At 68.2% G+C, this 57,671-nt stretch carries 49 protein-coding genes (2 of these 49 cut by a window edge); 32 read left to right on the top strand and 17 right to left on the bottom strand.

The genetic code is table 11. The features are described from left to right. From ACZ7KI_RS01395 to ACZ7KI_RS01320, 16 genes are all read left to right on the top strand, one after another. Positions 1-935, top strand: partial view of a Gfo/Idh/MocA family protein gene (locus ACZ7KI_RS01395; RefSeq protein ID WP_470271275.1) — the 3' portion only. Its footprint begins 235 nt before the window's first position; only the last 935 of its 1,170 coding nucleotides appear in the window; its start codon lies off the left edge, out of view; it ends in the stop codon at positions 933-935. Positions 936-1,055: 120 nt separating this feature from the next. After that, complete coding sequence (locus ACZ7KI_RS01390; protein WP_470271274.1) at positions 1,056-2,213, top strand: inositol-3-phosphate synthase; 1,158 nt, start codon at positions 1,056-1,058, stop codon at positions 2,211-2,213. After that, complete coding sequence (locus ACZ7KI_RS01385) at positions 2,210-3,058, top strand: SCO3242 family prenyltransferase (protein ID WP_470271273.1); 849 nt, start codon at positions 2,210-2,212, stop codon at positions 3,056-3,058. The genes ACZ7KI_RS01390 and ACZ7KI_RS01385 overlap by 4 nt, the downstream gene beginning before the upstream one ends. Continuing rightward, the gene (locus tag ACZ7KI_RS01380; protein ID WP_470271272.1) at positions 3,055-4,467 is read left to right on the top strand and encodes an EboA domain-containing protein; all 1,413 of its coding nucleotides are present in this window, start codon (positions 3,055-3,057) and stop codon (positions 4,465-4,467) included. Before ACZ7KI_RS01385 ends, ACZ7KI_RS01380 begins: the two co-directional genes overlap by 4 nt. Positions 4,468-4,471: 4 nt before the next feature. After that, entirely contained in the window at positions 4,472-5,335 is an 864-nt protein-coding gene (locus ACZ7KI_RS01375) for a TatD family hydrolase (protein WP_470271271.1), read from the top strand. Further along, positions 5,332-6,402: a metabolite traffic protein EboE gene (eboE, locus tag ACZ7KI_RS01370; RefSeq protein ID WP_470271270.1), complete on the top strand. Its 1,071-nt coding sequence runs from the start codon at positions 5,332-5,334 to the stop codon at positions 6,400-6,402. The genes ACZ7KI_RS01375 and eboE overlap by 4 nt, the downstream gene beginning before the upstream one ends. Next, positions 6,399-7,772 carry an alkaline phosphatase family protein gene (locus ACZ7KI_RS01365; RefSeq protein ID WP_470271269.1) on the top strand — a complete coding sequence of 458 codons (1,374 nt, stop codon included), beginning with the start codon at positions 6,399-6,401 and terminating at the stop codon, positions 7,770-7,772. The genes eboE and ACZ7KI_RS01365 overlap by 4 nt, the downstream gene beginning before the upstream one ends. Positions 7,773-7,876: 104 nt before the next feature. Then, positions 7,877-10,969, top strand: a complete 3,093-nt coding sequence (locus tag ACZ7KI_RS01360) for a ThuA domain-containing protein (protein WP_470271437.1) — start codon at positions 7,877-7,879, stop codon at positions 10,967-10,969. After that, positions 10,969-11,973: a sugar phosphate isomerase/epimerase family protein gene (locus ACZ7KI_RS01355; RefSeq protein WP_125680675.1), complete on the top strand. Its 1,005-nt coding sequence runs from the start codon at positions 10,969-10,971 to the stop codon at positions 11,971-11,973. The genes ACZ7KI_RS01360 and ACZ7KI_RS01355 overlap by 1 nt, the downstream gene beginning before the upstream one ends. A 10-nt stretch (positions 11,974-11,983) precedes the next feature. Continuing rightward, positions 11,984-12,868, top strand: a complete 885-nt coding sequence (locus ACZ7KI_RS01350) for a sugar phosphate isomerase/epimerase family protein (protein ID WP_470271268.1) — start codon at positions 11,984-11,986, stop codon at positions 12,866-12,868. Positions 12,869-12,882: 14 nt separating this feature from the next. Next, entirely contained in the window at positions 12,883-13,899 is a 1,017-nt protein-coding gene (locus ACZ7KI_RS01345) for a multicopper oxidase domain-containing protein (RefSeq protein ID WP_470271267.1), read from the top strand. A 20-nt stretch (positions 13,900-13,919) separates the two neighbouring features. Beyond that, positions 13,920-17,885: a ThuA domain-containing protein gene (locus ACZ7KI_RS01340; protein ID WP_470271266.1), complete on the top strand. Its 3,966-nt coding sequence runs from the start codon at positions 13,920-13,922 to the stop codon at positions 17,883-17,885. A gap of 69 nt (positions 17,886-17,954) precedes the next feature. Further along, positions 17,955-19,838 (top strand): cupredoxin domain-containing protein, encoded by a 1,884-nt coding sequence (locus tag ACZ7KI_RS01335; protein ID WP_470271265.1) that lies wholly within the window; start codon positions 17,955-17,957, stop codon positions 19,836-19,838. Between the two features lie 87 nt (positions 19,839-19,925). Continuing rightward, a complete protein-coding gene (locus ACZ7KI_RS01330; RefSeq protein ID WP_470271264.1) occupies positions 19,926-20,789 on the top strand; it encodes a sigma-70 family RNA polymerase sigma factor in 864 nt (287 codons plus the stop codon). A gap of 31 nt (positions 20,790-20,820) precedes the next feature. Continuing rightward, positions 20,821-21,297 (top strand): carboxymuconolactone decarboxylase family protein, encoded by a 477-nt coding sequence (locus ACZ7KI_RS01325; protein ID WP_470271263.1) that lies wholly within the window; start codon positions 20,821-20,823, stop codon positions 21,295-21,297. Beyond that, a complete protein-coding gene (locus ACZ7KI_RS01320) occupies positions 21,297-21,662 on the top strand; it encodes a DoxX family protein (protein WP_470271262.1) in 366 nt (121 codons plus the stop codon). Before ACZ7KI_RS01325 ends, ACZ7KI_RS01320 begins: the two co-directional genes overlap by 1 nt. A gap of 64 nt (positions 21,663-21,726) precedes the next feature. Here ACZ7KI_RS01320 and ACZ7KI_RS01315 read toward each other — a convergent pair whose 3' ends face one another. Both ACZ7KI_RS01315 and ACZ7KI_RS01310 read right to left on the bottom strand, forming a co-directional pair. After that, a complete protein-coding gene (locus tag ACZ7KI_RS01315) occupies positions 21,727-23,472 on the bottom strand; it encodes a BCCT family transporter (RefSeq protein ID WP_470271261.1) in 1,746 nt (581 codons plus the stop codon). 200 nt (positions 23,473-23,672) lie between these two features. After that, positions 23,673-23,816, bottom strand: coding sequence for a hypothetical protein (locus ACZ7KI_RS01310; RefSeq protein ID WP_470271260.1), 144 nt, complete (start codon positions 23,814-23,816; stop codon positions 23,673-23,675). A gap of 87 nt (positions 23,817-23,903) precedes the next feature. Between ACZ7KI_RS01310 and ACZ7KI_RS01305 the strand changes: the two genes are divergently transcribed. Continuing rightward, positions 23,904-24,860, top strand: a complete 957-nt coding sequence (locus ACZ7KI_RS01305; protein WP_470271259.1) for a GlxA family transcriptional regulator — start codon at positions 23,904-23,906, stop codon at positions 24,858-24,860. 24 nt (positions 24,861-24,884) lie between these two features. On the opposite strand, the gene ACZ7KI_RS01300 is transcribed toward ACZ7KI_RS01305, so the two are convergent. The 3 genes from ACZ7KI_RS01300 to ACZ7KI_RS01290 form a co-directional block, all read right to left on the bottom strand. Beyond that, on the bottom strand, positions 24,885-25,577 hold the full coding sequence (locus ACZ7KI_RS01300; RefSeq protein WP_470271258.1) for a hypothetical protein: 693 nt from the start codon (positions 25,575-25,577) through the stop codon (positions 24,885-24,887). A gap of 51 nt (positions 25,578-25,628) precedes the next feature. Then, complete coding sequence (locus tag ACZ7KI_RS01295; protein ID WP_465502932.1) at positions 25,629-25,817, bottom strand: hypothetical protein; 189 nt, start codon at positions 25,815-25,817, stop codon at positions 25,629-25,631. A gap of 78 nt (positions 25,818-25,895) precedes the next feature. Further along, positions 25,896-26,168, bottom strand: a complete 273-nt coding sequence (locus ACZ7KI_RS01290; RefSeq protein ID WP_470271257.1) for a hypothetical protein — start codon at positions 26,166-26,168, stop codon at positions 25,896-25,898. 229 nt (positions 26,169-26,397) lie between these two features. Here ACZ7KI_RS01290 and ACZ7KI_RS01285 point away from each other — a divergent pair, with 229 nt between their 5' ends. Both ACZ7KI_RS01285 and ACZ7KI_RS01280 read left to right on the top strand, forming a co-directional pair. After that, positions 26,398-26,961 (top strand): TetR/AcrR family transcriptional regulator, encoded by a 564-nt coding sequence (locus ACZ7KI_RS01285; RefSeq protein ID WP_470271256.1) that lies wholly within the window; start codon positions 26,398-26,400, stop codon positions 26,959-26,961. A 20-nt stretch (positions 26,962-26,981) separates the two neighbouring features. Beyond that, positions 26,982-28,181 (top strand): FAD-dependent oxidoreductase, encoded by a 1,200-nt coding sequence (locus ACZ7KI_RS01280; protein WP_470271255.1) that lies wholly within the window; start codon positions 26,982-26,984, stop codon positions 28,179-28,181. Positions 28,182-28,637: 456 nt separating this feature from the next. Here ACZ7KI_RS01280 and ACZ7KI_RS01275 read toward each other — a convergent pair whose 3' ends face one another. From ACZ7KI_RS01275 to ACZ7KI_RS01265, 3 genes are all read right to left on the bottom strand, one after another. After that, positions 28,638-29,894 carry an HNH endonuclease signature motif containing protein gene (locus tag ACZ7KI_RS01275; RefSeq protein WP_470271254.1) on the bottom strand — a complete coding sequence of 419 codons (1,257 nt, stop codon included), beginning with the start codon at positions 29,892-29,894 and terminating at the stop codon, positions 28,638-28,640. 204 nt (positions 29,895-30,098) lie between these two features. After that, entirely contained in the window at positions 30,099-31,565 is a 1,467-nt protein-coding gene (locus tag ACZ7KI_RS01270) for a hypothetical protein (RefSeq protein WP_470271253.1), read from the bottom strand. A gap of 10 nt (positions 31,566-31,575) precedes the next feature. After that, positions 31,576-33,084 carry a hypothetical protein gene (locus ACZ7KI_RS01265; protein ID WP_470271252.1) on the bottom strand — a complete coding sequence of 503 codons (1,509 nt, stop codon included), beginning with the start codon at positions 33,082-33,084 and terminating at the stop codon, positions 31,576-31,578. Between the two features lie 167 nt (positions 33,085-33,251). On the opposite strand from ACZ7KI_RS01265, the gene ACZ7KI_RS01260 reads away from it, so the two are divergent. The 4 genes from ACZ7KI_RS01260 to ACZ7KI_RS01245 are packed head-to-tail and all read left to right on the top strand — an operon-like array spanning position 33,252 to position 36,821. After that, positions 33,252-33,884, top strand: a complete 633-nt coding sequence (locus ACZ7KI_RS01260) for a class I SAM-dependent methyltransferase (RefSeq protein WP_470271251.1) — start codon at positions 33,252-33,254, stop codon at positions 33,882-33,884. A 2-nt stretch (positions 33,885-33,886) separates the two neighbouring features. Beyond that, positions 33,887-35,092: a cytochrome P450 family protein gene (locus tag ACZ7KI_RS01255; protein WP_470271250.1), complete on the top strand. Its 1,206-nt coding sequence runs from the start codon at positions 33,887-33,889 to the stop codon at positions 35,090-35,092. Further along, positions 35,092-35,742: a DUF6875 domain-containing protein gene (locus tag ACZ7KI_RS01250; RefSeq protein ID WP_470271249.1), complete on the top strand. Its 651-nt coding sequence runs from the start codon at positions 35,092-35,094 to the stop codon at positions 35,740-35,742. Before ACZ7KI_RS01255 ends, ACZ7KI_RS01250 begins: the two co-directional genes overlap by 1 nt. Further along, complete coding sequence (locus tag ACZ7KI_RS01245; RefSeq protein WP_470271248.1) at positions 35,739-36,821, top strand: methyltransferase; 1,083 nt, start codon at positions 35,739-35,741, stop codon at positions 36,819-36,821. The genes ACZ7KI_RS01250 and ACZ7KI_RS01245 overlap by 4 nt, the downstream gene beginning before the upstream one ends. On the opposite strand, the gene ACZ7KI_RS01240 is transcribed toward ACZ7KI_RS01245, so the two are convergent. The 3 genes from ACZ7KI_RS01240 to ACZ7KI_RS01230 form a co-directional block, all read right to left on the bottom strand. Beyond that, a complete protein-coding gene (locus tag ACZ7KI_RS01240; protein WP_470271247.1) occupies positions 36,747-37,496 on the bottom strand; it encodes an SDR family NAD(P)-dependent oxidoreductase in 750 nt (249 codons plus the stop codon). The genes ACZ7KI_RS01245 and ACZ7KI_RS01240 overlap by 75 nt on opposite strands. A 199-nt stretch (positions 37,497-37,695) precedes the next feature. Further along, a complete protein-coding gene (locus ACZ7KI_RS01235) occupies positions 37,696-38,652 on the bottom strand; it encodes a helix-turn-helix transcriptional regulator (RefSeq protein ID WP_470271246.1) in 957 nt (318 codons plus the stop codon). Positions 38,653-38,703: 51 nt separating this feature from the next. Beyond that, entirely contained in the window at positions 38,704-39,924 is a 1,221-nt protein-coding gene (locus tag ACZ7KI_RS01230; RefSeq protein ID WP_470271245.1) for a glycosyltransferase 87 family protein, read from the bottom strand. Positions 39,925-40,061: 137 nt separating this feature from the next. Here ACZ7KI_RS01230 and ACZ7KI_RS01225 point away from each other — a divergent pair, with 137 nt between their 5' ends. From ACZ7KI_RS01225 to ACZ7KI_RS01210, 4 genes are all read left to right on the top strand, one after another. After that, the gene (locus ACZ7KI_RS01225; protein ID WP_465502920.1) at positions 40,062-40,967 is read left to right on the top strand and encodes an AraC family transcriptional regulator; all 906 of its coding nucleotides are present in this window, start codon (positions 40,062-40,064) and stop codon (positions 40,965-40,967) included. 78 nt (positions 40,968-41,045) lie between these two features. After that, on the top strand, positions 41,046-41,888 hold the full coding sequence (locus ACZ7KI_RS01220) for a dioxygenase family protein (RefSeq protein WP_470271244.1): 843 nt from the start codon (positions 41,046-41,048) through the stop codon (positions 41,886-41,888). A gap of 196 nt (positions 41,889-42,084) precedes the next feature. Next, positions 42,085-43,428, top strand: a complete 1,344-nt coding sequence (locus ACZ7KI_RS01215; protein ID WP_470271243.1) for an erythromycin esterase family protein — start codon at positions 42,085-42,087, stop codon at positions 43,426-43,428. Between the two features lie 114 nt (positions 43,429-43,542). Continuing rightward, complete coding sequence (locus ACZ7KI_RS01210) at positions 43,543-44,517, top strand: sporulation protein (RefSeq protein ID WP_470271242.1); 975 nt, start codon at positions 43,543-43,545, stop codon at positions 44,515-44,517. Between the two features lie 51 nt (positions 44,518-44,568). Here ACZ7KI_RS01210 and ACZ7KI_RS01205 read toward each other — a convergent pair whose 3' ends face one another. Further along, on the bottom strand, positions 44,569-45,819 hold the full coding sequence (locus ACZ7KI_RS01205) for a hypothetical protein (protein WP_470271241.1): 1,251 nt from the start codon (positions 45,817-45,819) through the stop codon (positions 44,569-44,571). After that, positions 45,816-46,367 carry an RNA polymerase sigma factor gene (locus ACZ7KI_RS01200; RefSeq protein ID WP_470271240.1) on the bottom strand — a complete coding sequence of 184 codons (552 nt, stop codon included), beginning with the start codon at positions 46,365-46,367 and terminating at the stop codon, positions 45,816-45,818. Before ACZ7KI_RS01200 ends, ACZ7KI_RS01205 begins: the two co-directional genes overlap by 4 nt. Positions 46,368-46,470: 103 nt before the next feature. Between ACZ7KI_RS01200 and ACZ7KI_RS01195 the strand changes: the two genes are divergently transcribed. Beyond that, positions 46,471-46,596: a hypothetical protein gene (locus ACZ7KI_RS01195; protein ID WP_470271239.1), complete on the top strand. Its 126-nt coding sequence runs from the start codon at positions 46,471-46,473 to the stop codon at positions 46,594-46,596. A 69-nt stretch (positions 46,597-46,665) separates the two neighbouring features. On the opposite strand, the gene ACZ7KI_RS01190 is transcribed toward ACZ7KI_RS01195, so the two are convergent. The 4 genes from ACZ7KI_RS01190 to ACZ7KI_RS01175 all read right to left on the bottom strand — a co-directional run bounded on the left by ACZ7KI_RS01190 (position 46,666) and on the right by ACZ7KI_RS01175 (position 52,424). Next, a complete protein-coding gene (locus ACZ7KI_RS01190) occupies positions 46,666-47,871 on the bottom strand; it encodes an acyl-CoA dehydrogenase family protein (RefSeq protein ID WP_470271238.1) in 1,206 nt (401 codons plus the stop codon). Between the two features lie 202 nt (positions 47,872-48,073). Next, complete coding sequence (locus ACZ7KI_RS01185) at positions 48,074-49,774, bottom strand: ABC transporter ATP-binding protein (RefSeq protein ID WP_470271237.1); 1,701 nt, start codon at positions 49,772-49,774, stop codon at positions 48,074-48,076. After that, positions 49,771-51,525, bottom strand: a complete 1,755-nt coding sequence (locus tag ACZ7KI_RS01180; RefSeq protein WP_470271436.1) for an ABC transporter ATP-binding protein — start codon at positions 51,523-51,525, stop codon at positions 49,771-49,773. The genes ACZ7KI_RS01185 and ACZ7KI_RS01180 overlap by 4 nt, the downstream gene beginning before the upstream one ends. Beyond that, a complete protein-coding gene (locus tag ACZ7KI_RS01175) occupies positions 51,525-52,424 on the bottom strand; it encodes an alpha/beta hydrolase (protein ID WP_470271236.1) in 900 nt (299 codons plus the stop codon). Before ACZ7KI_RS01175 ends, ACZ7KI_RS01180 begins: the two co-directional genes overlap by 1 nt. Positions 52,425-52,520: 96 nt before the next feature. On the opposite strand from ACZ7KI_RS01175, the gene ACZ7KI_RS01170 reads away from it, so the two are divergent. The 4 genes from ACZ7KI_RS01170 to ACZ7KI_RS01155 form a co-directional block, all read left to right on the top strand. Continuing rightward, a complete protein-coding gene (locus ACZ7KI_RS01170; protein ID WP_470271235.1) occupies positions 52,521-53,555 on the top strand; it encodes a PucR family transcriptional regulator in 1,035 nt (344 codons plus the stop codon). Positions 53,556-53,912: 357 nt separating this feature from the next. Further along, positions 53,913-54,629 carry a S1 family peptidase gene (locus ACZ7KI_RS01165; RefSeq protein WP_465502909.1) on the top strand — a complete coding sequence of 239 codons (717 nt, stop codon included), beginning with the start codon at positions 53,913-53,915 and terminating at the stop codon, positions 54,627-54,629. A 225-nt stretch (positions 54,630-54,854) separates the two neighbouring features. Beyond that, entirely contained in the window at positions 54,855-56,624 is a 1,770-nt protein-coding gene (locus ACZ7KI_RS01160; protein ID WP_470271234.1) for a VMAP-C domain-containing protein, read from the top strand. 13 nt (positions 56,625-56,637) lie between these two features. Then, positions 56,638-57,671, top strand: the 5' portion of a protein-coding gene (locus ACZ7KI_RS01155; RefSeq protein WP_470271233.1) for an AAA family ATPase. Its footprint extends 49 nt past the window's final position; 1,034 of the gene's 1,083 nt are visible here — the first part of the coding sequence; its start codon is at positions 56,638-56,640; the stop codon falls past the right edge of the window.

Here is a 57,671-nt window from a genome sequence, read left to right as displayed (position 1 = left end):
TGGTCGACATCTGCACCCCGGGCGACAGCCACGCCGAGATCGCGATCGCCGCGCTCGAGGCCGGAAAGCATGTGCTGTGCGAGAAACCGCTGGCCAACACCCTCGCCGAAGCCGAGGCGATGGCGGAGGCGGCGGCGAAGGCCCGCGGAGGCGGCGTCCGGTCGATGGTGGCCTTCAACTACCGCCGGGTGCCCGCGCTCGCGCACGCCAGGAACCTGGTCGCGAGCGGGGCACTCGGCGAGATCCGCCACGTGCGGTCGGTCTACCTGCAGGACTGGCTGTCGGATCCGGAGTCGCCGATGACCTGGCGGCTGCACAAGGACAAGGCGGGCTCCGGCGCGCTGGGCGACCTCGGCGCGCACATCGTCGACGCCGCCCAGTTCGTCACCGGCGAGATCATCACCGGGGTCTCCGCCTTGACGAACACCTTCGTCAAGGAACGGCCGGACGGCGACGGCGGGACGGGGCAGGTCACCGTCGACGACTGCGCGCTGTTCCTCGGCCGGTTCTCCGGCGGGGCCGTGGCGAGTTTCGAGGCGACCCGGTACGCGCTGGGCCGCAAGAACTCGATGCGGCTGGAGATCAACGGATCGAAGGCGAGCCTCGCGTTCGACTTCGAGTCGATGAACGAACTGTCCTGGTACGACGGAGGCCAGCCCGCCACCGAGGCGGGGTTCCGCCGGATCCTGGTCACCGAACCGGACCACCCGTACGTCGGGGTGTGGTGGCCGCCGGGCCACCTCCTCGGCTACGAGCACACCTTCACCCACGAGGTCGCCGATCTGCTGACCGCGATCGGCGAAGGCACGGATCCCGAACCGTCCTTCGAGGACGGGTTGAGGGTTCAGATGGTCCTCGACGCGGTCGAGCGCAGCGCGGCCGAAGAGGCGCGATGGACCGCTGTGCCCGGCGTCACCACGGAGGCGGGTAACTGAGAAGTAGTTCCAGCCGAAAGTCGCATGACGGTTATCGCTGCGACTTGGTTCGATCCGAAACGTCCGACCATCCGAGGAAATAGCCCCGTCGGACGTTTCGGATCTTGGAAAGGTGGAGAAATGCCTGCTCAGGAGCGCACGGGCATCTGGTTGATCGGCGCGAGAGGATCGGTGGCCACGACCGCCGCGGTGGGCCTGCTGGCCCTGCGCGCCGGCGTGACCGGTCCGGTCGGCTGTGTCACCGAGCTACCCGCGTTCGCGGGGGTTCCGTTGCCGGGCTGGGACGATCTGGTCCTCGGCGGGCACGACATCGCGCACACTCCGTTGGAGAAGCGCGCCGAACAGCTGGCGGGCGCCGGCGTGTTCGGGCACTCGGTGTTCTCGGCGGTCCGGTCAGGACTGGCCGAAGTGGACGCCGAGATCCGCGACGGTTACCACCCGGCGACGCATACGGGTGCCCAGGCCGACGCCGCCGCGCGGCTCGGCGCGGACATCCGGGCTTTCGCGGACCGGCACGGCCTCGCGCGGGTCGTGGTGGTCAACGTGTCCTCCACCGAGGCCCCGTGCCCCCACCTTCCCGAACACGACGACCTCGACGCGCTCGAAGTGTCGCTCGCGGATCCGGCGAGGGCGGTCCTGCCGTCCAGCTCCCTGTCGGCCTACGCGGCGCTGAAGGCGGGGAGCCCCTACGTCGAGTTCACGCCGTCCCCCGGCGTCACCCTGCCCGCATTGCGGCAGCTCGCCGAACGGGAGGGCCTGCCCTACGCCGGTTCCGACGGCAAGACCGGCGAGACCCTCCTCCGCACCGTCCTCGCGCCGATGTTCAGCGCGCGGGCGCTGAAGGTCCGCTCCTGGTCCGGCACCAACCTGCTCGGCGGCGGTGACGGCGAGACCCTCTCCGACCCGGTGACCGCGAACAGCAAGCTGGAATCGAAGGCCCGCGGCCTCGCGGCGCTGCTCGGCGAGGACGTCACCGCGCCGCTGCACATCGACAACGTGCCCGACCTCGGCGAGATCAAGACCGCGTGGGATCACGTGTCGTTCGAGGGTTTCCTCGGCGCGCGCATGAGCCTGCAGTTCACCTGGACCGGCTACGACTCCGCGCTCGCGGCGCCGCTGATCCTCGACCTCGCGAGGCTCGTGACCGCGGCGCACGCCGACGGCCAGAGCGGCGCGCTGACCGAACTCGGCTTCTTCTTCAAGGATCCGCTGGGCAGCGACGAACACCGCTTCGCCGAACAGGCCGCCCGCCTGATCACCTGGGCGGGAACCCTGTGAAGGCTTACGTGGAACTCGTCCGCGCGCCCGCCGCGCTGACGGTGCTCGGTGACACGGTCGCCGGGTCCGCCGCGGCGGGGCTCAAGATGACCGGGCGACGGCTGCTGCTGCCGCTGTCCTCGGTCGCCTTCTACTGGGCAGGGATGGCCCTCAACGACTGGGCGGACCGGAAGCTCGACGCGGTCGAGCGCCCCGAGCGGCCGATCCCGTCCGGGCGGGTGAGCGCGGACGCGGCGCTCACCACCGGGGCGACGCTGACCGCGGCCGGGCTCGGCCTGGCCGCACTCGGCGGCGGACGACAGGCGATGCGGGTCGCGGTCCCGCTCGCCGCCGCGGTGTGGGCCTACGACACCGTGCTCAAGCCGACCCCGGCCGGACCGGTGGCGATGGCGGCCTGCCGCACGCTCGACGTCCTGCTGGGCGCAGGCGACTCTCCGAAGAAGGCTCTCACCGCCGCGGCGGCCGTCGGTGTCCACACGCTCGGTGTCACGGCGCTGTCCACCGGCGAAGTGCACGGCGCGAAACCAGGGACGGCTCGGGCCGCACTGGCCACCAGCTGCGCCGCGACAACGTTGGCATTGACCGGACCGGCGCGGGGCGGCTGGCACCGGCTCGCCTCGGTGGCGGCCGGTTCCGGCTACGCGGGCCTGGTCGGCAGGGCACAGGCGGACGCCGTCCGTGACCCGTCGGCCAAATCCGTGCGCTCGGCGACGAAGTCCGGCATCCACGGCATGGTCCCGCTGCAGGCGGCGGTCACGGCCAAGGGCTCGGTACTGGGTGCCCTGCTGGTCGCCGCCGCGCTGCCGATCGCCCGCAAGCTGTCGCGGAAGGTGAGCCCCACATGACGTTTTCGTTGGGATACGGCACGAACGGGTTCTCCAACCACCGTCTCGACGACGCCCTCGCGATCATCGCCGACCTCGGCTACACCGGGGTCGCGCTGACGCTGGACCACGACCATCTCGACCCGTTCGCCGACGACCTGGCACAGCGGGTCGACCACGTGGCTTCGCGGCTTTCGGCGCTTGGCCTGAACCGCGTCGTCATCGAAACCGGCGCCCGGTACCTGCTCGACCCGTGGCGCAAGCACTCGCCGACGCTGCTGTCGGACGACCCCGCGCTCCGGATCGACTTCCTGGCACGGGCGATGCGGATCGCGAGCGACCTCGGTGCCGACTGCGTCTCGTTCTGGTCCGGTGTGTCTACTGTGGACACGGAGACCGCCTGGGCCCGGTTGCGTGAAGGCGTCGCCGCGGTCCTGGAGGAGGCTTCGCGACTGAACGTCCGGCTCGCGATGGAACCGGAACCCGGGCACCTCGTGCAGCATTTGAGCCAGGTCTTGGACCTGCGCAAGGAACTCGGCGAACCGGAGCTGTTCGGTGTCACACTCGACGTCGGGCACTGCGTCGCCGTCGAGCCGGTGAACGCGGCCGAGTGCGTCCGTCTGGCCGGACCGCTGCTGTGGAACGTCCAGCTGGACGACATGCTGCCGAGGGTCCATGAGCACCTCGAATTCGGCGACGGGCACCTGGACCTGCCGGGAACGCTCGCCGCGCTGGCGGAGATCGGCTACACCGGGCTGGCCGCGGTCGAACTGCCCCGGCACAGCCACGCCGCACCGGACACCGCGCGCAGGGCCTTCGAAGCCCTCACCAGCGCGTTGCCGCAAACGTGGCTGGACAAGGCGGAACGCCGGATCCGGGAGAAGCCGTCGGTCGTCGGCTCGCTCTTCCCGGCCGTCGGCCGCGAGGTCGGCCGGACCGCGTTGCGGCCGGAGACGGATCCGCAGGGGCTGGTGCACGGCACCGTCGACGACCGGGCGCGCGTCCGGCTCGTGACGACGCTGGCCGACGTCCTCGACGACGCGGCGCTGGCCGCTGAGCTGCGGGATCTCTACCGCTACGGCGACGACGCCGAGCGGCGCGGGGTCCTGCGGGCGCTCAACGCGCTGGAGTCCCCGGCCGCCGAAGTCACCGACACCGGCATCAAGCTGGTCGAAGACGCCTTGCGCGCCAACGACATCCGCCTGGTCGCCGCCGCCATGGGCGCGTTCGCCCGGTTCCTGGACGACCACACCTGGCGGCACGGTGTCCTCAAATGCGTCTTCGTCGGCGTTCCGCTCGCCGCCGTCGCGGATCTCGAAACCCGCGCGGACGACGAGCTGAGGCGCATGCTCGCCGACTTCGCCGACGAACGCAGGGCAGCCGGACGTGACGTTCCCGCCGACGCCCTCGAACTCCTCAAGGAGAACTAACACAGTGCGCATCTTCGATCCCCACATCCACATGTCCTCCCGGACCACCGACGACTACGAAGCCATGTACGCGGCAGGCGTCCGCGCGCTCGTCGAACCCGCGTTCTGGCTGGGCCAGCCGCGCACCAGCGTCGGCTCGTACACCGACTACTTCGACGCCCTCATCGGCTGGGAACGGTTCCGCGCCGCCCAGTTCGGCATCCGGCACCACTGCACGATCGCGCTGAACCCCAAGGAGGCCAACGACCCTCGCTGCCGCGAGGTGCTCGACGTCCTCCCGAGGTACCTGGCCAAGGACGGCGTGGTCGCGGTCGGCGAGGTCGGCTACGACTCGATGACGAAGGAAGAGGACGAGGTCTTCGCGCGGCAGCTGGCGATGGCCCTCGAACACGACCTGCCCGTCTTGGTGCACACCCCGCACCGCGACAAGCTCGAAGGCACCAAGCGCACGCTCGACGTCGTCCGTGAGGCCGGGCTCGCGCCGGAGCGCGTGGTCGTCGACCACCTCAACGAGGTCACCGTCAAGCTGGTCAAGGATTCCGGCGCCTGGATGGGGTTCTCCATCTACCCGGACACCAAAATGGACGAACACCGGATGGTCGAGATCCTGCGCCAGTACGGGCTGGACAACATGATCGTCAACTCGGCCGCCGACTGGGGCCGCTCGGATCCCTTGAAGACCGCGAAAACCGGGCAGGCGATGCTCGACGGCGGCTTCACCGAGGCCGACGTCGACAAGGTGCTGTGGCAGAACCCGGTCGACTTCTACGGCTTGAGCGGCAGGCTCACCCTCGACCCGCTGCCCGGGTTCACCGGCGAGGCCGCGACCTTCGAGGGCAACTCGGTGTTGCGAGGTGCCCGCAAATGATCTCCTACTGTACGAACGTCCATCCCGCCGAAGACGTCGACGGCATCGTCGCGCAGCTGGAGCGGTACGCGCTTCCGGTCCGCGAACGGCTGGGCGCCGACCGGCTCGGCGTCGGGCTGTGGCTTTCCGCGCCGGTCGCGCGCGGACTCGCCGGCGACGCGGGCGCACGCAGGGCGTTCCGCGCGGAACTGGACGCGCGCGGACTGTCGGTGTACACGCTCAACGCGTTCCCGTACGGCGGTTTTCACGACGACGTCGTCAAGCACGCGGTCTACCGTCCTGAGTGGACGAACCCCGACCGGGTCGCCTACACGATCGACTGCGTGAACGTGCTGTCCGATCTGCTCGCCGAGGACGCCACGTACGGCAGCATCTCCACGCTGCCGCTCGCCTGGCGCGAACCGTGGACCGAGCACGACGACCGCCGCGCGGCCGAGGCCTTCGGCCAGGTCGTCCGGGCGATCGGTGACCGGCCGATCAAGCTGGCCGTGGAACCCGAACCCGGCTGTGTGCTCGACACCGTGGCCGACGCGCTGGGCTGGCTTTCCGGCCGCGTCGACCCGGAGTACGTCGGGCTGTGCCTGGACACCTGTCACCTCGCGGTCTCGTTCGCCGACCCGGCGGAGACACTGGCCGCGATCGCGAAGTCCGATGTGGACATCGTCAAGGTGCAGGCCTCCGCCGCGCTGCACGTCGAAGATCCCGCCGAGGCCCGTGAGGCGTTGGCCGCGTTCGCGGAACCGCGCTACCTGCACCAGGTCCGGGAGCTTTCGGGTGGTGTCGTACACCAGGCCGACGATCTACCCGAGGCCTGGACGGAGCTGCCTGGGGAGGGGCCGTGGCGCGTGCATTTCCACATGCCGCTGCACCAGGCCCCGGCCGCGCCGCTGTCCACCACCACGGACGTCCTGCGCACCGTCGCCGCCGGGCTGCCCGGAGAACCGCATATCGAGGTCGAGACCTACACCTGGAGCGTGCTCCCGGACGCCGGTGACCTCGTCGGCGGAATCGCCGCGGAACTCGAGTGGGCACAGGCGAACCTCGTCAAGGAAGGGGTTTCCGCGTGAAGCCGCTGGTCGTCATCGACGTCGTCGGGCTGACCCCGAAGGCGTTGCGGGACATGCCGAAACTGTCCGCCGTCGCCCGCGACGGCTGGCAGGCCGAACTGGGCACGGTGCTGCCGGCCGTCACCTGCAGCGCGCAGTCGACGTTCCTCACCGGGCTCACGCCCGCGCAGCACGGGATCGTCGGCAACGGCTGGTACTTCCGTGAACTCGGCGAGATCTTCCTGTGGCGCCAGCACAACCGGCTCGTCGGCGGGGAGAAGCTGTGGGAGACCGCGCGGGCGGCGCACCCCGGCTACACGTCGGCGAACGTCTGCTGGTGGTACGCGATGGGGATGAGCACCGACGTCACGGTGACCCCGCGGCCGATCTACCACGCGGACGGCCGCAAATCGCCGGACGCCTACGTGCGCCCGCCGGAACTGCACGATCAGCTGACCGGCGCGCTGGGGGAGTTCCCGCTCTTCCAGTACTGGGGCCCGACGGCGTCACTCAAGTCGAGCAAGTGGGTGATCGGCGCCTCGCGGCAGATCCTGCGCGAGAAGCGTCCGGATCTGCTGCTGACCTACGTCCCGCATCTGGACTACGACCTGCAGCGTTTCGGCCCGGACGCGCCGCAGGCGGCGAAGGCCGCGCGGGAACTGGACAACGCGCTCGCGCCGCTGCTCGACGACGCCCGCAACGCCGGGGCGACCGTGGTCGCGCTCAGCGAGTACGGGATCACCAACGTCAGCAGGCCGGTCGACATCAACCGGGCACTGCGTCGCGAAGGACTGCTGGAGGTCTACACCCAGGCGGGGATGGAGTACCTCGACCCGTGGGCGTCCCGCGCGTTCGCCGTCGCCGACCACCAGGTCGCGCACGTCTACGTCCGCGATTCCGCCGACGTCGAGCGAGTGCGCTCGATCGTCGGTGAGCTGACCGGCGTCGACGAGGTCCTCGACCGTGAGGCGCAAGCTCGTTACGGGTTGGACCACGAACGGGCAGGCGAACTCGTCGCGGTCGCCGAGCCGGACTCGTGGTTCACCTACTACTACTGGCTCGACGACGCGCGGAAGCCCGATTTCGCGCGCGGTGTCGAAATCCATCGCAAGCCGGGCTACGACCCCGCCGAGCTGTTCTTCGACCCGGAGGACAAGTTCGCCAAGGCACGGGCCGGGCTCAACCTGGCGAAGAAGTTCGCCGGGCTCCGCTACGCGATGGACGTCGTCCCGACCGATCCGCGCTGGGTGCGAGGTTCACACGGACGACTGCCGGATTCCACCGATGACGGTCCGGTGCTGCTGTGCAGTGACCCGGCGTTCCAGCCGTCCGGTCGCGTCGGCGCGACCGACGTGCATCCGTTACTCCTTTCCCTGCAAGGCCTGAAATAGAAGGGAAGCTTCACCCGCATTCCGTTCCTTGATCGCCGTCGCTCATCGAAAGGATCGCTACTGCTATGTCCTTGAAACGACGACTAGGCGTGCTCGTCACGTCGATGGTCACCGCTCTGACAGGCGTCGCGCTACCGGTGCAGATCGCATCGGCGCATGAAGCGGCCACGGTGCTCGTGTTCTCCAAGACCGCGGGCTTCCGGCACGATTCGATCCCCGACGGGATCAAGGCGATCAAGGAACTGGGTGCGCAGCACCACTTCGGGGTGGAGGCGACCGAGGACGCGGCGGCCTTCACCGACGCGAACCTCAAGCGGTTCAACGCGGTGGTCTGGCTTTCCACCACCGGTGACGTGCTGAACGCGGAGCAGCAGGCCGCGTTCGAGCGGTACGTGAAGGGAGGCGGCGGGTACGTGGGTGTGCACGCCGCCTCCGACACCGAATACGACTGGCCCTGGTACGGCGAATTGGTCGGCGCGTATTTCAAGTCGCACCCGCAGATCCAGCAGGCGAACGTGAAGGTCGAAGACCACGAGCACGTTTCCACCGCGGGACTTCCGGAGACCTGGCCGCGCACCGACGAGTGGTACAACTACCGCCAGAACCCGCGCAGCAACGTCCATGTGCTCGCGAGCCTGGACGAGAAGAGCTACCAGCCCGGTCACGGCGCCATGGGCGATCACCCGATCGCCTGGTGCCACGAGAACTCCGGCGGCCGCTCCTGGTACACCGGCGGCGGGCACACCAAGGAGTCCTACGCCGAACCGGCTTTCCGTGATCATCTGGCGGGTGGCATCAAGTACGCCACCAAACTGAGCGAAGCGGGCTGTGCCAAGGAGACCCAGGAAGACCCGGTCGACGCGGACTTCGACCAGATCACCCTGGCCAAGGGCGAGGAGAAGACCGGCGAGCCGATCGCGCTTTCGGTGCTGCCCAACCGCGACGTCCTGCACACTTCGCGGGACGGCCGCGTCTGGTACACCAGCTCTTCCGCGACGACGTCGCTGGCCGGGCAGATCCCCGTCTACAACCACGACGAGGACGGCCTCCAGGGTGTCGCGATCGACCCGGACTTCGCCAAGAACCGCTGGGTCTACCTCTACTACGCGCCCAAGCTGAACACCCCGGCCGGTGACGCGCCGGAGAACGGCACCCCGGCCGACTTCGAACCGTTCAAGGGCTACAACCAGCTCTCGCGGTTCAAGCTGGGCACCGACAACAAGCTCGACCTCGCGAGCGAGCAGAAGATCCTGCAGGTCCCCGCCGAACGCGGCATCTGCTGCCACGCCGGCGGCGAGATCGACTTCGACGCACAAGGCAACCTCTATCTGTCCACAGGGGACGATTCCAACCCGTTCGCCTCCGACGGGTTCACCCCGATCGACGAGCGCGCCGACCGCAACCCGGTGTACGACGCCCAGCGCACCTCGGCCAACACGAACGATCTGCGCGGCAAGGTACTGCGGATCAAGGTCGCCGGGAACGGCTCGTACACGATTCCCCGGGGCAACCTGTTCCCGAAGATCAAGGCCAAGACCCGGCCGGAGATCTACGCGATGGGCTTCCGGAACCCGTTCCGGTTCGCCGTCGACCGCAAGACCGGCTGGCTCCACCTCGCCGACTACGGTCCCGACGCCGGCGCGGCCGATCCGAAACGCGGTCCGGGTGGCACGGTCGAGTTCAACCTGATCAAGAAGCCGGGTAACTACGGCTGGCCGTACTGCGTCGGCGACAACCAGCCGTTCATCGACTACGACTTCGCCACCAAGCAGTCCGGCGCCGCCTTCGACTGCGCCAAGCCGAAGAACACCAGCCCGCGCAACACCGGGCTGACCGACCTGCCCCCGGTTGAGAAGGCCTGGATTCCCTACGACGGCGGTTCGGTGCCCGAGTTCGGCAGCGGTCCGGAGTCCCCGATGGGTGGGCCGGTCTACCAGTACGACGCGAAGAACCCGTCCCTGACCAAGTTCCCGGAGTACTTCAACGGCAAGACCTTCGCCTACGAATGGGAACGCGGCTGGATCAAGGAGATCACCGTCGGCCCGAACGGGGAACGCGGTGCCATCAAGCCGTTCTTCGACTCGATGGAGCTGGTCCGCCCGATGAACGTCGAGTTCGGTCCGGACGGGGCGATGTACGTCCTCGACTACGGCACCGGCTACTTCGGCGGCTCGAAGGAATCCGCGGTCTACCGCATCGACTACACCAAGGGCAGGCGGACGCCGGAGGTCAAGGTGGCCGCGGACAAGACGTCCGGACAGGCGCCGCTGACCGTGAAGCTCGACCCGGCCGGGACGAGCGACCCCGACGGCGGCACGCTCACCTACGCCTGGGACTTCGATGGCAACGGCACGACCGATTCCACCGAAGCGGGCCCGGTTTCCCACACCTACGTCGCGAACGGCCAGTACACGGCGAAGCTTTCGGTCACCGACTCCACCGGGCTGACCGGGGCGGCGAGCGTGGTGGTCACCGTGGGCAACACCGCGCCGGTGGTCACGCTGAAGACGCCGGTCAACGGCAGTGTGTTCAGTTTCGGGGACATGGTCCCGTTCAAGGTCGAGGTGACCGACGCCGAGGACAACCCGATCGACTGCTCGAAGGTGACCGTCGAATACATCCTCGGCCACGAGGGGCACGGGCATCCGTTGAGCCGGGCCACCGGCTGTGAGGGCACCATCGCCACGCCCGCCGACGAAGGCCACGGCGCGGACGCCAACGTGTTCGGGGTCATCAACGCCAGCTACACCGACAACGGCGCCAACGGCGTGCCGGCGCTCACCGGCGAGGCCGAGTCCATCCTGCAGCCGAAGCTGAAGCAGGCCGAGTTCTACAGCCAGTCCAGCGGGATCGAGGTCGTCGGCCACGACGGCGCCAGTGGCGGCAAACGCGTCGGTCACATCGAATCCGGTGACTGGATCAAATTCGACCCGGTGAACCTCACCGGCGTCAGCGGTATCGGCTACCGGGTCTCTTCCGGTGGCGCGGGCGGCACGATCGAGGTGCGCTCGGGCGCGGTGGACGGGCCGCTGGTCCAGACGGTCACCGTCGCCAACACCGGCGGCTGGGACACCTACGCGGACATCCCGGCCTCCGCGATCACCGACCCCGGTGGCACCGGCCCGCTGTTCCTCGTGTTCAAGGGCGGTTCCGGCGGCTTGTTCGATGTAGACGCGATCACTTTCGAGGAGTCCTGATGAGTCGTCCGATCACGCTGTTCACCGGCCAGTGGGCGGATCTGCCGTTCACCGAGGTGTGCAGGCTGGCCAGCGAATGGGGCTATGACGGCCTCGAGATCGCCTGTTCCGGCGACCATTTCGAGGTCGACCGCGCACTGTCCGAAGAGGACTATGTGCCGGGGCGCCTGAAGCTGCTGGCCGACCACGGCCTCAAGGTGTGGGCCATCTCCAACCACCTCGTCGGACAGGCCGTCTGCGACGATCCGATCGACGAACGCCACCAGGCCATCATTCCCTCCCGGGTGTGGGGCGACGGTGAACCGGAAGGCGTCCGGCAGCGGGCCGCGAAGGAGATGGCCGACACCGCCCGCGCGGCGGCGAAACTCGGTGTGGACACGGTGATCGGCTTCACTGGTTCCAAGACCTGGAAGTACGTCGCGATGTTCCCGCCGGTCTCGCAGGCGGTCATCGACGACGGCTACCGGGATTTCGCGGACCGGTGGAACCCGATCCTCGACGTCTTCGACGAGGTCGGCGTGCGGTTCGCGCACGAGGTGCATCCCTCCGAGATCGCCTACGACTACTGGACCACGAAGCGTGCGCTCGAAGCCGTCGGCGACCGTCCGGCGTTCGGGCTGAATTGGGATCCTTCGCATTTCATCTGGCAGGACCTCGACCCGGTCGGTTTCATCCTCGATTTCGCCGACCGGATCTACCACGTGGACTGCAAGGACACCAGGAAGCGGTTCGACGGACGGAACGGAAGGCTCGGCTCGCATCTCCCCTGGGGAGATCCCCGACGCGGCTGGGACTTCGTTTCGACCGGGCACGGCGACGTGCCGTGGGAGGACTGCTTCCGGGCACTGAATTCGATCGGCTACGCCGGTCCGATCTCGGTGGAGTGGGAAGACGCCGGCATGGACCGGCTCCGGGGCGCGGCGGAAGCCGTGACCTTTCTGCGGGGGCTCCTGTTCGACAAGCCGTCGGCGGCCTTCGACGCGGCTTTCAGCAACCAGAAGTGAGGGCGGTTTCATGTGCGGTGAAGAAGCTGAGCGGTTCCACTCTCGACGGTCGCTCCTGCGAGGTGCCGCGACGGCGGCGGTCGCGGTGGGGGCGGCGGTAGCCCTGCCGAGCGTGGCCAGTGCGGCCACTGAGGCCACCGAGGGAGCCGGCCACCACGGTCGGGGCCGGGTCCCGGTGGACAAGATCAGCATCCAGCTCTACTCCCTGCGCACCGCGTTGCAGGCCGATCTGCCGGGAACCCTGTCCGCGCTCGCGGACATCGGCTACCGGAAGGTCGAACTCGCCGGGACCTACGGTCGCACGGCCGAGGAGTTCCGTGGCCTGCTCGACAAGTTCCACCTCCGTGCGACGTCAACGCACACCGGTATCGACGGCGATCTCGACAAGACCATCGCGGACGCGAAGGTCCTCGGGAACACCCGGGCGAACGTGCCGTGGGCCAGCTTCGACACCATCGAAGGCTGGCAGCAGTTCGCCGGACGGCTCGACACGGCCGCGCGGAAGTTCCGCCAGGCCGGGATTCCGCTCGGTTACCACAACCACGCGCACGAATTCGCCCCCATCGGCGGCGTGCGTCCCTACGACGTGCTCACCAGGAACACCAACCCGCGTTACGTGCACCTGGAGATCGACCTGTTCTGGGCGGTGGAAGGCGGGGTCGACCCGGTTTCGCTGTACCGGCAGCACTTCCCGCGCGTGGTGCAGTACCACGTCAAGGACCGGACGGCCGACGGGAAGATGGTCGACCCCGGCAAGGGTGTCATCGATTTCCCGCGCATTTTCTCTCGCACCCGTCCCCACCTGGCCGAATACATCGTTGAGCACGACAACCCCACGGATCCCCTGAGCACCGCCCAGACCGGATTCACCTATCTCCGTAACGTCCGCTTCTGACTGGGGAATCCACAATGGACAAGCACAACCGCGGGCTGTCCCGCAGATCGATGCTCGCGGGCACCGCGGCCGGGGTGATCGCCCCGGTCGTGGTGTCGGCCAGCGCCGGATCGGCACCGGCCGCCGCGGCCGGGATGACCCGCAACATCACCGTGTACGCCGACTACGTTCCCGGCTCGACCCGGGTCGGCTACGGGCTGGAGCCCGGCAAGCCGACGATCCCCGGACCGCTCCTGGAGTGCTACGAGGGTGACACGCTGGTGATCGAACTGGTCAACAACACCGACCAGCGGCTCTCCATCCACCCGCACGGCGTCAACTACGACACCAAATCCGACGGTTCCCCGTTCAACGACTCCTTCAACAAGCCCTACGAGACCAAGACCTACACCTGGAAGACCCGGACGGCCTACCAGGCGGCCAACGGTTTCTGGATGCCGGGCAGCGCGGGCTACTGGCATTACCACGACCACGCGTTCGGCGGCGACCACGGCACCGTGGGCCTGATGAAGGGGCTCTACGGCGGCCTGATCGTGCGCAAACGCGGGGATCTGCTGCCCAGCAAGCAGTTCACCGTGGTGTTCACCGAGATGTGGATCAACCACCAGGTCGCCCCGAACACCCCGATCTTCGAAGCGAACCTCGGGGAACGCGTCGAGTTCATCTGCATCGGGCACGGCAACCTGATGCACACCTTCCACCTGCACGCGCACCGCTGGGCGGACACCCGCACCGGCATGCTCACCAGCGCGACCGACAACGCCCCGATCGTCGACAACAAGACCCTCGACCCCGGCAACTCCTTCGGGTTCCAGGTGATCGCCGGTGACGGCGTCGGCCCGGGCGCGTGGATGTACCACTGCCACGTCCAGCAGCACTCCGACGACGGGATGTCCGGGGTGTTCCTGGTCCGCAACGCCGACGGCGGGATGCCCGCGGGCGCACAGGAGGCGATCGACCGCTTCAAGGGACACCAGCACACCACCACGTCCACTCCGGACGCCACCGGCGCTTCCGCCCACCACCACTAGACTTCGAAAGGAGCGAGAACTTGAGACGAATCTTTTCGCAACGTCGGCTCCGCAGACGGTCACTGGCCGCACTGGCGGTCGGCGCCGTCGTCACCTCCGGGCTTCCGCTGGCCATCGCGCCGGTGACCGCCGAAGCCGCGACGAACGTTCCGGTGAACGTCCTGGTCTTCCACGGCACCGCCGCGGATCAGAAGGACCCCGTCCTGCGTGCCACGGACGCGATCGCGAGCCTCGGCCAGGCGAACGGCATCTCCGTGTCGTCCTCTTCGGACCCCGCGGTGTTCACCGAGGCGAACCTCGCGAAGTACCGCGGCGTCGTCTTCCTTTCCGCGCAGGGCATCACGCTCAACCGTGACCAGGAAACCTCGCTGCAGAACTACATGAAGGCGGGCGGCGGCTTCGTCGGCCTGTCGGACGCGGCGCGGGCACAGGACGGTTCGCAGTGGTTCACCGGGCTGATCGGCGCGCGTCCGGTGGGGGCGCGGCCCACCCCGGAGGCGGTCGCCTCGGTCACGGCGAGCGCGGAGAACCCGCCCAACGAGACCAAGGAAAAGCTGACCGACAACAACGAGAACACCAAGTGGCTGACCTTCTCGCCGACCGGCTGGGTCGCCTACAAGCTGGCCGCCCCGGTCGCCGTGAGCAGCTACGACCTCGTGTCGGCGAACGACTTCCCCGGTCGTAACCCGAAGAACTGGACCTTCCAGGGGTCCAACGACGGCACCACCTGGACCGATCTGGACACCCGCACCAACGAGGTGTTCACCGACACGTTCCAGAGCCGCAAGTTCACCTTCGCCAACACCACGGCGTACTCGAACTACCGGCTGAACATCACCGCCAACGCGGGTGAACCGCTCATCCAGCTGGCCGAGTTCAAGCTGTACAAGGACAACTCGACCACCCCGCCGCCGCCGGAGAGCGCACTGGCCGAGGCCACGGTCGACGTCCTCGACAAGGCGAACCCGACCACCGCGGGACTGCCGCAGAAATGGGTCCGCACCGACCGGTGGCTCAACTGGGAGGTCAACCCGATCGGCACCGTGCACACGGTCGCGCAGGTCGAGGAATCGACCTACAAGCCGGGTGTCGGCGCGAACGGCGCCTTCCACCCGATCTCGTGGTGCCGTGACTACGACGGCGGCCGCTCCTTCTACACCGGGATGGGCCGGACCGAGGCGAGCTACGGCGAAGCCCAGTTCCGCAGCCACCTCCTCGGCGCGCTGAAGTGGACCACCGGCATGGTGCGCGGTGACTGCAAGGCGGGCATCGCGGCCAACTACAAGGTCGAACGCCTGACGGGGATCAACCAGACCGGCCAGCTGGACCAGATCGGCGAGCCGCACGGGCTCACCATCGCGCCGAACGGCCGGGTCTTCTACATCGGCCGCGCGGCCTGCGCCGGCAACGTGGTGCCCGCGCCGAACGACTGGACCAACCCCGAGATCGGCGCCGGCTGCGGCACGATCCACCAGTGGGACCCGGTCACCAAGAAACCGAAGCTGCTCACCACGCTGAAGGTGATGGGCAACCGCGGCAGCGGCGACGAACTGGTCAAGAACGAGGAAGGCCTCCTCGGTCTCGTGCTGGACCCCAAGTTCAGCGAGAACGGCTTCATGTACGCCTACTGGATGCCGCACGCGTCGGTCGACATCGACAAGCGGATCGGCAAGCGCACGGTCTCGCGGTTCACCTACGACCTGAAGAACCAGACGCTGGACCAGGCGACCCGCAAGGACCTGCTGTCGTGGGACGTCCAAATCCACAGCTGCTGCCACGCCGGTGGGGGCATGGACTTCGACAAGGACGGAAACCTCTACATCGGTTCCGGTGACAGCAACTCGTCGCAGGGCTCCAACGGGTACTCCGGCAACAACTGGACCCAGGACTACAAGGGCGTCTCGTTCCAGGACGCGCGCCGCACCGCCGGCAACACCAACAACCTCAACGGGAAGATCCTGCGGATCCACCCGGAGGCGGACGGCACCTACACCAACCCGGCCGGGAACCTGTTCCCCGAGGCGAACGACCCCGGAGACAAGACCAGGCCCGAGATCTACGTGATGGGCGTGCGGAACATCTCGCGTCTGCAAGTCGACAAGAAGACCAACTGGCTGACCGCGGCCTGGGTCGGTCCGGACGCGACCTCGCCCAGCCCGGAACTCGGCCCGGCCAAGTACGAGACCGCCACGATCATCACCGAGGCGGGCAACCACGGCTGGCCGTACTGCATGGGCAACAAGCAGCCCTATCGCGACCGCAGCAGCACCGACGCCGCGGTGCTCACCGGCTGGTACGACTGCGACAACCCGGTCAACACCTCGCCGCGCAACACCGGCCTGGTGAACCTGCCGCCGGTCAAGAAGAACATGATCTGGTACTCGCCGGACGGCGGCGGACCGGTGTTCCCCAACCGGCCCAACAGCTCCGTCCCGACGTACAACGCGGCCGAGGCCACCTACACGCAGCCCTACCTCAAGGGCGGCGGCCAGGCGGTCATGACCGGGCCGACGTACCACCGCGAACTGGTCAACACCACCAGCGGTGTGGCGTGGCCGTCGTACTGGAACGACAAGTGGTTCATCGGTGACCAGAGCAACGGGCAGAACCGGATCGCGGTCACCGTCGACCCGAACGGCGTCCCGAAGCAGGATCCGCCGGTGTTCGCCGAGACCGTGCGGCAGATCATCCCGACCGGTGGTGGCGACACCAAGCTGAACCAGTGGATGGACGCCAAGTTCGGGCCGGACGGCGCGCTGTACGTGCTCGACTACGGCGGCGGCTTCTTCACCCTGACCAACAACCAGAAGCTGCTGAAGATCAGCTACGTCGGCGGCGAGGCGACCCCGTCGGCCGCGGCGGCGTCGACCATGGTGCAGAACAAACCGCTCACCGCGGCCTTCACCGGGTCGAAGTCCGGCGGCGTCTCCTACAAGTGGGAGTTCGGCGACGGCACCATCTCCACCCAGCCCGACCCGCGGCACACCTACCCGCGCACCGGGCTCTACACCGCCAAGCTGACCGTGACCTACGCGGACGGCGAGACGGTGACCACGCGGAACTCGGTGAGCGTCGGTTGTCTCGTGGCGGATTCCGGTGCCACGGTCACCATCGGCGACACCGACACCGGAGTGACCAACCGGAACGCCGGTGGCGGCTGCACGGTCGACGACATGATCGACGACGAGAGCACGTGGACCTCCCACGCCGGTTTCGTCAATCACGTCACCCAGGCCGTGGACCGGCTGGGCGACCTCGGGGTGCTGAACTCGGCCGAGTCGGACAAGATCAACGCCGCGGCCGCCGCCTCGCCCATCGGCAACCCGGGCGTCATCGGCTACGACGCGATCTACGACGGCACGGCCGCGTCGTTCCGCAACTGGTCGCAGGCGCCGTCCGGGCAGTTCGCCATCCAGCCGGACGGGTCACTCCGACCGTCGGGTGGGCTGGGCATGCTGTGGTACTCGGCGCGGCAGTACGGCAACTTCTCGGTGAAGCTGCAGTTCAAGGACATCGCGCCGACAGGCAGCGCGAACAGTGGTGTGTTCGTCCGGTTCCCGGATCCGCGCACTCCGCTGGAGCAGCGTCCGCCGGGCAGCTGCGGCACCGTCGGTTCCGCGAAGACGTCGCAGGCCTGGGTCGCGATCTACTGTGGACACGAGGTCCAGTTGTACGACGGGGCCACCGGTGAGCCGCAGAAGACCGGGTCGATCTACAACTTCGACCCGCGGCCGCTGGACCAGGCGGGTGTGAAGCCGAAGGGGACCTGGAACGAGTACGAGGTCAAGGTCGTCGGGCAGAAGTACACGATCAGCCGCAACGGCGTCGTGATCAACGAGTTCGAGAACGCGCCGGGGATCAACTCGTCGCGGGCGGGCGATCCGTCGACCGACTTCCGGCAGTTCGTCAGCGGGTTCATCGGTCTGCAGAACCACGGTGACAACGACCTGATGGAGTTCCGCAACATCCGGGTGCGGCAGCTGTAGCGCGAAAACCGGCCGGGTGCGACCTCCCTCGCGCCCGGCCGGTCTCCCTGTACGGAAGGTTTCCCTGCGATGTCCCCAAGAACCCTCGTCGTGGCCTTGCTCGCCGCGGCGCTCGCGATCATGGGCCTGGTGTTACCCGGCTCGTCCGCACCCGCCGTCGCCGCACCCGTCCAGACCCTGGAATGGACGGCGGGCGACAGCACCGACCACTATCTCAGCGCGCCCGCCACCGCGGTGGCGGGCGAGACCACGATCCTGTTCAAGAACACCGAAGCCCTCGGCTCGACGATGTCGCACACGCTGACGTTCGACACGTCGACGCCCGGCTACAACCACGACGTCAACCTCAACATCCTCGCCAACCCCTACGACGAGCAGAACGGCGAGCACCAGGCGACGGTGACGCTGACGCCGGGCAAGTACCGGTACTACTGCACGATCCAGGGGCACAGCAAGATGGTCGGTGAGTTCGTCGTCACCGACGGCGGCGGCTCCGACACCACCCCGCCGACGGTCACCGCGAACGTCACCGGCACCAAGGACACCGCCGGGAACTACGTCGGGTCGGCGACGGTGAACCTGGCCGCCACCGACAGTCAGTCCGGTGTGGACAAGGTCGAGTACCAGCTCGACGGCGGCGCTTGGACCGCGTACACGGCGCCCGTGGTGGTCAACAGCGTGGGCTCGCACATGGTCCACTATCGCGCTTCGGACAAGGCCGGCAACGTTTCCCCGGAGGGGATGGCGTCGTTCAGCGTCGTCACCGGCCAGCCAGGGGACACGACACCGCCGACGGTGACCGCCGAGGTGACGGGAACCAAGGACGCTTCGGGGAACTACCTCGACACGGCCACCGTGAAGCTCACCGCGACCGACGCCGGGTCCGGCGTCGACAAGGTCGAGTACAAAGTGGACGAAGGCGCGTGGACGGCGTACACGGCACCGGTCGCGGTGTCCGCGCCGGGGATGCACATGGTCTCCTACCGTGCCTCGGACAAGGCGGGCAATGTCTCACCGGAGGGCATGGCGCACTTCACCGTCGTCAGCAGTGACACGACCGCGCCGACGGTGACGTCCGAGGTGACGGGCACCAAGGACGCCGCGGGCAACTACGTCGGCAAGGCGACCGTGACCCTCGCGGCCACCGACGCGGGTTCGGGTGTCGGCAAGGTCGAGTACAAATTGGACGGTGCCGCCTGGATGACGTACTCGGCGCCGCTCGCGTTGACCGTGGCCGGCGCGCATACGGTGAACTACCGGGCGACGGACAAGGCGGGCAACGTCTCGCCGGAAGGCACGGCGACGTTCACCATCGTCGAAGGCGACGACAGCACCGCGCCGGTCGTTTCCGTGGTGGTGAGCGGTGATCTCGACGGAAGCTGGTCCTACATCGAGGACGCGACCATCAACCTGACCGCGACCGACACCGGGTCCGGTGTGGACAAGATCGAGTACAAACTGGACGGCGGGGCCTGGACGGTCTACACGGCGCCGGTCAAGGTGACCGCGCTCGGCACGCACACGCTGACCTACCGCGCGTCGGACAAGGCGGGCAACGTCTCGGCGGAACAGGGCGGCGCGTTCACCATCGTCGCCGCGCCGCCGGGTCCGGACGCGTGCCCGGACTCCGACCTGCGGGACACCGTGATCCTCGGCTCGGCGGACAGCCAGGTCGAGAACCGTGACACGGGCAACGGCTGCACGATCAACGACGTGCTCGACGACGAGTCGGACTACTCGTCGAACGACCAGTTCGTGGCCTACGTCAGCGCGGTGACGAAGGAACTGCTCGACCGCGAGGTCGTCTCCTCCGACGAGCGGAACCTGATCGTGACGGCGGCGATCGAGTCCGGCATCGGCGGCTCGACCGTCGAGCCCGAGCCGCAGAAGAGGCCGGAGACGAAGAACCCCGGCATGAAGAAGGTCGTGAAGACGCCGATCCGGGACGTCTGAGCCGGATTCAGGAGGGCTCCATCGGTTACCTTTCTCGCGTCGCGCTCGTCATGTCCATGACGGATCAGGCGCGAGAAAGGTAACGACATGACCGGCGAGGCCCTGGCCAGCGCATTCGAGGAACAGCGCGGGCGACTGGTGGCGGTGGCACACCGGATGCTCGGCTCGCGCACAGACGCCGAGGACGCCGTCCAGGAGGCCTGGCTGCGGCTGGCCCGGCAGGACACCGACACGATCGACAACCTCTCCGGCTGGCTGACCACCGTCGTCGGACGGGTCTGCATCGACGTCCTGCGCTCCCGCAAGACCCGCCCCGAGGATTCCTACGACGAGCCGCCCGAGCTGCTTGTGTTCGAGGACTCGCCGGAAGAAGACGCGATGCTCGCCGAGTCGGTCGGGGTGGCGTTGCTCGTGGTGCTCGACACCCTCGGCCCCGCCGAGCGGCTGGCGTTCGTACTGCACGATCTGTTCGCCGTCCCGTTCGCCGAGGTCGGCGAAATCCTCGGCAAATCCCCGGACGCCGCCAAGATGCTCGCCAGCCGCGCGCGCCGGAAGGTGCAGGGACGGCGTCCGGCCGACGAATCGTCGCAGCGTGCCGTGGTCGACGCGTTCCTCGCGGCCGCGCGCGAAGGGGACTTCAAGGGACTGGTCGAGCTGCTCGACCCCGACGTGACCTGGCGTTCGCAGACGCGGCACGGCGAGGTCGTGCGGCTGGGCGCGGCCGAGGTGGCCACGCGCGTGCAGCGCGGGGCGCGCGCCGCCGTCACCACGCGTGCCGCGCTGGTCGGTGGCAAGCCGGGTGTCGTGTCGTGGAGCAAGACCGGCAAACTGCTCGGCGTGATGGCCTGCACGGTCGTCGACGGCCGCATCGTCGAGATCGACTCCGTGAGTGATCCACGTCGCCTCGAGGCCATGGGTGTTACCTCTTGGGAGCCCTCCTCGTCGAAGTAAGTGAACACCGACGAGAAGAAGGAGAAATCCCATGCAGGCAAGGCTGGAAGTCTTCAAGACCGCTCTCGCGCCGAAGCTCGTGAAGCATCTCGTGGCGGCGGCAAAGGTTATCGAAGGCAGCGAACTCCCCGCTGCGACAAAGGAATTGGTGAACATCCGGGCCAGCCAGATCAACGGGTGCGCCGGCTGCCTGGACATGCACACCAAGGACGCCGCGGCGGCGGGGGAGACGGCCGTCAGGCTGAACCTGATCGCGTGCTGGCGTGAAGCGACGGTCTTCACCGAGGCCGAGCGCGCCGCGCTGGAACTCACCGAGGCGGGCTGCCGCATCGCCGACAGCGCCGGTGTCAGCGACGAGGCGTGGGAGGCCGCGGCCAAGCACTACGACGACGAACAGCTCCTGGCACTGACGATGCAGATCGCGCTCATCAACACCTTCAACCGGCTGAACGTCATCACCCGGCAGCCGGCGGGCGACTACACGCCGGGCCAGTTCGCGGGGCATTGATGGACACCGCACTGTGGATCGTCGCCGGTCTGCTGGCCGTCATGTATCTCGTGTCCGGCGTCGGGAAACTGTTCCTGACAAGGGAAACGGTCGCCGGAGTGGCCTCCGGTGCGAGCTGGGTGCTGGATTTCGGCCCCGGCACGGTGAAGGCGATCGGGATGGTCGAGATCCTGGGCGCGGTCGGCCTGGTCCTCCCTGCCTTGCTCGACATCGCGCCGGAATTGGTGCCGCTGGCCGCACTCGGGCTGGCGCTGGTCATGGCCGGGGCGATCGTCCTACGGGTGCGCCGTCGCGAACCCATGATCGCGCTGCTGGATCTCGGCTATCTCGCGTTGTGCGCTTTCGTCGCCATCGGCCGTGCCTGAAGTACATGAAGGCCCCCATCCTCGCGCCTAGGTACAGGATGGGGGCCTTCATGTACTTACGAGCTCAGGAGCGCTGTTTCGAGCGTCCGAGGAGGCGACGGCGGGCGTGGCCGTTGGTGCGTTCCTCGTGGAGTTCCTTCAGCGACACCATCATCGCGTCTTCCTGCTTCATCAGCGGGTCGTTGCGCAGATCCTTCCAGACCGACACGCACAACCCGACCATCACGAACACGAACGGCACCGCGATCAGGATGGTGAGATTCTGCAGACCGGTCAGCGCCTTGTCCCCGCCGACCAGCAGCATCACCGCCGCGACGGCGCCCATCAGCACACCCCAGAAGATGACGACGTTCTTCTTCGGATGCACGCTTCCGCGCTGGGACAAGGTGCCCATCACCACCGACGCCGCGTCCGCACCGGAGACGAAGAAGATGGACACCAGGATCATCACCAGTATCGCGATCGGGATGAACCACGGCAGTGTCTCGAGTAGTTCGAACGTCGCAGACTGGGCACTGCCCGCGCCCGCGATGTCCGTACCGGCCCGCTGCCTGCTGATCGCCGCGCCGCCGAAGATCGCGAACCAGATCAGGCTCACCACGCTCGGGATCGCGATGACGCCGAAGATGAACTGGCGGATGGTGCGGCCGCGGGAGATCCGCGCGATGAACATGCCGACGAAGGGCGTCCACGAGATCCACCACGCCCAGTAGAAGACCGTCCAGCCACCGAGCCAGGTCTGCATCTCGTTGCCGCCGGTCATCCCGGTCCGGCCGGACATCTCCGCCAGTTCGCGGAAGTAGTCGCCGATGGCGCCGGGCACGATGTTGAGGATCAGCACGGTCGGCCCGACCACCAGCACGAACACCGCGAGCACCGCGGCGAGCACCATGTTGATGTTGGACAGCCATTGGATCCCCTTGGCCACCCCGGACACCGCCGAAGCGATGAACGCGATGGTGAGGATCGCGATGATCGCGACCAGCAGGCCCTTGCCGGGGTTGTCGATCCAGCCGACGGCACCGAGACCGCCGCCGACCTGGAGCGCGCCGAGACCGAGGGAGGCGGCCGAACCGAACAGCGTGGCGAAGATCGCCATGATGTCGATCGCCTTGCCCAGCGGGCCTTCGGTGCGCCGCTTGCCGATCAGCGGGGCGAACACCGAACTGATCAGCTGGGTGCGGCCCTTCCGGAAGGTGCTGTAGGCGATCGCGAGGCCGACGACGGCGTAGATCGCCCACGGGTGCACGGTCCAGTGGAACAGTGTCGTGGCCATCGCGGTGTGGACGGCCTCGTCGGAATTCGGGGCCGCGGTGCCCGGTGGCGGGCTCGCGAGGTGGGAGACCGGCTCGTACACGCCGAAGAACATCAGGCCGATGCCCATCCCGGCGCTGAACATCATCGCGATCCACGACGACGTCCGGAATTCGGGAAGTTCCTTGTCCCCGCCGAGGGGGATCCGGCCGTAGCGGCTTATGGCCAGACAGACCGCGAAGAGCACGAAACCGCTCGCGGTGAGAACGAAAGCCCAACCGCCGTAAGGGATCACGGCGTCGTTGAGGAGGGTCGACGCGACTTTCGCGAGGTTCTCCGGCGCGAGCACGCCCCAAAGGATGATCGCGAGCGCGAGCGCCGCCGCCACCCCGAAAACGGTGCGGTCGGTCGAGGCGGGTCGGTCGGCGGCGAGATCGAGGGGGACGTGCTCATCGGGCGGGTGCCCCGGACCTGTCGTATCCGGTGCGTGTGCGAGGTCTGTCGCGGTGTCCGCGACGACCTCTTCTTCCGCTTGCTTACCGTCCTGCGAACTCATGTTCAGCCACGCGCCACTGACGGCGCGTTCTCCTTCCGCCCGAGTTAACCCGTTTGCACCACTGCACCCTAACCAGAAAACTGGTAACCGGCAGAAAATGCGGGCGAAGAGGTTTAGACCCGTGAATGTGGCCCGACCTCGGCGGATGGGGGTCCGGTACCGGCCCCGGCAGCGAACGTGTCGCTCGTGACACCGTGCGCTCAGACGGTGGCGCCACCTCGCCAGAAGGGGCGGCCGACCGGGTCGCCGCCGGCGGCATCCGGGCGTCCCTGCCGCACGTGGTTGCGCTGAAGCAGGTAGGTGACGAGGGCGATGAGGGCGAAGGTGACGATGATTGCGGTCATGGCAGTAAGTTTGCGCCGCCCGACATCCTGCCAACAGTGGCTGTTCTGTCGTTGTGCGTCAAAATCCTGCCAGCTATGCTTCGTCGCATGATGCAGAGCGTCACCGTGGTGCTGATGGACGATTTCGCCCCCTTCGAGTTCGGCGTCGTCTGCGAGGTGTTCGGCGAAGACCGCTCCGATGACGGAGTGCCACTGCTCGACTTCCGCGTGTGCGGGGAGCGGGCAGGAGAGCCACTGAGCCTCGGCCACGGCGTCAAGGTGACGCCGGAATTCGGCCTCGAAGCGACCGAAGACGCGGACCTCATCGTCGTCCCCGCCTGCGACGTGCGCGACGAGTACCCGGCCGCGGTGCTCGAAGCACTCCGCGCGGTTTCGGCACGGGGAGCCACCCTGCTTTCGGTCTGCACCGGCGCTTTCGTCCTCGGCGCCGCGGGCCTGCTCGACGGCAGGCGGTGCACGAACCACTGGCGCCGCAGCGCCGAGTTCCGGAAGCGGTTCCCGCAGGCCCACCTCGACCCGGACGTCCTCTTCGTCGACGACGGCGACATCATCACCAGCGCGGGGACCGCCGCCGGCATCGACGCCTGCCTGCACCTGGTCCGGCGCGAACTGGGATCGGCCGCGGCCACCGTGATCGCCCGTCGCATGGTGGTGCCGCCGCAGCGCGAGGGCGGACAGCGCCAGTTCGTCGAGATGCCGATCCCGGAATGCACCAGCGACAGCCTCCAGCCGGTGCTCACCTGGATGCTCGACACCATCGATCGGGAACATCCCGTCGCCGATCTCGCGCGCCGCGCCCAGATGTCCGAGCGCACCTTCGCCCGCAAGTTCGTCGCCGAGACGGGCACCACGCCGCACCGATGGCTTTCGGCGCAGCGCGTGTCGCACGCGAGGACGCTGCTGGAGGAGACCAGGATGGGCATCGACGAGATCGCGCGCCGGTGCGGGTTCGGCTCGGGTGCCTTGCTGCGGCACCATTTCCACAAGGTCGTCGGTGTCTCCCCGCAGGACTACCGCCGGACCTTCGCCCCGCAGCGCGTCTAGGAACTGTCCGGAAAGGACGATCGCTCAGAGACTGAACACGGTCAGGTATTCCGCGTCCCGCACCACGTAACCGAACCGGGCACGGAGTTCGCGGACGACCGCGCGCATGTGCTCGGCGCCGTAGACCACGCCGATCGTCCCCGGTTCGTGATGCCGCTGCTCGTGCAGCCTGGCCAGCGCGTCCACGAGGAGTTTGTCGCGGCTGCCGCTGATCAGATCGTCGAATTCGGGCATCATCTCGGCGGATTCGGTCCAAGAATCGTCCTCGTCGTCGACGGTCAGGAACCGCGCCAGCATCGCGCGGGTGCCGAAGCCGCGCAGGAACACGCCCAGCGCCGGGGCGAGGAGGGACATCGCCAGCCGGTCGCCGAGCGGGACACGGCGCCAACCGTCGGCGAAATCCGGGCCGTCGAGGTCCGGGCGGATGGTCGGCGCGGTGAAGGTGTCGGCCTTCAGGTCCTGCACCACCAGGCCGAGGCGCTTGCTCTGTGCCGCGAGGCGGTAGCTCGCGGTCAGCCGGGACGCCGATTTCGCCTCACCGACCCCTTCGGCCACCACCACATCGCACGCGTTCGCCTGCCGCCGGACCGCGTCGAAGTAGGCCTGAGTGCCGAGGTGCACCATGGGGAACAGGCGAAAAGTGAGCGCCGACCCCTTGGCCCGCAGGGTCAGCACCACGGCGCGGACGTCCAGTTCGTTCGCGACGACGATCTCCATGGCCACCACCTCCCGGTCCCTGGAGAACGCGTGGCGGGACCGGGAGGTTGCCTACTCTTTCGGCGCCTTGGTGAAGAGTCCGAGTGACTGGGCGAAGGTCGCCCCGCCGACCATCAAGGCGATCGGCAGGGTCTTGACCCAGAAGGCACCCGCGTCGAGCGAGACCAGCAGAGCGATCAGCCCGCCGGCCAGTGCGGCCAGCACGAGCATCCCCAACGCGACGCGAGGCTTCGAGATCATGTGTCCTCCAAAAGCGGATCCGGAGGAGCAAGCCTGGCGGTGGTCCCGACGTGGAACGAGGTCATTTTTGCCGGGCGGTCAGCGGCACCGCGAACTTCCGTCGACCGAGGTCCACGACGGGTACGGCGCGACCTTGGCGACGTTCAGCTTCACGCATTCGCCCTTGCCTTTGGCGACCTTGGCGGTCACGACGATGACCGCGAACGCCGCCGCGCACGCACCGTTGCCCGGCGTGGGAATCGCGCCGCACAGTCCGGCCGCGGCGAGACCGTCCCTCGCGATGGTGTTCGTCGCCTGCTTGCTGAAGACGTAGCTGCAGGTGGCGATCCCGCAATCGAAGTCCCCGGTCACCGTCGTCTCGGCGGCGTTCGCCGGTGCGGCGGGTGCCAGTACGGCGGCGCCGACGGCGAGGGCGGAAAGCAGTCCGATCTTCCTGCGGACAGGTGATCATCGCCGGTTTTGTTCATTCGTCCGGGTGATCGGGCGTTGACGACCTCGCTGACCACCACGTTTGCGGCGCTGGCGAATCCGGACGTACGATCAGGGCAGTCGTACAGGACGAACGCCCTAGGAGGTGACGGTGGCGGATTCCCCGGCCGCGGTGCGCGGTCAGCTGGTACGGCGGCGGTTACTGGAAGCCGCGGTCGCGCTGGTGCCCGAACGCGGCTGGTCCGCGGTCAGTACCCGGATCCTGGCCGAGCGCGCGGGTGTCACGCCGAGCGTCGTGCACTACCACTTCCCTTCACTCCAGGCCTTGTTGATCGAGGCCGTGCTGCGGGCGATGCGCGAGGTCGCCGGAGCCTTCGGGCCGGTGCTGGAAACCGCCGAAACCCCCGAAGCCGCGGTGGACGCCGTGCTGGCGTCGATCGGCGGGTACACCGGCACGGATCCGATGTCGCTGCTGTTCACCGAGGCCTATCTGGCCGCCACCCGTGACGAGACCCTGCGGCAGGGGATCCGGGACGTGCTCGCCGGACTGCGGACGAAGTTCGGCGGCTGGCTGGCGGAACGCGGAGTGGCGGACGCCGACGGTACGGCCGCGGTGCTGTTCGCCACGGTGGACGGCCTGCTGCTGCACCGCGCGCTCGAACCGGAGTCCGACCCGGGGGCCGTCGCGACCGTCCTGCGCCGGCTGGTCCGCTGAACCGAAAGGGAGGAACCCCGATGAAGGTGGCGATCTGCGGTGCCGGGATCACCGGCCTGGCGCTGGCGCACCGGCTCGCGACGCGGGGCGCCGAGGTGGTCGTGCTGGAACGAGCCGCGGGGCCGAGGGAACAGGGCTACATGATCGACTTCTTCGGCCCGGGATTCGACGCGGTCGAGGAAATGGGGTTGCTTCCCCAGATCGAAGACGTGGCATACCGGGTGGACGAAGCGACCTTGCTGGACGACCGTGGCCGTCGGCGGGCGGCGATCGACTACGTCCAGTTCGCCAAGTCGGTGCGAGGCCGCCTGTGCAGCATCATGCGGCCCGATCTGGAGCGGGTACTGCGGACCGGGCTGCCGTCCACAGTGGACGTCCGGTTCGGTGCGGGGGTCGCGGGCGTGGAAGACCTCGGCGACCGGGTACGGATCAAGCTGGTGGACGGTGAGGTGCTCGAAGCCGATCTGCTGGTCGGTGCCGACGGGATCCATTCGACCGTGCGACGGCTGGTCTTCGGCGACGAGGAACGGTTCATGCGCTATCTCGGGTTTCACACGGCGGCGTTCGTCTTCGAAGACGAGGAGATCCGCGCGGAGGTGGGGGAGCGGTTCTGTCTCACCGACACCATCGGGATGCAGATGGGCTTCTACGGTCTCCGCGACGGCAGGCTCGCGGCCTTCGCCGTGCACCGCGCGACGGATCCGGCGCTGCCTGGTGACACACGAGAGGCCTTACGCACGACGTACGGCTCACTCGGCTGGGCGGTGCCGAAAGCACTCGAACGCTGCCCGCCTTCCGGGGAGGTGTACTACGACCAGGTCGCGCAAATCGAGATGCCGTCGTGGAGCCGCGGCCGGGTCGTTCTCGTCGGCGACAGCTGCTACGCCGTCTCGCTGCTCGCTGGGCAGGGCGCTTCGCTGGGAATCGCGGGTGCGTTCGTCCTCGCCGACCGGCTCACGCGGACACACTCGATCGAGACCGCTTTCGCGGAGTACGAAAAGCTGGTCCGGCCGGTGGTGACCGAAAAGCAACAGGTCGCCCGCCGGGGCGCGCGCTGGTTCCTGCCCGCGAATCGGTTGCTGCTCCAGGCGCGACGGGTCTTCCTCCGGGTGGCTCGGCTTCCGGGGCTCGAGCGTCCGTTGGCGGCGGCCGTCACGGGCAAGTCGACGGCGGTTGTCACGAAGCTGCGGCAGGAGGCCGAGAGCCGGAGCGGCTCGTGACGGTGTTGGCTCTGGACGGCCGGGTCGTGAGTGGCGATTCGGGTTCCTGAGGGGTGGCGTTGTCAAGTCTCTGTCTCGCGGGTGGCGGGCTGGCGGCTCGGCTGTCCGGAAGGGATGTTGCTTCCGATCGACGTGCCCGGAGTGTGTACCGGGTCGGTACTTTCGCGTACTTGAGCGGACGTCACGCGTACCGTCGCCGAGCCCGTGCCGTGAAGGCGGGCGGCGCCACCCACGGCCCCACGCCACGAACACGACACATTTGCCTTACTTCTCAATAGAACCCGAATCGCCACTCACGACCAACGGGACCACCCTGACCCGCAGCCTCAAGTCAGGAAAGTCGGTGAAGGCCTCCTTCCCTGCTTTGAGGGTAGGGAAGGAGGCCTTCACGGACACGCCGCATTGGGCTTACCTCTCGATAGAGCCCGTGGTGGATCTCGCGTTCGGTGCGTCGGTCTATGTTCTGAGGTGCATGGTGTTGCGCCTCGGTTCGCCTGTCGGGTCGAGGTAGGCGGGTGGGGTGAACTCGGGGAGTCCGTCTTGGGCGATTTGGACTTTCCATTCGCTGTGGTGGATCAACCGGTGATGCTTGGTGCAGAGGAGTACGAGATTGTCGATCTTCGTTTCGCCGTGGTGCCGCCAGAAGACGATGTGATGGGCCGTGCAGCGGGGTACGGGCATGTCGCAGCCGGGGAAGGCACAACCTCCGTCGCGGATGGTCAGCGCGTACTTCTGCGCCAGCGAGACGGTGCGTTTGGATCGGCCGATGTCCAAGGGTTCGCCCGCGGTACCCAAAACACCGGGCCGGACGCGGGCGTCGCAGGCGAGGATGCGGGCGTCGGTGGCGCTGATCGGCCCGACCAGATCCAGATGCGCTTCGCCGAGGTCGTTGATCAGGTCCTCATACGACATGGTGACCAGGATGTGGGTGGCTTCCCCGGCTTGGCCGGGGAGGTTCCGGCTGGTGGTCTTCAGCCGCACGTAGTCGGTGAAGGCGTCGCCGTAGCGTTCGTCCTGGGTGCGGGAGTCGCGGACTCCGTCGATGGCTTTGTGGGGTTTGGCCATCGGGTCGAGGTCGGACTTCAACCGCGCATAGGTCTCCAGGTCGAGCCTGGCTTTGAGCCCGAGGGTGCCGTCACGGTGTTTGACGAACCGCAACTCCGGCCGGGTGTCTTTCGGGTCCTCACTCCGTGGCTCTTTCCCGTCAGGATCCAGCTTGTCCAACAGGCGACGTCCGGCGCGGGCGATCTGCCGAGGCCCCGCCCGGCGCGCCAGATCGACGAGGATCTTCTCCCCGCCCCGCACGTCCTCTTCCGAGACCGTGGAGGGGATCCGGGCCAGGGTGCGGATGATCGCGTCGATCTGGCTGCCGCCGATCGCACCCTCGGCGGCGGCTTCGGCGGTCAAGGGCGCCAACGGCGGCTGGGGGTCTCCACCGATAGACGGCCCCGGATGCAACGCCAGAACCCGATCAGCACGGACTCCGGCTTCCTTGTCCGTGACCTGAAAGTCCTCGAAGATCAACGCCGCCAGCGTCGAATGACCCGAGCATCCACGAACACCGCGGGAATTGATTTCCGAGAGGATCGCGTACTGCTCCGCCTCCAACTGCCGCTTCAGAACCTCGATTTCCTGCTTACGGGCATGCAGCGTCGCAGTATCGGCACGCCACCACTCGGAGCGCACCGCCTGAGGACTGTTTTCGCTGGACACAACCCCAACAATACCCGCGTTCGAACACCTGTGCTATCGCATATTCAGACTACTGCGGCACCGAAACTACGTGGAGCACCAAACTTACAAGACGTGTAGTCACCTTCACTGCGAAGCTTTCCGAAGGACATGTTGAGACGGCCGTGAGTGGTGACAACGGTTGGAACCGTCGTCACCACTCACGAGACCCGAAGCCCAAGAAACCTAAGGGATCTGCAATTCGTTCGAAAGCGCCACATCCAGCGAGAGATCCAGCTGCCGGTCCATGAAGCCGAAGACCGTGTCGATCATCCCGGCCACGACGTCTCGCTGCTCCGGCGTCACCGGCTTCCCCGGGAACTCCGGGGCGGCCACGGAAGAACGTCCGGACAGGTAGTCCAGCCGCAGCGACCCTGCCGCTTCCACCTCCGCGGCCAGAACCGCCGTTCCTGCAAGGAAAACGTCCGTCGCGGCCGCCAGTGCCTTGGTCAGCCACAGCCGCGACATCGGATCGGGATGTCCGGTGGCCAGTTGCGTCAGCACGACCCGGTGATGCCGGTGGACGTCCATCGTCCGGCTCAGGTAGTAGAACTCCAGGGTGTCGCCGGCGTTCCAGCCGAGGAGTTCGTCCAGATCGAGTACCTTCCAGTCGTGGACGAACAGTTCGGCGCGAGCGGTCAGCCCGGCGACCCAGTCGTTCACGGCGTGCTCCAGGTCGGATGTCGGTGCCGTGTAACGGAAAGCGTTGCGGCCGAGATCCGCGTAGCCCATGACGTCCATCGCCCACAGTGGCAGAAATCGTTGCAGCGCCTTGATCGCGGGCACTCGGTCGCCTCGGTGGCGGAGCCAGGTGTAGAACGGATGCGTGGCGTGCCGGGCCTGGCGGTCCCGCAGGAGTTCCCGCAAGGGCTCCTGTGTGGGATGTGCGGCGGCCTGACCGGTCGAGATGGAAGCGACGGGCGCGACGGGTTCGAGCGCGCGAGGGCGCGGGAGAGTCCCGGTGACGACGTGCTTCAGCACGTAGCCGTGGATCGCGTCGAGGATCTCGCTGAACACCCCGATCATGACGTCGGCCAGTTCGCGGGCCCGCTCGCGGTGCGCGTCGTCGAGCACGACGGACTCGAAGACGCCCTCGGCGCCCTCGCCTTCGGCCTCGATGTGGTGGGCGCCGAAGTACAGCATGGTCAGGCCGGTGCGCTCCGCGAGTTGCCCCGCGACCGCGGAGATGTGCTTGAAGAACAGCTCCCGTGCGCAGAGTTCGCCGACCTCGGCATGCGCGAACCGCAGGAGCGGGTCGCCGCCGTCGGCCGCGGCGATCGAGAGGAAGTACAGGCACTTGTCGCGGATGACCTCGTTGACCTCGGCCTGGAACAGCCACCACAGGGTGTCGGAGGCGTCCCAGCCCAGACGGCGGTCCAGGCCCAGTCGCCGCCAGTCTTCCAGGAACAGCCGCGAGTGCGTCTGGTCCTCGAAGGTGTGGATGTTGATGCCGCGTTCGAGGTCGTTCGCCGCGTTCGGGTAGCGCAGCACCCATTTGTTCACGTCGCGGAACCCCATCGCGACCGTGGCCACCGTCGGCAGGATCATCAGCCGGTCTTTGAGCGGCGTCTCGTCCGAGGCCAGCCAGTCGAACAGCGGATGGTCGTCGAGCGCGGCGACCTTCCCCTCGACGTAGTTCAGGATGTCCTTCACGTCGCGCTCCTCACCGGATACCGAACTTGTTCGAAAGGGCGACGTCGAGCGAGATCTCGAGCTGCTCGTCGGCCGCGTCGAACACGGTCTCGATCATCTCGGCGGCGATCTCGCGGCCCGCCGCGTCCATCGGCCGGTCCTTGAATTCGAGCGCCAGCGGGGAGACCGACGGCTGGTGGGCGATCTCGTGGCGGTCGCCGAGATAGTCGAGCCGGATGTCGGTGTTCGCCTCGACCTCGTCGGCCAGCGCCTTGGTGTGCCGGAAGAACGGCTCACCGCTGGTCTCCAGCGCGTGCAGGAGCCACAGCCGCGACAGCGGATCCTCGTTGCCCGCGGCCAGTTCGGTGAACCGGACGATGTTGCGCCGGTGCACGTCGGTCTGCGGGTCCAGGTAACAGAATTCGAGGGTGTCGCTGCTGTTCCAGCCGAGGATCTCGTCCAGTCCCAGCTGCTTCCAGTCGTCGAGGAAGAGCGTGTTGTGCGTGGAGAGGTCGTCGACCCACGCGTTCACCGTGCGGTGCAGGTCGGACGACGGCTCGGCGTACCGGATCGCGTATCGGTTGAGGTCGCGGTAGCCCATGACGTCCATGGCCCACATGGGAATGAACCGCCGCAGCGCCTGCAGGGCGGTGATCCGGTCGCCCCGGTTCTCCAGCCAGGAATAGAACGGATGCGCCTCACTGCGCTTGCGGCGCTCGGCCAGCAGTTTCTGCAGGGGCTCCTGGCTGGCGTGCACGACACCGCCGGTGCTCGGCCGCAGCCCCGGCAAACCCGCGGCGGCGCGATTGATCATCGGCCGGAGATCGGGTCGCGGAGCGATTCCGGACGAAATGTACTTTTCCGCGTAGATCATCCACATGTCGAGCTGGTCGGAGAAGATCTCGTAAATCGTGTCGGCGAGTTCCAGTGCCTGCGCGAGCCGTCCTTCGTCCAGTTTCTGCTCGGCGAAAAGGTCTTCGCAGTCCATATGTCCGGATTCGAGCGCCAGATGGAACGGGCCCATGTACGGGAGCTCGATTCCGGTGCGCTCGGTGAAACCGATGGCGATCTTCGACGCGTGCTTGAAGAACACCGATCCCAATGCTTCCATCATTTCCGACTGGGCGAACCGCAGGAGCGGATCCTTGGTGTCGGCGATGGCCATCGACAAGAAGTACACGCCGTGGCCGCGGGCGACCTCGTTCGCCTCGGACAGGAACAGCCACCACAACGTGTCGCTGGCCGTCCAGCCGAGTTTTTCGTTCAACCCCAGCAGTTTCCAGTCCTCGAGGAACAGCCGCGAGTGGGTCTGGTCCTCGAAGGAGTGGATGTTGATGCCGCGTTCCAGGTCGTTCGCCGCCTCCGGGTAACGGAAGACCCACTTGTTCACGTCCCGGAATCCCATCGAGAACGTCGCCATGGCCGGCATGATCAGCAGCGGATCCGGAACCGGCGTTTCGGTCGAGTTCATCCATTCGAACAATGGGTGCCGATCGAGATCTTCCTGACGTTTCGCCACCAGTTTCAGGACGTTCTCCACAAGACCACCTCATCTCCCCCCGCCAGATGCAGGGCTTGCCTGACTTGGGGGCAATTCTGCTGGTGGTTCCGACGGCGTCGCATCTTCGCTGGTGCGAGTGTTTCGAGCGCATCCCCCGCACACACGAGGATGACCGCGGTGAGCGGGCCCGATTAATGTCCGGGACCATGCATCCACGTTACCGGCATGCCGCTGCCATCTATGACAAGGCATTTCCGTTCTTCTCATTCGGCGCCGGTCCGAAGATCCACGAAATCGTCGCGCGGACGGTCGTGGTCGCCGACGGCGGCACGGTGGTGGACGTCGGTTGCGGGACCGGGCTGATGCTTTCGATGCTGCGTGAGCGCGTCGGGCCGTCGGGCCGGGTCATCGGGCTCGACATGACGGAGCCCATGCTGGACCGGGCACGGCAGCGGGTTTCCGGCGGCGGCTGGAAGAACGTCGAACTGCGGTGTGCGGACATGACCGGATTCGACCCGGGCGCCGAGGCCGACGCCGCGGTCTTCGTGCTCAGCCTCAGCGCCGCCGAGCCCGCCGAGGTCTTCCACCACACGCTCGGGTATCTGCGGCCCGGTGGCAGCGTCGTGATCGCCGACGGCATTCCGGCGCGAGGTCGCTGGTATCACCCGGCGATCAACGCCTACGCGCGTTTCCGCGCGCCGCTCGTCGGCTCGGATCTCGGCCGGGCGAGGGAAATCGAGCGGTTGGCGCACGAACATCTCGAAGACGTCCGCACCTCGGTCATCTGGGCGGGTCTGTACACGATCATCAGCGGCCGCGTGCCGAACAAAGGGGGATAAGCGTGTCCGTTCAACCGAAGGAACTGTTCGGCCCCGAGTTCATCCGTGATCCCTATCCGACCTACGCCTGGCTCCGCGAGCACGATCCGGTGCACCGGTTCCTGTTGCCGCAGGGGATGCCGGCGTGGCTGGTCTCGCGGCACGACGACGTCCGTGCGTGGCTGGCGGATCCGCGGCTGGCCAAGGATCTGGAGCGCTTCCTGCCGCCGGAGGCCTTGCCCGGCGAGTACGTGCGCGACGTGCTCACCAAGAACATGCTCGCCAGTGATCCGCCCCGGCACACCCGGTTGCGGCGGCTCGCGTCGAAGGCGTTCACCGCGCGGCGGGTCCAGTCGATGCGGCCGCACATCACGCAGTTGGCCGATGAGTTGCTGGACGAGATGGGCGACGAGGGCACCACGGATCTGATCGACACCCTGGGCCTGCTGCCGATCACGGTGATCTACGAACTGCTCGGCGTGCCCCAACGTGACTGGGAGGCGTTCCGGGCGTGGTCGGTCCTCGGTTCCGACGAGCAGTCGACCGGCAGCGACGACTTCGAGACCTCGACCAAGTCGCTGAAGGAGTACACCCAGGCCCTGATCGCGGACAAGCGCGTGACCCCTGGCGAGGACCTGCTGTCCGATCTCATCGTGGCCCGCGACGAAGGTGACGCGCTCTCCGACGACGAACTGGTCGCGATGGTGTTCCTGCTGCTGCTCGGTGGCCAGGAGACGAGCATCAGCCTCATCGGCGCCACCGTCTACCACCTGCTGGGCCATCCCGACCAGCTCGCGCTGCTGCGCGCGGAGCCGGAGCGGCTGCCGTCGGCGATCGAAGAGGTACTGCGGTTCGACGGCCCGGCGATGAACGCGAGTATGCGGTTCGCCGTCGAGGACATCGAGATCGGTGGCGTGCCGATCCCCGCGGGCGGCATCGTGTTCCTCGGGCTCGGCTCCGCCGGGCACGATTCGGCGCATGTCCCGGACGGCGACAGCTTCGACATCCGCCGGTCGGTGTCCAAACACCTCGCCTTCGGACACGGTGTGCACACCTGCATCGGGTCGGCGCTTGCCCGGCTCGAAGGCGAGATCGCGATCGGCAGGCTGCTGGACCGCTACGCCGAACTGAGCCTGGCCGTACCCCGGGACGAGCTGAAATGGCGGCCCGGCATGCATTTCCGCGGTCCGGCCGAACTGCCGGTCAGTTATCGGGTGGAGCCGAGGTGATGCCGGAGATCTCGGTCGCCCCGGAGCGTCCCCGCAGCGATCGGCTCGATGCCGACATGTCGACAGTGCTCGACTGGTTGCGTGACTACGTGAGCGCGCCCTCGGCGCAGATCGGCAGGCCCGGACCGGTCTGCCCGTTCGTGCCTGCCGCGTTGAAAACCGGCGCGATCCGGATCAGTTTCCACTACGGCGTCGACGCGTGCGACGCCGACGAGCTGCGGAGACTGGTCAGTGCGGAGCTGAGCGAGTTCAAACGGCTGACCGAGCCACCGAAACAGTCGGGGATCTCCCTGGACAGCCTGCTGGTGGTGCTCCCGGACGCCGTCGAGGAGGGGTGGCGGCGGATCGACGAAAGCTATGGCGACCTCAAGGATCTGGCCGTCGGCGACGGGCTGATGATCGGTCAGTTCCACCCGGCCTGCGCGGAGCCCGCCGTCCGTAATCCGGCGTTCCGGGTGTCGCGGTCGCCGATCGCGCTCTACGCCATCCGGCACATGGCCCCGCACGACGCGTTGTTCCTGCACGTGGAGCGGGGCTGGTTCCGGAAGTACGCCGCACGGTTCGCCTTGCACGCCAGGCGATCGCGGACCGATCCGCTCATCGGCGAGCTGTACCGGCGAGCCTGGAACCGTTACGGAGGAGGGAAATGACCGAGAGCGTGCAGATCAGGCAGATGGTCTTCGGGCAGCTGCTTTCCCGCGCGGTGTGCACGGCGGCCGAACTCGGCCTTTCCGACCTGCTCGCCGCCGGACCGCTGTCGGTCTCCGACCTGGCGGAGCGGGCGGGTGCCGATCCGCGGCGGCTCGCGCAGCTGATGCGCGCGCTCACCGCGCATCGGCTCTACACCGTCCGCACCGACGGCGCGTACGAACTCGCCCCGCTCGGCGCGGCCTTGTGCACCGGCGCGCCCGGATCCGCCCTGCCGACGGCGTTGCTCGCGGCGGGGGAGATCGGCGCCGCGTGGACGGGGATGGCGGAGACCGTGCGCACCGGCGCGCCGTCCTTCGATCGACGGCTGGGAGTGGACTTCTTCACCCACCTCGGCCGCGATCAGCGGCTACGGGCCCTCTTCGATCGATCGCAGACGCACGACCAGGAACTCGAGATCGACCGGTTGCTGGCGGCGGTCGATTTCTCGGGGTACCGCCGGATCGTGGACGTCGGTGGTGGCGACGGGGCGCTGCTGGCCCGGTTGCTGAGCGAGCACCCGGGTACCGAAGGGGTGCTGCTGGACAGCCCGAAAGTCGCCTCGACGGCGAGCGCGCGGATGCGGGACGCCGGGCTGACGCAGCGGTGCACCACCCTCGGCGGCGACTTCTTCGGTGCGGTGCCCGGTGGGGGAGATCTCTACATACTGCGTCAGATCCTGCACGACTGGGACGACGAACGCTGTGTCGAACTGTTGCGTGCCTGCCGTCGCGCGATGCCCGGCGAAGCGCGGCTGATGATCATCGAGCGGGTGGTCGAGGACGGCGCGACCGGCCAGGACGCGCAGTTCGCCGCGCTCATGGACCTGTACATGATGACCGTGCTGGGTGGCGAGGAACGCTCCGGACGCGAGTTCGGCGACCTGCTCGGCAAGGCGGGGTTCACCGTGCGCGAGGTGCACCGGCTGCCGACGGCGGTCGCGGTCATCGAGGCGGTCGCGACGCCGTCACCAGGTGGGGTGCGCGGACACTCCGCCGTCCACGGTCAGGTTGTGCCCCGTGATCCACGCGGCGAGCGGTGAAGAGAGGAACAGACAGGCGTTCGCGACGTCGTCGGGCGTGCCGAGCCTGCCCAGCGGCGCGGCCTGTGCCCAGCGCCGGACGCCGTCCCGCCAGTCGTCGCCGAGGCCGGGGCGGTCGATGAGGCCGGGGGAGACGGCGTTGACGCGGATACCTCGCGGCCCGTATTCGAGCGCGGCCGCACGGGCGTGCATGACCAGGGCGGCCTTGGCGCTGCTGTAGTGCGCGTGTCCCGGCGCGGGCTGAGCGGCCTCGATCGAGGCGATGTGGACGACGCTGCCGCCGGTCATCACCTCGGCCGCGGCCTGCGTGCAGGAGAACGCGCTGGTGAGGTTCGTGTCGAGGACGGCGCGCCAGCTTTCCGCGGACATCCCGGGCAGTGGCTCGACCGGCTGCACGCCGGCGTTGTTGATCAGCGTGTCCAGCCGTCCGGTCCAGGCGGCGGCGTCGGCCACGAGCCGTCGGCATGCGCCGTCGTCGGACAGGTCGGCGGCGAACGCGGCGGCGGTGCCTCCGGCCGCCTCGATCCGTTCGACGAGCGCGTCCGCCGACGCCTGGTCGCGGTGGTAGTGCACGGCGACGGCGCTGCCCGCCTCGGCGAAGCGCAGGGCGATGCCCCGGCCGATGCCGCCACTGGCCCCGGTGACGAGGGTGGTGGTGCCGCTCAGGTCCAGCATCGGCTTCCCTTCGGTGCCTGCCGCGATTTCGTTTCGCGGACGGCGGTGTTCGTCTGGTGTGCTGCGCCTGCCGGTTTCGTGGCGCACCCTTGGTCGGGCCGGAAAGGCGCCCTGGGCAAAGTGCATCCGGACCCCGTGCCCCGCCCTGGGAAGCGGGCTTCGCAGTGGTGGTTCCGCCGCTTCGGAGCCCGCTCGCGGGTCATTCACCGTCGTGGAGCGTCCGCAGCGGTGAACGACCGTAAGCGCGGCGATAGTAGTGCGCGAACCGGCCCGGATGGAGGAAACCCCAGCGTGCGGCGATTTCGGTGACCGTGGTCCCGGTCGTGGGGTCGGCGGCCAGCAGTTCGCGATGCGCGTGGTCGAGGCGGACCCGGCGGAGCTGCTCGGTCGGGGTGATACCGAGGTGGCGGCGGAAGGCGTACTGCAGCGCGCGGACGGTGACGTGCGCGGCCGCGGCGATGTCGGCCACCGTGATGTCGCGATGGGCTTCGGATTCGATGAAGGCGACCGCCCAGCGCACCGTGCGCGGATGGGCGTCGCGGCGGTCTTCGATGGTGGGCTCGTCCAGCGCGGTGTTCGGGAACGCGGTCAGCACGGCGGCGGCGAGCGACTGACCGGCGGCGGCCACGACGAGAGGGGTGCCCGCGAGCGGGGGAACCGTCCGCAGGGCTTCGGTGACGTAGTCGATGGTCCGGGTCAGATGCCGTGCCGCGGCCGGCGTCACCGGACTCAGGTCGGTGAACAGGATCGGCCCGGTGCCCGCGACCTGGGACAACAGCGGGAACGGGAGGGTGACGGCCTGCATGTCCCCGTCACCCCAGTGCGCCCCGAAGGGTTCGCCGTCCGGGTCCGCGGAAGCGAGGAAGACCTCGCCGGGACCGAATCGGTGGTCGACGCCACCGCTGCGGAAGTCCATCACCATGGTGCGCGGGTGGCCGACCAGCACCATCGGCAGCGGACCGACGGTGTAGGCGATCTCGTCGGTCTGCCCGCTCGAATCGATGGCGAAGGCGCCGGCGGTCAGCCTGGTGTGGCGGAACGAGTAACCGGTCTTGCGGCCGGTCATCCGCGCGCTGGGCCCGTACATCTTCACGAGGTACTCGCCGGCCTGATCGCAGTCGGTGGTGTGGAAGACCAGATGCTCGGGAACCGGCATCGCTCCTGCGTACACGCATTCCCCGGGGCGCGGGAGAGCGCAACCAGGTGACTAACGGCGGGTAAGGAGAAAGGAGCATTCAGCTCCACTGTCACCACGTCCACGCAGCGCGAGGACTCCCGAAACGACCACGAAGACCAGGCCCGCGAGGACATAGCAGTTCCCCAGCCACTGCTGCGCCGTCGTCCACGCCTGGCCCGGCCGGTCGAAGGCGGGGAAATACCGGAACGGCGCGGCGACGAAGATCGTGGCGACGATCGCGGTGACGGCGAGCCACGCCGCCGCTTGCCGGTGATTCCGGCGCCTGAGCACCGCGTAGGCCGCGGTGGTGAACAGCGCGGGCGCGATCCACACCCAGTGATGCGACCACGACGTCGGCGAGATGAGCAGGGCGAACGTCGCGTTCAGCAGCAGCGCGGGTACCACTGCCGAGCGATACATCGTGAATGTCACCAGTACCAGCAGCACGCCGGTCAGGACGAGCCACCACGGCTTCGCGGCGGCGGAGTCGACGCCGAACCGTGCCAGTACGGCCTGCAGGGTCTGGTTGGTGTGGAACGAGGTGCCGCTGATCCCCGACGCTCCGGCGAGCCCGCCGAACCAGTACCGGGCGGAGGCTTCCGGGGCGACCGCGAACGCGAGGGCCGAGGCGGCGACGAAGGTGCCCACGGCGGTCAGCGCGCCGCGGAAGTCCTTGCGCACCAAGAAGAAGAGCAGGAACGCCATCGGTGTCAGTTTCACGGCCGCGGCGAGACCGACGCCGATGCCCCGGTAGCGGCCCCGCGCCAGCAGGCAGTCGGCCGCGACGAGGCCCATCAGGAGCAGGTTGATCTGGCCGAAGCCGAGTGTCTGCCGCACCGGTTCGAGGAAGAGTGACGGCGTGATCGCCAGCGCCGCGATGAGCAGCGCCTTCCGTCGATCACCGGACGGCCACAGGCTCCGGGTGATCGCGTAGAAGGTGATCCCCAGTGCGGCCAGGCTGAGCGCGAACAGCAGGATGACCGCGCCGGTCCACGGGAGCAGGGCCAGCGGGGTGAGCGGCAGCGCGGCGAACGGCGGATAGATGAACAGCAGCGGGATGCCCGCGTCGGAAAGCGGCAGGGCGCCGTAGAGATCGCCGCCCTTCCACAGGGTGTCGACGCCGAAGCGGTAGATCTCGAGGTCGCTGTGGGAATCGCCCGTCGTCGCCCACGCCACGACACAGGCCGTCGCCAGTGCGGTGAACACGCCGAGCGACCACGAGGCCCGCCCGCGCGACGTGGCGGGAAGCATCGTGTGGTGGCCCCTTCGACGGCGGTGAGTGCTCCCGGACTGTACCGAGGGGGTCGAGAGGCGACTTCCGTCGGCTGCGACCACCTCCCGTATTGGTCTAGACTTTTCCATCCCAGTGTGGTGAAAGGGACCGGTCCATGCGCGGAACGACGGTGTTGCCGAGGACGCCCTGCCTGCAGCCGAAGGCGGGGGAATTGCCACTGCACCGGCTGGAGGTCCGCGCGCCGGACGCCCTGCCGTTCGCGGTCGGCACCTTCGACACGATCGGCCCCATGTCGCGGGCGTCCTTCCCGCATCGGCACACCTTCTACGAAATCGTCCACATCATCGGCGGGACCGGTGACCACGTCGTCGATTTCACGCGCTGGGAAGTGCGGCCGCCACAACTCGCGGTCATCGCACCGGGGCAGGTGCATCATTGGGATGCCCGCGATCTCAAGGGATATGTCGTCCTGTTCACCGACGATTTCCTGCTCGACCATCCGGCGGATCGCGAAACCCTGCGAAGGCTGAGCCAGCAGCCGTGGCAGCTCGACGATCGCGCGGCGGAGGAGACCGCGCGGCTCGTCACCGAACTGGACGAGGAATTCCGCTGTGGCGGCCAAGGAACCGATTCGGTCCTGCGGGCATTGATGCACGTCCTGATCGTGCGGGCGGGGCGGCTTCCCGGACTGTCCGACGCGCGCCCGCCCGCACGGGCTCAGGCGGTGGGAACGGAATTCGCCAGGTTGCTCGGCAGACCCGACCTCGGCCTGTGGTCGGTCGGCGCGCTCGCGGAACGCATCGGTGTCACCCCGGGATACCTGACGGACGCGGTGAAAACGGCGACCGGCCGGACGGCGGCGCAATTGATGCGCGAGGCGAGGACGCGGGAGGCCAAACGGTTCCTGCTCGGCACCGATCTCTCCGTGCGGCAGGTGGCCAGCCGGGTCGGCTTCGCGGATCCCGCCTATTTCTGCCGGTTCTTCCGGCGGGAAACGGGATTGAGCCCCGGCGACTATCGACGGACGGGCGACGCCGCCCCGGAGATTCACCACGACTGACCAACCCAGTCCATCGTCCGCAGCTGATCTTCTCCATACCGTCGAGGGTGATTCCCGAAGCCCCCACGAGGAGCAGGTATGGACGAAGAGAACAAGCTCAGCCGGAAGACGGTACTGCGGGCGGCGCTCGCCGCGGGGGTGGCGGCTCCGGTCGCGCTCATCGGCGGCCCCGCGCTCGCGCGCACCACCGTCGCGAGCGGCAAGGCGCCCGAGCTGACCCCGGCCTGTGACGACGGTGACGACCCGACCCCGCCGCAGACCGAAGGTCCTTATTTCAAGCCGAATTCCCCACAGCGGACCTCGCTCGTGACGCCGGGCACGCCCGGTACGAGGCTCACCGTGTCCGGATACGTCTTCGGACTCGGTTGCCTGCCGATCGCGCGGGCGCTGCTGGACTTCTGGCAGGCGGACGTCAACGGCGCCTACGACAACGTGGGGTACACCTTCCGCGGTCACCAGTTCACCAACGACCAGGGCGCGTTCACCCTGAGCACGATCGTGCCCGGCCTGTACCCCGGCCGGACGCGGCACATCCACGTCAAGGTGCAGGCGCCGGGCAGGCCGGTGCTGACCACGCAGCTCTACTTCCCCAACGAGCCGCGCAACAACACCGACTCGATCTTCGACCCGCGGCTGCTGATGACCGTGCGGGACGTGGGTTCGGCCAAGGAGGGCGCGTTCGACTTCGTGCTGAACGTGCCGCAGACGCCGACGTCGACCTCCCGGCCCACGAGTACGACGCCGACGACGTCGACTTCGACCTCCAACCCGCCCGGCGGGACGACCTGGGCGGCGGGAACCGGCTATTCCGCGGGCGCCCGGGTCACCTACAGCGGTCGCGGTTATGTGTGCTTGCAGGGGCACACGGCCCAGCCCGGCTGGGAGCCGCCGTCCACACCCGCGTTGTGGCGCGCGGAGTGAGGAACGGCCGCTGCGGAGGGAGATAAACGCGGGTGGATTCCCGCCGCCGGGACCCACACCCCGGCGGCGGGGGCCACCCGCTCTCACCCGGGGGGTGGGGTTTTCCCCCGTACGAAGTCGGAGTCCTGCTACAGCGCGCCGCCCCCGCTCCGCGGACGATGATCGTCTCCGACATCGGAGCGAAGGGGTGAACGGTATGACGAACGACCGGAAGCGTTGGGGTAGACGGGGATTGGTGGCGGCCGCGGTGGTCGTGACGGGAGCGGTGCTCGCTCCCGCGGTGAGCCCCGCCGTCGCGCAGGAGGCGGCCACGTCCTGGCAGGACCCGGTGCGGTCGCTGGAGCGGGCGGCGCATCCGCTGCGTTCGACCGAACCCGGGCGGAACACCGCCGACCTGCGTGCCCTCGGCGGGATGATCGGCGGTGCGAAGGTGGTCGGCCTCGGCGAGGCGACCCACGGCTCCCACGAGTTCTTCACGATGAAGGAGCGGGTGTTCCGCTATTTGGTCGAGGAGAAGGGGTTCCGGGCCTTCGCGCTGGAGCTGAGCTGGTCGGCGGGCCTGGAGATCGACGAGTACGTCCAGACCGGCAAGGGCGACGCCCGCGACCTCGCGAAGCGGACGCTGGCCGGTTCTCCCTGGGATCGCGAGGAGTTCGTCAGCCTGATCCGGTGGATGCGCGACCACAACCGCGCCCACCCCGGCCGCGCCGTGCATTTCGTCGGCGACGATCTCGGCGCGCCTTCGGTGAACGACGCGTTCTTCGCCAGGATCACCGACTACGTGCGGCAGCACCACCCGGCGGAACTGTCCCGGCTGAACCGGCTTTACACCGGTCTGCGCCCGATCGACGACGCGTTCGCCTACCTGCGCAAACCGCTCGACGAGCGGCTGCGGCTCGCCACGCAGGCGGAGCAGGCCTACGAGCTGATCAAGGACCTTCGCGGCGCGGAAGACCGAGACTGGGCGGAGCAGCACGCCCGGTTCGTCGCGCAGACCGCCCGGTTCCTCGCGGTCGACCTCGCGGACCCGAAAGGCCTGCCCACCGCGCAGATCCTGCGTGACCGGGCGATGGCGCAGAACGTCGCCTGGTGGCAGCGCCGGACCGGGCACAAGATCCTGCTCTCCGCGCACAACGGCCACGTCTCCTACGTCACCGACAATCCCGGTCTGTACCCGAAGACGCAGGGCGCCTTCCTGCGCGAAACGCTCGGCCGGGACTACCTGCCGATCGGGTTCAGCTTCGACCGGGGTTCCTTCCTGTCCAAGGACAAGGCGCTCGAAGGCGACTGGAAGCGCTTCTCCGTTTCCGCCGCGCCGCCCGGGTCGAACGAGCACGCCCTCGACCAGGTCCGATTCGAGGATTTCTACCTCGACGTCCGCACCGCTCCGCCGTCCGCGAAAGGCTGGCTGGACACCGCCCGCCCCACGCGCACCATCGGCACGCAGTTCCCCGTCGATCCCGCGGCCATCGCGCTCGGGCGGTCCTACGACGTCGTGATCCACCTGCACGACGTCCGTCAGGCCGAGCTGAGAAAATAGTGACCCGCGCCCGTTTAGGGGTTTTTAACCCCATTTTCCTGGCGTGCCGGTGCGGATCTCGGTAGTAGTCGAGTGTCGCTCTTGTTCCTGTATCCCCAGCGGAGGAAATCCCTGATGTTCAAACGGATGCTCAGCGCCTTCGGCGTCGGCGGCCCGTCCGTCGACACCGTGCTCGATTCACCACACGCCACCCCCGGCGAGGTGATCACCGGCCAGGTCCGCATCCAGGGCGGTTCGAGCGACGCGCAGATCGAGGAGATCCTCCTTTCGCTGGTCACCAGGGTCGAGGTCGAGCACGGCGACCACGAGCGCGCCGGGACCGCCGAGTTCCTGCGGGTCAGCGCCGGCCGCAAGGTGAAGGTCACGGCGGGACAGCTGACCACGGTGCCGTTCCAGATCGCGCTGCCGTGGGAGACGCCGATCAGCGCGGTCGGTGGACGCGAACTGCCGGGCGTGGTCGTCGGCGTGCGGACCGAACTCGTCATCGCCGGCGCGCCGGACAAGGGCGACCTCGACCCGGTGCTGGTCGGCCCGCTGGACTCGCAGGACCGCGTCCTGGAGGCCTTCGGTGAGCTGGGGTTCTCCTTCCGCAGCGCCGACGTCGAAGCCGGGCGGCTGCACGGCGTCCGGCAGGAACTCGGGTTCTTCCAGGAGATCGAGTTCTTCCCGCCGTCGCGCTACGCGGGCCGGGTCGGTCAGGTGGAGCTGACGTTCGTCGCGAGCCCGGACGACCTCGTGGTGATCCTGGAGGCCGACCGGCGCGGTGGCATGTTCCGCTCCGGCGGTGACTCCTTCGGCCGGTTCCACGTCTCGCACGAGGAGGCCCTGCGCACCGACTGGGCCGCGGCGATCGACGGCTGGCTGGCCAAGGTCGCCGAATCCGGTGGCGGGCACGCCATGTTCGGCGGGCACCAGGAGCACTACGGCCACGATTACGACCACCATGGCCAGCACGGTCACCACGGCAGGCGTGGGCCGGGGGTGGGCGGCATGGTCGCCGGTGCCGCGGCCGGTGTGGTCGGCGGGATGATCCTCGGCGAGGTCATGGAGGACGTCTTCGACGGCGGCGGCGAGGGTTTCGAAGGGTAGTCCGTGAAGGCCTCCTTCCCTACCTTCAGGGTAGGCAAGGAGGCCTTCACGCTACAGAGTCCCTTCGAACACGACGGCGCCGTTGGCATCACGCGCTTGGATGCGGACCTTCTGCGGGAACGGATACGGCACCTCCTTCGGAGCGAACACCGCGAGGGTCCCGTCGACCACGTCAGTCGTCACGGTCGGTCCGGCGCCGAAGTCACAGGTCGCTGTCACCGCCGTCGACGGCAGCAGCGTCCCGGCGAACGGCGTCCGGGCGTTGCCCCGGTCACCGCCGTCTTCCACACCGCCCAGGGGCTGCATAATGATCGCCCGGGGCTGCTCCGGCGGGAGCACGAGATGGTCTTGGTAGACACGCATTTTCAGCCGGCCGGGTCGCCGCGGGTCCGGAATCGTCGTGCACGCCAGACTCCGGTCGCCCAACCGGCCGAGGACGACCTGATAGCCGTCCTTGGCCAGCAGCGCGCCCGGCTGATAGCCCGCCACGTCGGAGACGGCGTCCATGGCGCCGGACAGACATTCGCCAAGCGCACGTCCCGCGGGGGAGGTCCGGTCAGCCGGGGCGGTCGGGCGATCGACGGCCGAAAGCAGCGGCGCCGGAGCCGGCGGCAGGATCGAAGTCGTCGCTCCGGCGGGCTCGTACACGGACAGTCGCGTCTTCGCGGGGTCGGTCCAGGTGAACGAGACGAACTGATGTGTCAGACGCGAAGCCTCCAGGACGTCCGCGCCGTCGGAATCACCGGCCGCGAACGCGAGACCCGCACCCGGCCAGGCCGGATCCAGCACCCCGCCGATCAGCCCGGTGGCGCTCTGCAGGAGCAGCCCGGTGCGGGTGCCCGGCGCGTACGTGGGGGCGGCGTCCGGGTCGGACAAGGTCACGGTGGTCAGCGTCGTCTCGCAGAACATCGGCTTCCCCGCCACCGTCGCGGCGACGACCGAAACGTCCAGCATGGCGTTCGTGAACTGGGGAACCCATTCTTCGCGCGGGGGCATCCGGTCCGTCTTGCCCGCGGCCCGCACCGCGGCCCAGCAGCGGTCGAGCGATGACGTCGCCAGCCCGACGTCCAGGTTGAGCCCGCCGGCAGCCGGCTCGGGACCGGGGGCCGCGCCCTGCTGACGAAGCAGCTGCGTCGCGGTGGCGACGCCGGACGCGACGAGAACCACCGCCGCCGCGGCGGCGTACCAGGCGCGTGCCGTCCGCCGTGGCTTCGTGATCCCTTCGCGGACGGCCGATCGCATCCGGGCGCGGACGTCGTCCGGCATCGCGTGGTGAGGCGGGTATACGGGTCCGTCGCTCATTTCTCCTCCAGCAACGTACGCAGCCGGGCTCGTCCCCGGGAAAGATGGGCGCGGACGGTGACCTCGGCGATGCCGAGCAACTCCGCGGCGTCAGCGATGCTCACCTCGGCGGCCAGGCAGAGTTCGACGACGTCGCGCTGCGATTTCGGCAGCGACCGGACGGCTTCGGCGACTTGCCCCAGCCGCCGCTGGCCGTCGATCTTCTCGGCCACCGAATCGGCGTGGTCGGATACGGCGGGCTGGGCCTGGATCTTCCCGAGCAGCCGCAGCCGGCGACGAGCACCGCGGTGCTCGTCACGGGCGGCATTGGCCGCGACCGTGTAAAGCCACGGCAGGGCGCTGTCCCTGATCAGGGTCACCTCGGCCCGCCGCCGCCAGGCGATGAGGAACGTCGTGGACGCCAGGTCCTCGGCGCTGCTCCACGAACCGGTCAGGCGATACGTGTAGTTCCACAGAGCCTCGGCGTGCCGCTCGAACAGCTCACTGAATGCCCCCTTGTCGCCGTCGGCCGCGCGGGCCCACAGTTCTCGGTCACCGGTCTGTTCCACCGGTACCCCCACCTTGATCGCAAAACTGCTCACGCCCTGGTTGTGGCCGGCACCGGCCGAACGTTGCGCGCAACCTTCGGGGGCGGAGGAGCCACATCAAGTCATGATCATGGAACAGGTCCGGACGACGGACAACGTGGCCTGCTGCCGGCCGCGATCGAGGCACTGGACGCTCGACGCGCCGACCCTCGGAAAGCAGGAGCTGTACCTGGTGCCGAACAAGGAGTGAAAGCCCGAGCCCACCCGTGAAACCTCCTGGACTCGGGCGGTGACCACTTCTGGTTCCCGATGTCGCGGCTCAGGTGTACCAGGTGGGTTCCGGGAGTTCGTGGAGTAGCGCGTAAGCACCGACCTCACGGCGTTTGTAGGCCACCGGGTCGTGCAGCGAATGCGTGCGCAGGTTCCGCCAGAACCGGTCGAGGCCGTATTTCGTCGCGCTCGCGCGGGCGCCGGTCAGCTCGAAGACCTTCGTGCCGATTTCGAGCCCGGTGTCGATCACGCGCTGTTTGGCGGCGGCGATGAGGACCGCGATCTCGCCGCGCGCTTCGGGGGTGAGTTCTTCGCGTGGCGCGTGCAGCACGGCAGAGATCGCCGACCCCGCCTTGTCCACCAGCGCTTCGGCGGCCCACAGTTTCGACTGGAGATCGCCGTAGCCGTCGAGGATGTACCACTCCTCGCCGGAAGACGTCTTGTTGTCGCCGCCGTACGGCCACGCGCGGGTGTGCCCGCGTGTGTACTCCAGCGCGGTTTCCAGTGCTCCCTGCGCGATGCCGAGGTAGAAGTTCGCGAACACCAGCTGGATCGCCGGGACGTTGAGCGTGTTGTAGGTCAGCGGGTGGAACTTCTTGTCGACGTAACCCGCCGCGCTCGCCCACGGGACGCGCACGCCGGTGATGGTCACGCTGCCCGACTCGGTGAGCCGCTGGCCGATGTTGTCCCAGTCGTCGTGGAAGACGATACCGTCCTGTTCGGACGGAACGATGGCGAAGATGTGGTCTTCGGTGCCCTCGAGAACACCTTCGAGCACGGTCAGATCGGAGACCTTCCCGCCGGTGGAGAACGACTTGTGTCCATTGTAGACGAGCTCGTCACCGTCTTCGGTGATCTTCAGGTCGGAATCGCGGGGGTTGACCGCGCCGCCGAAGAAGAAGTTGTTGCTCGTGTACAACTCTTCGACGGCGGCGACCTGCTCGTCGGTTGCCACCAGGCGGGCGGCCCAGGCCCAGAGGTAGTGATAGCCCAGCAACTGGCCGATCGAGCCGTCACCGCGGGCGACCTCGCGGGTCACGCGATAAGCGGTTTCCCAACTCTGCCCGCCACCGCCGTGTTCGACCGGGCCGAGCAGGGTCACCAGGCCGGAATCCTTGAGCAGCTGGACTTCCGCGTAGGGTGTTTCGTTCTTCCGGTCACGCTCGGCCGCGTCCACCGCGAGTTTCGCGGCGACGTCCTTCGCGATGGTCAGCCATTCGGTGGCGGACCGGATCCGGTTCTCGGTCGTGGTCATGCTCAGATTCCGTTCTGTGCGTGGGCGAACGGGAATTCCGGGCAGGGCGGAGTGCCCGGAATTCCCGGGTGATTCTCAAAGCGAGCGCGGAGACTGCCTCAGGCCGGACAGAGAGTGCCTTCCATGCGTCCGAGTAGAGCAGTGGCACTACGGGGTGTCAACGAACGTCCGCGCTCTGAGATCGTGGCCGCCCACGGTGTGGTCAAGCGAGTTGCAACTCCCAGAAATCGGCGTACCGGCCGCCCCGGCGCAGCAGTTCGTCGTGGTGGCCTTCCTCCACGATCCGGCCGCCGTCCAGGAAGACCACGTGGTCGGCGCGCTGGACGGTCCGCAGCCGGTGCGCCACCATGACCACGGTCCGGCCGGCCATCAGCCGTTCGATTCCCTCGTGAACGGCGGCCTCGTTCACCGGGTCCAGTGCGGAGGTCACCTCGTCGAGGAGCACGATCGGCGCGTCCTTCAGCAGTGCCCGCGCGATCGAGACCCGCTGGCGTTCCCCGCCGGACAGCAGCGCGCCGCCCTCGCCGACGTTCGCCGACCAGCCGCCGGGCAGCCGTTCGATCACCTCGTCCAGCCGCGCCGCCGTCGCCGCGGTCCGCACTTCGGCGTCGTCGGCGTCCGGGCGGCCGAGCCGGACGTTTTCCTCGATCGTGCCGTCGAAAAGGTAGACGTCCTGGAACACGATCGCGATCCGCGACATCAGGTCCTCGGTGCTGATCGCGCGGACGTCGACCCCGCCGACGCGGACCGCGCCCGAATCCACGTCGTAGAACCGCGCGAGCAGTTGCAGAACCGTGCTCTTCCCCGCGCCGGACGGACCGACGACGGCGAGCCGTTGTCCTTCGTGGACGGACAGCGTCAGGCCGTCGAGTACCGTGCGGTCGCCGTGGGCGAAGACGGCCGAGGAGAATTCCAGGTCGTGCCGTTCCGGCCGGACCGGGTCAAGCGGTTCCGGCAGCGGTTCGGTCCGCAGCACGTTGTCGAGCCTCGCCAGCACCGAACGCGCGCCGCGCAGCTTGCCGCCGATGTCGGTCAACGAGAGCAGCGGATCCGCGCAGCGCGCCGCCAGCACGAGGATCGTCAGCACCTCGGCCGTCCCGATCCGCCCGCCGAGTGCGAGGAAAGCGCCCAGTGCCAGGAGAACCGTGAACATCGCCTGCACCGTGAACGTCAGACCCACGACGCCGGGCAGCGCCGACAACGTGGATCGGCGGTTCGCCCGCTGGAGGTCCCGCAGCGAGTCGTCGAGCAGCTGGAACCGTTCCGCGGTCCGCCCGCCTGCCCGCAGCACCGGTTGCGCCTGCAGATACTCGATGACCCGTCCGGTGGCCGCGTGTCCGCGTTCGGCGCCTTCCTCGTCGGCGGCGGCCGTCGAGCGGCCGGTCCGGACCTGGATCACCGCCACGACCGGGACGGCGATCAGCGCGGCCAGCCCGAGCCGCCAGTCGAAGACGAGGATCACGAACACGATCGTCAGCGGGGTCGCGCAGGCGGCGATGAACGGTGCCAGCAGATGCGCGATCACGCTCATCGCCCGCAGGACGCCGGGTCCGGCGAGCACGGACACCTCGCCGACGCGGCCCGTGCTGTACCAGCCGATCGGCAGCCGGGCGAGATGGTCGCCGAGCCGGTGGTACATCCCGCGCAGCAACGTCGTCCCGACCCGGAAACCGGAGAGATCGCTGCGATAGCGCAGGATCGCGAACACCGCGACGGCCGCCCCGAACGCGAACAGCCACGGCGGTGCGTCGCCGGGAGTGCTCCCGAACAGCGTCCGCAGCAAGGGGACCAGTAAGGCGTAGGACAGGCCTTCGACGACCGCTGTCGTCGTCATCAGTGCCACGGTGCGCCGCACCGGCTGGGCGTACTCGGGCCCCAGAACACGCAGTAACATCCGGATCATCGGGGTTCCCCCTGGGTTTCGGCCGGGCGGCGGGCGTGCCAGAAGGCGGCGAATTTCCCGTTCCGTGCCAGCAGTTCCGCCGGCGCGCCGCGTTCGGCGATCGTGCCGTTCTCCAGCATCACGACGGTGTCGGCGTCGACGACGGTTTCGAGGCGGTGGGCGATGACCAGGATCGTCCGATCGCCCCGCGACTCCGTCAGTGCCCGGCGCACCGCGAGTTCGGTCCGCGGATCGGCGAACGCGGTGGCTTCGTCGAGCACCAGTACCGGCGTGTCGGCGAGCAGCGCGCGGGCCAGCGAGATCCGCTGGGCCTCACCACCCGACAGTCCGGTCTCCTCCTGCAGCACCGTTTCGTAGCCGCGCGGCAGTTCGAGGATCCGGTCGTGGATGTTCGCCTGGCGGGCGGCGCGGACGACGTCGTCGAGGTCGGCGTGCGGGACGGCCAGCGCGATGTTGTCCGCGACCGACGCGCGCAGCAGGCGGACGTCCTGGAACACGAAGGAGACCTTGCGGTACAGCTCCCGGCTGTCGATCTCGCGTAGGTCGACCCCGCCCAGCAGGACCGAACCCTGTGCGGGGTCGAAGAAGCGCGGCAGCAAAGCGACCAAAGTGGACTTCCCGCTGCCCGACGGCCCGACGAGGGCGGTGACCGTCCCCGGTTCGAGTGTCAGATCGATTCCGCGCAGGACCTCGTGGCCTGCTTCGTAGCCGAACCGGACGTCACGCAGTTCCACACGATGTCCCTGTGGCGTGCCAGGGTTCGACGGCTCCGGCAGGGGCGGAACCCCGAGTACGTCCCGGATCCGCCCGACCGCGCGCCGCGCGGCCTGCAGTTCGTCGAAACCGTGGCCGAGTGCCGCCACCGGCGCGGTCAGCCCGAGCCCGAGTACCAGGAACGGCAGGAGATCGGCCGGGGGCAAACCGCCGCCGGTGATCAGGACCGTGCCCCCGATCAGCACGACCAGCAGGACGAAGGGTGGCGACAACGCCAGCTGCATCCCGGCCGCCGGTCCGGCCATACCGCGCACCCAGCGGGTGAAGATGGCGACGAACTCGTCCGCGGCGGTGCGGAATCTGCGGTGGGCGCGCCCGGCGCCGCCGAACGCCTTGACCACCGCGATGCCCTGCACGAATTCGACGACCGAACTCGAGATCCCCGCCATCCCGCGGTCGAACTCCTCCTGCTCGCGCAGCCGGGAGGGTGTCATCATCAGCGGGACCAGTGCCACCGCCAGCAGTACCGGGATCAGCGTGATCAGGGTGAGTCGCCAGTCGATGGTGAGCAGGTAGACCAGCGACACCAGCGGAACGACGAAGGCGGAGACCAGTTCGCCGGGGGTGTGCGCGATGAACGGGTGCACCGCGCCGACGTCCTCGCCGACGACCTTGGCCAGTTCACCGGTCCGGCGGCCGGAGAACCAGCCGATCGGCACGCGCCCCAGCCGCTGCGCCAGCAGACGGCGGAAGGTGAGCTGGACCCGGCCGTCGAGCAGATGCCCGATCCCGGACGACGCCGCGGTGAACAGCAGCCGGACGAACAAGCCGCCCGCGCCCACGAACACCGCGGTCCAGACGCGGCCTTCGTCGACCGGGCCGGGCGCGAGCAGCTCCCGCCCCAGTTCGACGACCGCCAGCAGCGGCGCCAACCCCGCGAGGGCGCCGATGACCTGAAGGACCACGAGAGCGGCGAAACTCCCGGCATAAGGGCGCAGCAACCGGGCCAGGGTGGGCGCCCGTACGGCGGTCGTCATCACTCGGCCAGGGCGCGGCGCAGGGCTTCGCCCAGTTCCGTGAGCTGACGGCGCGACACGTCGGCGGACAGGATCGCCTGCGACCCGTGGAAGGTGCCGGACCACTGGTGCAGTTCGACCGACACCCCCGACCGCAGCAGCCGGACCGCGTAGTCGATGTCCTCGTCGCGGTTGGGGCAGAACTCGGCGGTGGCCACATAGGCGGGCGGCAGGCCGGACAGATCGGTGGCCCGCGCCGGGGCGGCGTACGGCGAAGAGGCGGGCTGCCCGGCCAGGTAGTGGCGCCACATCGCGGACACCTTTTCGCGGTTCATCCAAGGCGTGTCGGTGAAGGAACGCGCGGACCAGCTCTCCTGCCGGTCGTCGAGGCCGGGCTGGTTGAGCAGCTGGAAGCGGATGGCCGGGCCCTGTTCGTCGCGGGCCCGCAACGCCGCCGCCGCGGCGAGGCCACCGCCGGCACTGTGCCCGCCGACCGCGATCCGGTCCGGGGAGACGCCCAGTTCCGCGGCGTTTTCGGCCGCCCAGTTCAGCACGGCGTAGACGTCGTCGAGCGCGGCAGGGAACGGATTCTCGGGGGCGAGGCGGTAGTCCACCGAGATCACCACGGCGCCGGAGCTTTCGGCGAGGCGGGCCGCCCACGGGTGTTCGGTCTCCAGATCGCCCATGACCCAGCCGCCGCCGTGCAGCCAGACGATGGCGCCCTGTGCCTCGTACGGGCGATAGACGCGGATCGCGACGTCCGGGTCGCCGGGCACCGTCCGGTCCTCGACGGTCATCGAGGAGGTGTCCGGTTTCGGCACCGACGTGGCGAGTTCGGCGAAGTTCCGGCGTGCGGTGATCGGGTCGTCGAGCGTGGCCGGGGGGAACAGGGCGATGAAGGCTTCCAATTCGGGATCCATGACGATGATCCTTCCGGTTCCCTGTCCGGACGTCGGCCGCCAACCGTCGCGCGTAATCGCGACCTCGCGCGACGATCGCCGCGTACGCTCGCCCTCATGGAGGCACTGGCGGCGCGGTTGTCGCATCTGGATTCCGACGTCGAAGGCGTGATCCGGGTCGTGATGTTCTACGACACCCTGATGCGACGGCGGGTCGACCTTCCCGCGCTCGCCCGCGCCACGGCGGGCCTCGCGGAATGCGTCGCGGGCATCCGCCTCCACAGCACGGGACGCACCATCCGCATGGGGCCCGACGGCAGGGAAGCCGCCGCCCCGGCCGCGCCCGAATCCACCACGGTGGCGATCACCCTCGACGACGAGGAGATCGGCACCGTGTGGCTGGAACGCGGGAGAGCGCCCGGCGCACTCGACGACGCGGTGCTGGAGCGGCTCGCGATCGCCGTGGCGACCGTCGTCGAACGCTACGGTCCGGCCCGCACCACCATGGCCGATCCCGCACTCGTGGAACTCGTGATCAGCGCCACCAGCGACGACGCCGCCAGGAGCCGGGCCTTGCGACTGCTGGGCTTTCCCGCCGACGCGCCGATACGGGTGGTCGCCGTCCGGTCGAGCGTCCCGCTCGAAAAGATCGGCGCCCTGATCTGCCGAGGGCGTCCGGTCAAGGCGGCGCCGCTCACGGACGTGGGCGTCATCCTGGCGGCCACTGTGGACGCGGCCCGGTTGCCGGAAGGCGTTCGCGCGGGCATCGGAGCCGCCGGATGCCCGCATCGGTCCTGGCAGGACGCCAGGACCGCGCTTCGCTTCACGACCGATCGCCGTCCGGTGATCCACTACGAAGACCTCGGCGCGCTGGCCTTGCTCGCGCGGATCCCCGAAGCGGACACGCGGGCCAACGCCGACGTCATCGCGATCGCGGACCTGTCGGCGGATCCGGAGGACCTGCGGACCCTGGACGCCTACTGCGCCACGGGTTCCGTGCGCCAGGCCGCCGACTCGCTCCACCTGCACCACAGCAGCGTCGCGCGACGGCTCACGCAGATCGGGAAGAACCTGGGCATCGAACTGAACGAGCCCAGCGGCCTGACGCGGGCCCGGCTCGCGCTCACCGCCTGGCGGCTTCTCGACGACTGAGGACGCGGGTGGTCGTGAGTGGCGATTCGTGTTCTGTTTATAACCTGAATCGTCACTCGCGACCCGCGGCACCTCAACGGCGGTCTCACGTGACTGACCGGACGACACGTGTGATCCGGCAGGCGACACGCGTGACTGGATGGAGAACATACGCACAGCCAGGTTCGACCCGCTGGACCCACACACTACCTAATGATCTTCGCCAGGTACTCAAAAATCGCCGCCGTCCGTCATGGAAATAAATAGGTAGTCGACGCGAACTTTCGTCGGTTACCGGATTCCCTTGGCACGACACAGAATCAGCGCGTTGGTCCCCACGGACGCGGCCGGGACCCGGCCGCAGAAATGAGTCGGAACATGCGACTGCGTTCCCTTGTCCTGCTGGCAGGCACCGCCTTCATGGCGTTGCTCGGCACGACCGCCCCCGCCGCGACCGCCGCCGAGCCTTCCGGCGCGCAGCCGATGATCATCGGTGGCCAGTACGCGCAGAGCGCTCCCTGGGCGGCCCGGCTGTTCGTCAACGGTCAGCAGAACTGCACCGCGACGATCATCGCGCCGCAGTACATCCTCACCGCGAAGCACTGTGTCGCGAGCAGTGGCAGCTACACCTTCCGGATCGGCAGCCTCGACCAGCAGAGCGGCGGCACCATGGCCACCGCGGCGAGCATCACCCGGCACTCGGGCGCGGACCTCGCCATCGTCCGGCTCACCAGTTCGGTCAACGCCACCTACGCGCCGCTCGGCACCACGAGCAACGTCGCGGTCGGCCAGAACGTCCAGGTCTACGGCTGGGGCGCGACCAGCCAGTGCGGTTCGGAGATCAACTGCCAGTCCCGCTACCTGAAGGTCGCCACCGTCCGGGTCAACTCGGTCAGCTGCAGTGACTACAACGGCGGCGTCGCGGTGTGCGCGAACTGGGTCGACGGCATCACCGCCGGCGGTGACTCGGGCGGCCCGATGTTCTCCGGCGGCCGTCAGGTCGGTGTCGCCTCGACCAGCGATCGGTCGAACAACACCGCCTACACCAACATCACCCGGTACCGCAGCTGGATCCAGCAGGTCGCCGGCGTCTGACCCCCGGTGAAAGCGGAGCCCTCCCCGGCGCGGTCGGGGAGGGCTCCGTGACGTGGTGGGGAAATCACCAGCACGGAAAAGGGTGAAGTCATTTGTCATTTGATACTCAACTCCGGGCGATCGGCGCGATAATGTGGCGATCGGCGCCGGTGGGTCGGCGCCTTGGACCTTGGGAGGGGGCCAGTGGGGCAATCGACGCAGGCTCTCGACCGCACGATCGTCGTGGTGGACGTCGTGGGCTTCACCTCCCCGGATCGGAACCCGCTCGACAGGCTGGCCGTGCGCGAAGGCATGTACGAGGTGCTCAAGATCGCGTTCGGGGAGAGTGGCGTCGACTTCGATTCCTGCGTAGCGGAGGATCGTGGTGACGGCGCGCTGATCCTGTTACCACCTGGCACGACCAAAAGCCTGGTCGTCGACCGATTACCGGGCCGTATGTCGGTCGCCCTCGTCCGGCACAACCACACGCGGACCCCTCAGGCGCAGATCAGGCTCCGGGTAAGTCTCAACTCCGGTGAAGTGCTGAACGACGGGAACGGATGGGTCGGCGAGGCGGTCGACACCGCTTTCCGCATCCTGGACGCCCAGCTGGCGAAGGACGCGTTCGCGAAATCCGGGGGTATGGTCGCCTTCATCTCTTCCCAGCGCTTCTTCGACGACGTCATCGCGTCGGATCCGGGCCTGCTGCCCGAGTTGTACCGGCCGATACCGGTTTCGGTGAAGACCTTCACCGGAACGGCTTATTTACGACTACACGGCGAACTCGCCGCGCCGGTTCCGAAACCGCGCGTATTCGAACCCGAGCCTCCCGTCGATAGGTTTCCCGTCGGCCTGAACAGCGACGTTCTCGAGTTGATTCCGCGCAAGGATCTGGTGGAGCTACGCGACCGATTGACCCAAATGGATGTCCCCCATTTGGCGGTCATGATGAGCCGCGCGCTCGGCCCCGCTATTCCGGTGCCCCGGTTGGACGGCGTCACCGACGCGTGGAGCGCGTTCCATCTGCTCACCGACTTCAACGCCGGACCGGACGGAATCCCGCCATCCGTAACGTTTTTGAGACTGCTGGCCGAAAGCGTCGGCGGTGAGGTGGGGGCGATGCTCCTCCGCTGGATCGAGGGGCAGGCACGTTCGCTGCGCATCGTGCCCGCACTCGGTCATCAACGGCAGAGCAGGCCTCCGATTCCGGAAAACCCCCATCTTCATTTGATGATCATGCTGGAACCGGTTTCCGCGGACCCGACGCGATGCACGCTCGCATTCTGGCGCCAGGATGACCCGGAGGTGTGGCCTCCTGCGCTTGCGGGAGTCAGGGAAATAGCGATAGACAGGGTCGAGTTCGAGGTCGATGACGTCATCCTGGAGACTGAAGGAGTCTGGTCCGGTCAGAGCGTGTCCGCGTCGGTGGAATTCCTGTTGCCGCGCACCTTGATCACTTTGCCGGTACAGCGATGGTCCAAGGAACACGGGACCGGCACGCCGCAGCCGCTGCGGTACGGGTATCGGCTGGGAATAAGATCACTGGAGAGGATGCGGGCGAAGCATTGGCATCGCGAGTGGCGCGTTCGCTGGGACTCGATGAGGAAAGACCCCTCACCCGACCGGCTGCTCTACTCCGGATGCTCGGAGTTCGAGGATCACCCGATCGATGCGATACTGAGCGACGAACACTGGGTCGGGGTGGTGCTGGCGAAAACGCCATCGCCTCAAGTGGAACCGGATGCCGCGCCGGACGAGTTGACGAGCGCGCTCCGCAGTGGCCTGCCGGTGATCCTGTGGCATCCGGACGCCGAGCCGGAGAGTCTGCGCGAGCTGTTGGACTGGGTATTGGCCACCGAGCACGGTTTGAGAGAACTGCCGCACCGGCGCAAACTCGCGAATTCGGGAGCGGCCGTACCGGTCAAGAAATCTTTGGCCCACGATTTGGTGGTAATGTGGGACGATCCGGAACGCGTAATTGTTCTCGACCAACCGTTGATCCCGACGCGACCGTAGGGGGATACCGCGGATGAGCGTGAACGAGCACGACGCGACCGTGAACGGCCGGACGTCGTCACCGGAAGCACCCGATTGGTGGATCTATCGGGGTACCGGCAGGCCGATCCACGACATCGATCTCGCGCAGATCCTTCCGCCGCCACCACCCTGGCGTTCCTATCGCGGGGATCCGCCACCTGAGCACGACGTGCCCCCGCCGGACGACGGCGAGGCGGAGCGCAGGCTCGGCGCCGCGTTCACCCTTTCCGAGCAGGACGTGGACGCCGGCGAACTCAACATGGTCAACGCCGCGCTGTTTCTGCGGCGTCCGCTGCTCGTCACCGGGAATCCGGGCACCGGCAAGTCGAGCCTCGCCTACCGGATCGCCAGGGAACTCGGCCTCGGCCGGGTGCTGCGCTGGGCGATCACCAGTCATACCGCGCTGAGTTCCGGGCTGTACGGCTACGACGCGATCGGTCGTGTTCAGGCGGCGGCGACCGAACAGGCGCAAACCGGTGAAGAAGCGGAAGAACCACCGATCGGGGATTTCGTCCGGCTCGGCCCGCTGGGCACCGCTTTCCTGCCAAGCAGGCTGCCGCGCGTGCTGTTGATCGACGAGCTCGACAAATCCGAAGCCGATCTGCCCAACGACCTGCTGTCGATCTTCGAGGACGGCGAGTTCACCATCGAGGAACTGGCGAGGGCCCGCAATCGCCATCCCGAGGTCACCGTGCACACCGCGGACCCGCAGCGCACCGCCCTCGTCCGCGACGGCCGGATCGCCTGCCGGGCGTTCCCGATCGTCATCATGACCAGTAACGGTGAGCGGGAGTTCCCGCCCGCCTTCCTGCGCCGCTGCCTGCAATTGCGGATCGAGAATCCAGATCACGACCAGCTCGCGGCGATCGTTGCCAGTCACCTGGTCGGCGAGGACGGCGAACACCGGGACAATCTCATCCGCGAATTCGCCGAACGGAGCAAGGCCGAAGGCGGACTGCCCACCGACCGGTTGCTCGATGCCGTGTACCTGGCCACTTCTGGCGCGTACCAGCCGGATCAGGAGGC

The organism is Amycolatopsis sp. NPDC039088, assembly GCF_055598845.1.
Note: the sequence above shows the minus strand (reverse complement) of the source record. Positions and strands in the feature narration are given on the sequence as shown.

What these genes read in the sequence shown, in the direction of transcription:
- ACZ7KI_RS01390 (WP_470271274.1), top strand. Translation starts at nt 1,056, where the DNA reads ATGCCTGCTCAGGAGCGCACGGGCATCTGGTTGATCGGCGCGAGAGGA.
- ACZ7KI_RS01380 (WP_470271272.1), top strand. Translation starts at nt 3,055, where the DNA reads ATGACGTTTTCGTTGGGATACGGCACGAACGGGTTCTCCAACCACCGT.
- eboE (WP_470271270.1), top strand. Translation starts at nt 5,332, where the DNA reads ATGATCTCCTACTGTACGAACGTCCATCCCGCCGAAGACGTCGACGGC.
- ACZ7KI_RS01360 (WP_470271437.1), top strand. Translation starts at nt 7,877, where the DNA reads ATGGTCACCGCTCTGACAGGCGTCGCGCTACCGGTGCAGATCGCATCG.
- ACZ7KI_RS01355 (WP_125680675.1), top strand. Translation starts at nt 10,969, where the DNA reads ATGAGTCGTCCGATCACGCTGTTCACCGGCCAGTGGGCGGATCTGCCG.
- ACZ7KI_RS01350 (WP_470271268.1), top strand. Translation starts at nt 11,984, where the DNA reads ATGTGCGGTGAAGAAGCTGAGCGGTTCCACTCTCGACGGTCGCTCCTG.
- ACZ7KI_RS01345 (WP_470271267.1), top strand. Translation starts at nt 12,883, where the DNA reads ATGGACAAGCACAACCGCGGGCTGTCCCGCAGATCGATGCTCGCGGGC.
- ACZ7KI_RS01335 (WP_470271265.1), top strand. Translation starts at nt 17,955, where the DNA reads ATGTCCCCAAGAACCCTCGTCGTGGCCTTGCTCGCCGCGGCGCTCGCG.
- ACZ7KI_RS01330 (WP_470271264.1), top strand. Translation starts at nt 19,926, where the DNA reads ATGACCGGCGAGGCCCTGGCCAGCGCATTCGAGGAACAGCGCGGGCGA.
- ACZ7KI_RS01325 (WP_470271263.1), top strand. Translation starts at nt 20,821, where the DNA reads ATGCAGGCAAGGCTGGAAGTCTTCAAGACCGCTCTCGCGCCGAAGCTC.
- ACZ7KI_RS01320 (WP_470271262.1), top strand. Translation starts at nt 21,297, where the DNA reads ATGGACACCGCACTGTGGATCGTCGCCGGTCTGCTGGCCGTCATGTAT.
- ACZ7KI_RS01315 (WP_470271261.1), bottom strand. Translation starts at nt 23,472, where the DNA reads ATGAGTTCGCAGGACGGTAAGCAAGCGGAAGAAGAGGTCGTCGCGGAC.
- ACZ7KI_RS01310 (WP_470271260.1), bottom strand. Translation starts at nt 23,816, where the DNA reads ATGACCGCAATCATCGTCACCTTCGCCCTCATCGCCCTCGTCACCTAC.
- ACZ7KI_RS01305 (WP_470271259.1), top strand. Translation starts at nt 23,904, where the DNA reads ATGATGCAGAGCGTCACCGTGGTGCTGATGGACGATTTCGCCCCCTTC.
- ACZ7KI_RS01300 (WP_470271258.1), bottom strand. Translation starts at nt 25,577, where the DNA reads ATGGAGATCGTCGTCGCGAACGAACTGGACGTCCGCGCCGTGGTGCTG.
- ACZ7KI_RS01295 (WP_465502932.1), bottom strand. Translation starts at nt 25,817, where the DNA reads ATGATCTCGAAGCCTCGCGTCGCGTTGGGGATGCTCGTGCTGGCCGCA.
- ACZ7KI_RS01280 (WP_470271255.1), top strand. Translation starts at nt 26,982, where the DNA reads ATGAAGGTGGCGATCTGCGGTGCCGGGATCACCGGCCTGGCGCTGGCG.
- ACZ7KI_RS01260 (WP_470271251.1), top strand. Translation starts at nt 33,252, where the DNA reads ATGCATCCACGTTACCGGCATGCCGCTGCCATCTATGACAAGGCATTT.
- ACZ7KI_RS01250 (WP_470271249.1), top strand. Translation starts at nt 35,092, where the DNA reads ATGCCGGAGATCTCGGTCGCCCCGGAGCGTCCCCGCAGCGATCGGCTC.
- ACZ7KI_RS01245 (WP_470271248.1), top strand. Translation starts at nt 35,739, where the DNA reads ATGACCGAGAGCGTGCAGATCAGGCAGATGGTCTTCGGGCAGCTGCTT.
- ACZ7KI_RS01240 (WP_470271247.1), bottom strand. Translation starts at nt 37,496, where the DNA reads ATGCTGGACCTGAGCGGCACCACCACCCTCGTCACCGGGGCCAGTGGC.
- ACZ7KI_RS01235 (WP_470271246.1), bottom strand. Translation starts at nt 38,652, where the DNA reads ATGCCGGTTCCCGAGCATCTGGTCTTCCACACCACCGACTGCGATCAG.
- ACZ7KI_RS01230 (WP_470271245.1), bottom strand. Translation starts at nt 39,924, where the DNA reads ATGCTTCCCGCCACGTCGCGCGGGCGGGCCTCGTGGTCGCTCGGCGTG.
- ACZ7KI_RS01225 (WP_465502920.1), top strand. Translation starts at nt 40,062, where the DNA reads ATGCGCGGAACGACGGTGTTGCCGAGGACGCCCTGCCTGCAGCCGAAG.
- ACZ7KI_RS01220 (WP_470271244.1), top strand. Translation starts at nt 41,046, where the DNA reads ATGGACGAAGAGAACAAGCTCAGCCGGAAGACGGTACTGCGGGCGGCG.
- ACZ7KI_RS01215 (WP_470271243.1), top strand. Translation starts at nt 42,085, where the DNA reads ATGACGAACGACCGGAAGCGTTGGGGTAGACGGGGATTGGTGGCGGCC.
- ACZ7KI_RS01210 (WP_470271242.1), top strand. Translation starts at nt 43,543, where the DNA reads ATGTTCAAACGGATGCTCAGCGCCTTCGGCGTCGGCGGCCCGTCCGTC.
- ACZ7KI_RS01205 (WP_470271241.1), bottom strand. Translation starts at nt 45,819, where the DNA reads ATGAGCGACGGACCCGTATACCCGCCTCACCACGCGATGCCGGACGAC.
- ACZ7KI_RS01195 (WP_470271239.1), top strand. Translation starts at nt 46,471, where the DNA reads ATGATCATGGAACAGGTCCGGACGACGGACAACGTGGCCTGCTGCCGG.
- ACZ7KI_RS01190 (WP_470271238.1), bottom strand. Translation starts at nt 47,871, where the DNA reads ATGACCACGACCGAGAACCGGATCCGGTCCGCCACCGAATGGCTGACC.
- ACZ7KI_RS01185 (WP_470271237.1), bottom strand. Translation starts at nt 49,774, where the DNA reads ATGATCCGGATGTTACTGCGTGTTCTGGGGCCCGAGTACGCCCAGCCG.
- ACZ7KI_RS01180 (WP_470271436.1), bottom strand. Translation starts at nt 51,525, where the DNA reads ATGACGACCGCCGTACGGGCGCCCACCCTGGCCCGGTTGCTGCGCCCT.
- ACZ7KI_RS01175 (WP_470271236.1), bottom strand. Translation starts at nt 52,424, where the DNA reads ATGGATCCCGAATTGGAAGCCTTCATCGCCCTGTTCCCCCCGGCCACG.
- ACZ7KI_RS01170 (WP_470271235.1), top strand. Translation starts at nt 52,521, where the DNA reads ATGGAGGCACTGGCGGCGCGGTTGTCGCATCTGGATTCCGACGTCGAA.
- ACZ7KI_RS01165 (WP_465502909.1), top strand. Translation starts at nt 53,913, where the DNA reads ATGCGACTGCGTTCCCTTGTCCTGCTGGCAGGCACCGCCTTCATGGCG.